This is a genomic window from Flammeovirga sp. SJP92, assembly GCF_001583495.1.
Taxonomy (GTDB): domain Bacteria; phylum Bacteroidota; class Bacteroidia; order Cytophagales; family Flammeovirgaceae; genus Flammeovirga.
Genome location: NZ_LQAQ01000019.1, coordinates 230687 through 288357, shown reverse-complemented (window position 1 = coordinate 288357; position 57671 = coordinate 230687). Strand labels below are relative to the sequence as shown.

Annotated in this window: 52 protein-coding genes (1 of these 52 cut by a window edge); 43 read left to right on the top strand and 9 right to left on the bottom strand. The window is 36.3% G+C overall.

Going from position 1 to position 57671, the window contains the following annotated elements; genetic code table 11:
- Positions 1–402 precede the first annotated feature (402 nt).
- The 4 genes from AVL50_RS06355 to AVL50_RS06340 all read left to right on the top strand — a co-directional run bounded on the left by AVL50_RS06355 (position 403) and on the right by AVL50_RS06340 (position 3363).
- Positions 403–768, top strand: coding sequence for a hypothetical protein (locus AVL50_RS06355; RefSeq protein WP_062615646.1), 366 nt, complete (start codon positions 403–405; stop codon positions 766–768).
- A gap of 176 nt (positions 769–944) precedes the next feature.
- Positions 945–1451, top strand: a complete 507-nt coding sequence (locus tag AVL50_RS06350) for a DinB family protein (protein WP_062615645.1) — start codon at positions 945–947, stop codon at positions 1449–1451.
- Between the two features lie 134 nt (positions 1452–1585).
- A complete protein-coding gene (locus tag AVL50_RS06345; protein WP_062615644.1) occupies positions 1586–1810 on the top strand; it encodes a Rho-binding antiterminator in 225 nt (74 codons plus the stop codon).
- Positions 1811–1968: 158 nt separating this feature from the next.
- Positions 1969–3363 (top strand): family 43 glycosylhydrolase, encoded by a 1395-nt coding sequence (locus tag AVL50_RS06340; protein ID WP_157491174.1) that lies wholly within the window; start codon positions 1969–1971, stop codon positions 3361–3363.
- 260 nt (positions 3364–3623) lie between these two features.
- Here the strand turns inward: AVL50_RS06340 and AVL50_RS06335 are convergent, their stop codons facing one another.
- The gene (locus tag AVL50_RS06335) at positions 3624–5111 is read right to left on the bottom strand and encodes a PP2C family protein-serine/threonine phosphatase (protein ID WP_062615642.1); all 1488 of its coding nucleotides are present in this window, start codon (positions 5109–5111) and stop codon (positions 3624–3626) included.
- A gap of 66 nt (positions 5112–5177) precedes the next feature.
- On the bottom strand, positions 5178–5480 hold the full coding sequence (locus tag AVL50_RS06330; RefSeq protein WP_062615641.1) for a DUF6787 family protein: 303 nt from the start codon (positions 5478–5480) through the stop codon (positions 5178–5180).
- 155 nt (positions 5481–5635) lie between these two features.
- On the opposite strand from AVL50_RS06330, the gene AVL50_RS06325 reads away from it, so the two are divergent.
- A complete protein-coding gene (locus AVL50_RS06325; RefSeq protein ID WP_062615640.1) occupies positions 5636–5959 on the top strand; it encodes a DUF6686 family protein in 324 nt (107 codons plus the stop codon).
- Between the two features lie 668 nt (positions 5960–6627).
- Here the strand turns inward: AVL50_RS06325 and AVL50_RS06320 are convergent.
- The 3 genes from AVL50_RS06320 to AVL50_RS06310 form a co-directional block, all read right to left on the bottom strand.
- Complete coding sequence (locus tag AVL50_RS06320; protein ID WP_063850575.1) at positions 6628–7938, bottom strand: PepSY domain-containing protein; 1311 nt, start codon at positions 7936–7938, stop codon at positions 6628–6630.
- A gap of 69 nt (positions 7939–8007) precedes the next feature.
- Positions 8008–10335, bottom strand: a complete 2328-nt coding sequence (locus AVL50_RS06315) for a TonB-dependent receptor (RefSeq protein WP_063850573.1) — start codon at positions 10333–10335, stop codon at positions 8008–8010.
- Between the two features lie 126 nt (positions 10336–10461).
- Positions 10462–11505 carry a helix-turn-helix domain-containing protein gene (locus AVL50_RS06310; protein WP_371258995.1) on the bottom strand — a complete coding sequence of 348 codons (1044 nt, stop codon included), beginning with the start codon at positions 11503–11505 and terminating at the stop codon, positions 10462–10464.
- Between the two features lie 242 nt (positions 11506–11747).
- On the opposite strand from AVL50_RS06310, the gene AVL50_RS06305 reads away from it, so the two are divergent.
- The 11 genes from AVL50_RS06305 (at position 11748) to AVL50_RS06260 (ending at position 23946) form a co-directional block, all read left to right on the top strand.
- On the top strand, positions 11748–12698 hold the full coding sequence (locus AVL50_RS06305; protein ID WP_062615636.1) for a sirohydrochlorin chelatase: 951 nt from the start codon (positions 11748–11750) through the stop codon (positions 12696–12698).
- A 274-nt stretch (positions 12699–12972) separates the two neighbouring features.
- Positions 12973–14382 carry an FMN-binding protein gene (locus tag AVL50_RS06300; protein WP_062615635.1) on the top strand — a complete coding sequence of 470 codons (1410 nt, stop codon included), beginning with the start codon at positions 12973–12975 and terminating at the stop codon, positions 14380–14382.
- Positions 14383–14543: 161 nt separating this feature from the next.
- Entirely contained in the window at positions 14544–16742 is a 2199-nt protein-coding gene (locus tag AVL50_RS06295; protein ID WP_172826777.1) for a TonB-dependent receptor domain-containing protein, read from the top strand.
- Positions 16743–16773: 31 nt separating this feature from the next.
- Positions 16774–17508, top strand: coding sequence for an HmuY family protein (locus tag AVL50_RS06290; RefSeq protein ID WP_062615633.1), 735 nt, complete (start codon positions 16774–16776; stop codon positions 17506–17508).
- Positions 17509–17770: 262 nt separating this feature from the next.
- Positions 17771–18658, top strand: a complete 888-nt coding sequence (locus tag AVL50_RS06285; RefSeq protein WP_062615632.1) for a ChaN family lipoprotein — start codon at positions 17771–17773, stop codon at positions 18656–18658.
- 246 nt (positions 18659–18904) lie between these two features.
- Positions 18905–19051 carry a hypothetical protein gene (locus AVL50_RS32890; RefSeq protein WP_157491173.1) on the top strand — a complete coding sequence of 49 codons (147 nt, stop codon included), beginning with the start codon at positions 18905–18907 and terminating at the stop codon, positions 19049–19051.
- Between the two features lie 68 nt (positions 19052–19119).
- Positions 19120–19269: a hypothetical protein gene (locus AVL50_RS32885; protein ID WP_157491172.1), complete on the top strand. Its 150-nt coding sequence runs from the start codon at positions 19120–19122 to the stop codon at positions 19267–19269.
- 214 nt (positions 19270–19483) lie between these two features.
- The gene (locus AVL50_RS06275; protein ID WP_062615630.1) at positions 19484–19942 is read left to right on the top strand and encodes a hypothetical protein; all 459 of its coding nucleotides are present in this window, start codon (positions 19484–19486) and stop codon (positions 19940–19942) included.
- A 363-nt stretch (positions 19943–20305) separates the two neighbouring features.
- A complete protein-coding gene (locus tag AVL50_RS06270) occupies positions 20306–20767 on the top strand; it encodes a cold-shock protein (protein WP_062615629.1) in 462 nt (153 codons plus the stop codon).
- Between the two features lie 150 nt (positions 20768–20917).
- Positions 20918–21109 carry a cold-shock protein gene (locus AVL50_RS06265; protein ID WP_044206309.1) on the top strand — a complete coding sequence of 64 codons (192 nt, stop codon included), beginning with the start codon at positions 20918–20920 and terminating at the stop codon, positions 21107–21109.
- A gap of 464 nt (positions 21110–21573) precedes the next feature.
- Positions 21574–23946, top strand: a complete 2373-nt coding sequence (locus AVL50_RS06260; protein ID WP_082795688.1) for an outer membrane beta-barrel family protein — start codon at positions 21574–21576, stop codon at positions 23944–23946.
- Positions 23947–24052: 106 nt separating this feature from the next.
- Here the strand turns inward: AVL50_RS06260 and AVL50_RS06255 are convergent, their stop codons facing one another.
- The 3 genes from AVL50_RS06255 to AVL50_RS06245 form a co-directional block, all read right to left on the bottom strand.
- Positions 24053–25063 (bottom strand): alpha/beta hydrolase, encoded by a 1011-nt coding sequence (locus tag AVL50_RS06255; RefSeq protein WP_062615627.1) that lies wholly within the window; start codon positions 25061–25063, stop codon positions 24053–24055.
- A 365-nt stretch (positions 25064–25428) separates the two neighbouring features.
- Positions 25429–26661 carry an NAD(P)/FAD-dependent oxidoreductase gene (locus AVL50_RS06250; RefSeq protein WP_062615626.1) on the bottom strand — a complete coding sequence of 411 codons (1233 nt, stop codon included), beginning with the start codon at positions 26659–26661 and terminating at the stop codon, positions 25429–25431.
- Between the two features lie 7 nt (positions 26662–26668).
- Complete coding sequence (locus AVL50_RS06245) at positions 26669–27301, bottom strand: hypothetical protein (protein ID WP_062615625.1); 633 nt, start codon at positions 27299–27301, stop codon at positions 26669–26671.
- Positions 27302–27560: 259 nt separating this feature from the next.
- Between AVL50_RS06245 and hutH the strand changes: the two genes are divergently transcribed.
- The 22 genes from hutH to AVL50_RS06135 all read left to right on the top strand — a co-directional run bounded on the left by hutH (position 27561) and on the right by AVL50_RS06135 (position 50925).
- Complete coding sequence (gene hutH / locus AVL50_RS06240) at positions 27561–29126, top strand: histidine ammonia-lyase (protein ID WP_062615624.1); 1566 nt, start codon at positions 27561–27563, stop codon at positions 29124–29126.
- A gap of 9 nt (positions 29127–29135) precedes the next feature.
- Positions 29136–29864: a 3-oxoacyl-ACP reductase FabG gene (gene fabG / locus AVL50_RS06235; RefSeq protein ID WP_062615623.1), complete on the top strand. Its 729-nt coding sequence runs from the start codon at positions 29136–29138 to the stop codon at positions 29862–29864.
- Between the two features lie 15 nt (positions 29865–29879).
- Positions 29880–31109, top strand: coding sequence for a beta-ketoacyl synthase (locus tag AVL50_RS06230; protein WP_253764256.1), 1230 nt, complete (start codon positions 29880–29882; stop codon positions 31107–31109).
- Between the two features lie 83 nt (positions 31110–31192).
- Positions 31193–31450 carry a phosphopantetheine-binding protein gene (locus AVL50_RS06225; RefSeq protein ID WP_062615622.1) on the top strand — a complete coding sequence of 86 codons (258 nt, stop codon included), beginning with the start codon at positions 31193–31195 and terminating at the stop codon, positions 31448–31450.
- A gap of 23 nt (positions 31451–31473) precedes the next feature.
- Entirely contained in the window at positions 31474–32337 is an 864-nt protein-coding gene (locus tag AVL50_RS06220) for a lysophospholipid acyltransferase family protein (RefSeq protein WP_062615621.1), read from the top strand.
- Positions 32337–33713, top strand: coding sequence for a lipid biosynthesis B12-binding/radical SAM protein (locus AVL50_RS06215; protein ID WP_062615620.1), 1377 nt, complete (start codon positions 32337–32339; stop codon positions 33711–33713). Before AVL50_RS06220 ends, AVL50_RS06215 begins: the two co-directional genes overlap by 1 nt.
- Complete coding sequence (locus tag AVL50_RS06210) at positions 33692–34138, top strand: hypothetical protein (protein WP_062615619.1); 447 nt, start codon at positions 33692–33694, stop codon at positions 34136–34138. The genes AVL50_RS06215 and AVL50_RS06210 overlap by 22 nt, the downstream gene beginning before the upstream one ends.
- Positions 34128–34574 (top strand): thioesterase family protein, encoded by a 447-nt coding sequence (locus AVL50_RS06205; protein WP_062615618.1) that lies wholly within the window; start codon positions 34128–34130, stop codon positions 34572–34574. The genes AVL50_RS06210 and AVL50_RS06205 overlap by 11 nt, the downstream gene beginning before the upstream one ends.
- 6 nt (positions 34575–34580) lie before the next feature.
- Complete coding sequence (locus tag AVL50_RS06200) at positions 34581–35717, top strand: beta-ketoacyl synthase N-terminal-like domain-containing protein (RefSeq protein ID WP_062615617.1); 1137 nt, start codon at positions 34581–34583, stop codon at positions 35715–35717.
- A 1-nt stretch (position 35718) separates the two neighbouring features.
- A complete protein-coding gene (locus AVL50_RS06195; RefSeq protein WP_062615616.1) occupies positions 35719–36333 on the top strand; it encodes a hypothetical protein in 615 nt (204 codons plus the stop codon).
- A 13-nt stretch (positions 36334–36346) separates the two neighbouring features.
- Positions 36347–36616: a phosphopantetheine-binding protein gene (locus AVL50_RS06190; RefSeq protein ID WP_062615615.1), complete on the top strand. Its 270-nt coding sequence runs from the start codon at positions 36347–36349 to the stop codon at positions 36614–36616.
- 26 nt (positions 36617–36642) lie between these two features.
- Entirely contained in the window at positions 36643–37842 is a 1200-nt protein-coding gene (locus tag AVL50_RS06185; RefSeq protein WP_062615614.1) for a beta-ketoacyl-[acyl-carrier-protein] synthase family protein, read from the top strand.
- A 3-nt stretch (positions 37843–37845) separates the two neighbouring features.
- On the top strand, positions 37846–38832 hold the full coding sequence (locus AVL50_RS06180) for a beta-ketoacyl synthase chain length factor (RefSeq protein WP_062615613.1): 987 nt from the start codon (positions 37846–37848) through the stop codon (positions 38830–38832).
- Complete coding sequence (locus tag AVL50_RS06175) at positions 38825–39580, top strand: polysaccharide deacetylase family protein (protein WP_062615612.1); 756 nt, start codon at positions 38825–38827, stop codon at positions 39578–39580. Before AVL50_RS06180 ends, AVL50_RS06175 begins: the two co-directional genes overlap by 8 nt.
- A gap of 12 nt (positions 39581–39592) precedes the next feature.
- Complete coding sequence (locus AVL50_RS06170; protein ID WP_062615611.1) at positions 39593–40225, top strand: outer membrane lipoprotein carrier protein LolA; 633 nt, start codon at positions 39593–39595, stop codon at positions 40223–40225.
- Positions 40203–40847 (top strand): hypothetical protein, encoded by a 645-nt coding sequence (locus AVL50_RS06165; protein WP_062615610.1) that lies wholly within the window; start codon positions 40203–40205, stop codon positions 40845–40847. Before AVL50_RS06170 ends, AVL50_RS06165 begins: the two co-directional genes overlap by 23 nt.
- On the top strand, positions 40847–41221 hold the full coding sequence (locus AVL50_RS06160; RefSeq protein WP_062615609.1) for a hypothetical protein: 375 nt from the start codon (positions 40847–40849) through the stop codon (positions 41219–41221). Before AVL50_RS06165 ends, AVL50_RS06160 begins: the two co-directional genes overlap by 1 nt.
- Position 41222: 1 nt before the next feature.
- On the top strand, positions 41223–42428 hold the full coding sequence (locus tag AVL50_RS06155; RefSeq protein WP_063850584.1) for a DUF2062 domain-containing protein: 1206 nt from the start codon (positions 41223–41225) through the stop codon (positions 42426–42428).
- Between the two features lie 236 nt (positions 42429–42664).
- On the top strand, positions 42665–46474 hold the full coding sequence (locus AVL50_RS06150) for a trifunctional MMPL family transporter/lysophospholipid acyltransferase/class I SAM-dependent methyltransferase (protein WP_062615608.1): 3810 nt from the start codon (positions 42665–42667) through the stop codon (positions 46472–46474).
- On the top strand, positions 46450–47982 hold the full coding sequence (locus AVL50_RS06145; RefSeq protein ID WP_062615607.1) for an NAD(P)/FAD-dependent oxidoreductase: 1533 nt from the start codon (positions 46450–46452) through the stop codon (positions 47980–47982). Before AVL50_RS06150 ends, AVL50_RS06145 begins: the two co-directional genes overlap by 25 nt.
- Positions 47983–49632 (top strand): C45 family peptidase, encoded by a 1650-nt coding sequence (locus AVL50_RS06140; protein WP_062615606.1) that lies wholly within the window; start codon positions 47983–47985, stop codon positions 49630–49632.
- A gap of 6 nt (positions 49633–49638) precedes the next feature.
- Positions 49639–50925 carry a phenylacetate--CoA ligase family protein gene (locus AVL50_RS06135; protein ID WP_062615605.1) on the top strand — a complete coding sequence of 429 codons (1287 nt, stop codon included), beginning with the start codon at positions 49639–49641 and terminating at the stop codon, positions 50923–50925.
- A gap of 231 nt (positions 50926–51156) precedes the next feature.
- On the opposite strand, the gene AVL50_RS06130 is transcribed toward AVL50_RS06135, so the two are convergent.
- Positions 51157–52437: a TlpA disulfide reductase family protein gene (locus AVL50_RS06130; RefSeq protein WP_062615604.1), complete on the bottom strand. Its 1281-nt coding sequence runs from the start codon at positions 52435–52437 to the stop codon at positions 51157–51159.
- An 844-nt stretch (positions 52438–53281) separates the two neighbouring features.
- On the opposite strand from AVL50_RS06130, the gene AVL50_RS06125 reads away from it, so the two are divergent.
- The 5 genes from AVL50_RS06125 to AVL50_RS06105 form a co-directional block, all read left to right on the top strand.
- A complete protein-coding gene (locus tag AVL50_RS06125; protein ID WP_062615603.1) occupies positions 53282–53773 on the top strand; it encodes a hypothetical protein in 492 nt (163 codons plus the stop codon).
- A 214-nt stretch (positions 53774–53987) separates the two neighbouring features.
- On the top strand, positions 53988–54557 hold the full coding sequence (locus AVL50_RS06120; RefSeq protein ID WP_172826776.1) for a helix-turn-helix domain-containing protein: 570 nt from the start codon (positions 53988–53990) through the stop codon (positions 54555–54557).
- A gap of 387 nt (positions 54558–54944) precedes the next feature.
- Positions 54945–55532, top strand: coding sequence for a hypothetical protein (locus AVL50_RS06115; RefSeq protein ID WP_062615601.1), 588 nt, complete (start codon positions 54945–54947; stop codon positions 55530–55532).
- On the top strand, positions 55519–56367 hold the full coding sequence (locus AVL50_RS06110; RefSeq protein WP_062615600.1) for a YecA family protein: 849 nt from the start codon (positions 55519–55521) through the stop codon (positions 56365–56367). The genes AVL50_RS06115 and AVL50_RS06110 overlap by 14 nt, the downstream gene beginning before the upstream one ends.
- A 106-nt stretch (positions 56368–56473) precedes the next feature.
- Positions 56474–57671: the 5' portion of an ATP-dependent endonuclease gene (locus AVL50_RS06105; protein ID WP_062615599.1), read on the top strand. Its footprint extends 1028 nt past the window's final position; only the first 1198 of its 2226 coding nucleotides appear in the window; its start codon is at positions 56474–56476; its stop codon lies beyond the right edge, outside the window.

Sequence of the window (57671 nt, the reverse complement as noted above, 5' to 3'; positions counted from 1 at the left end):
GTCAAAATATAAAAATGATTATTCTATTCATCTGATAGAATCATTAAAGATTATAGCAATGAGAAATAGTTAGTTTTTGGGTTGGAAAAGAGCTTTGCTTTGCGGAGCTCTTTTTTTATGCATCAATTTCCAGTGCAATTGCATGTGTGCATCAAACTATCGTTTACCCTTATAGCCTCCTCTTAGCTTGGCTAGAAACAAACATTTCATACCCTTGAAAGCTGTAGTTTAGGATACATTGATTTCTAAATGATAAATTTAATTGTTAATGCAAATCAATAAAACAAACGCAATGAGGGAGTTAGGAGTTAAATTACATGTAAACATTATTAACCCACTAATTATTGAAAGCGGTTAATGTGTGCGAAATGAAATCATTGTAATACTTAAGGAACGAATACTATGAATATCTCATCATCTTTTCTATCAGAAATTTTAAAAGAAAAATTCTACGAGTATATAAATTCTGCAGATCTAGTAGAAGGGTTGAAGTTAGCACGTATTGCTCATGAGGGGTTAGCACCAGATGACCAAGAAGAATTAAAAGTATTTATAAAAGCCCACAATATCCCTCACTTAGAGGCAATTATTGAGGAGCTAGAGAGAAGAGTTTCTTTAAAATCAAAAATTGCTGATTTACAATCGGAATTAGACCGTCTTGTGAATATACAATTCAGTAAAGATTTAAAATATAATGTGGAGGAAGAGATAAATGCGTACATGGATAGAATAATCCTATTAGAAACATGTAATATGCATCAAAACTAACCTTCTTTCAACCAGTTATGATTCTATATAAAAAGTACAATATCAGGGTCTTGTAATACAAAATTGTGTTGCAAGGCCTTTATTTTTTTTCTTAAAATACTTTAAAAATCCTACGTTTTTTTCGTAAATTCAATCAACATTCGCATCAGTACTATCATCATTAAGGATCTATTTTCATGTTGAACACTACTAGAAAATTACGTAAGAGATTTATTGAGTTTATTAACCAATTCTCCACAGAGGAATTAAATAGCATTCCTGTTGGATACAACAACAACATCATTTGGAATTTCGGACACGCGATAGTCACCCATCAACTGCTTACTTATGGCCTCTCAGGCCTGACACCTCCCATGGACAAAAAATGGATTCAGATGTTCCGTAAAGGATCGAAACCAGAGCGAAGTTTATCAGAAGATGAAGTCAACGAATTGAAGTACTTGGCACTTTATTTACTTGAAAAGCTAGATGAGGACCAAGTAGCGGGTATTTTCCGAAAATACGAATCTTATGTTACGGGCTTGGGTGTAAGAATTCACACCGTAGCCGAAGCTGTAGAATTCAACAATGTGCATGAAGGCGTGCACTTAGGGTATGCATTGAGCCTCAAAAAAGCGTTGCAGTATGAAGAACAACAACAAGAAGAAGCCGTAACTAAGGAAGCGGTTGTTGTAACTCAGTAGCAATTTTTGAGAATGAAAACGCTGTAAAACGGAAGGTGTGGTTTAGGTCCATACCTTCCGTTTTTTTATGAAATTGCACACCATTTTGTCAGCTATTTGTTTGCATTACTACTCATTAAAAAAAATACATTGATATGTCAGAAAATAAAAATTACAAACCCATAGCATGTGCCACCTATGATCAATATGAAATCTGGGCAATGCACGGTACATTACTTCATTTTCAATTGAAAAACCGAGAAATAGAGGCCAAAATAAAGACACTCATCGTGGAGGAAAAAGTGGAATATGCAGTACTTGATAATACTGAAAAAGTGAGGTTGGATGAAATTGTGGAGGTGAAAGAAGTTAAAATATAAGCGTCATTGGAAAGTTGGTTTACAGCGAGTGCAATTCGCTTGGAATGACATGGTGAAATTAAATTGAAATAAGGTGGTTTCTATATATACCACCTAAACATCTCTATTCTCTTTTTTATTTTCCGTTGATTAATTTTTTGACGAACAGAAATAAAAAAATGAGTGATTATTTATTAAAAGTATTAACAAGCTTACTTTCAATTCTAACAGCCTTGAATTTCATAGGTTGCTCCACGCAGGAGAAATCATCCAAACTGACTTATGGTGTTAATCCTGATGCTATTAAAATTGATGTCATTGTAGAGGAACATGGCATGGCAGACCCACATGCATTGATGAAAGGAGATACATTGTACATTATTTGTGGACATGATCAGACATGGAATCCCACTTCTTCTTTCCCAATGGACCGATGGGAGGTTTGGTCTACTACCAACTTAAAAGACTGGCAGTATCACAGGAGTATTCATCCTAAAGATTTTTATATAGGAGATCTACCCAATTGTTTTGCGGGAGATATTTGTGAGAGAAATGGGAAGTACTACTGGTTTTTCTCCAACCGCTATTATAATACAGGAGTTGCCGTGGCGGATCAAGTGGATGGAGAATACAAAGATTTACTAGGTAAACCGTTGCTTCCTACAGACATTATCAAAGAATCACCTTATGACCCTGAAATTTTTGAAGAAGATGGGGTGTATACGATTTGTTTCGGAAGTGGAACGTATTATATGGCTACTTTGGCGGAAGATATGAAATCGCTGTCCACGGAACCTCAACCTATTCTGGTACAGACAAAAGAAGGAAAGAAGATACGAGTGAGTGATAAGTCGACTTTATTCAAAAAGGGAGAATGGTATTATTTGGTGTACGGCAATAAGTACGCTATGGCTAAACAACTTTATGGACCGTATGAATATCAAGGTGCTTTTCTAGAAGGAGGACATACAAGCTTTTTTGAGTGGACAGATGGTCAGCTTTATGTATTACAGGAGAATCATGATATCAGTGCGTTTTACAGAGGGGCAAGTTTGAAGCCTGTATTTTTCAATAAAGACAACACCATTTTAATTCCTGAAGACGACCGTATGTATCCTGCTCCTGGAAGGCCGTTTAAATTTAAGAAAAGTACAATGGGCTGGATGGCACTCAACGGCACAGAAGTAACGTTTGAGGAAGGGAAAATAAAAGGAGAGATCAATGCCCAAAATGCAACGATTCAAAGTGCTCCATGGTTGTATACACAAGCTAGTCTCTGTTCAAAAGTATCATTCCAAATCAAAAATAATACATCGGCAAAGGAAATGAAATTTGCAGTTTACTCTAGAAATGAGGGCAGAGGATTTTGGAAAACCAATACGGAACAATTGGACTGGAGCGAGCAACAATGGATCAGTATTCCAATCACTCCTCATCAAAAAGAATTCAAGACGTATACGATTGATCTTGCAGAGTTTTCGGAGATAAAATCAAGGATCATGCAAGTGGCATTACAGCCGGCTGTAGAGGCGACTGAAGGGAAATGGGAGATCAATGAGATCATGATTTATTAATTCTCTAGTAGGATGTCAACTAAATTAATTTGATCTACACTTGGACTTCAAAGCCTTGAATTTCTTGGTTCTTTTTTGTGTTAAGACAAAATAAAGAAGAAGGCAACTAGGAAGTAGAACATAAAAGCTTGCAGAAATTTCAATTGATAGTTGACGATAATTTCGTTTTAAAATATGAGATAAGAAATGATGCAGTCTTTTCTTTCAAGCCATTTGAATTAAAAAGCAATAAGCATTATTTCTTGTCTCATAATCCTTCTTTAAAACCTAAAACCAGCCACCAATACATCGTCTACCTGTACGTTGTTTTCAGTCTTAGCATCTTTCCATTTCATGAATTCAGATGCCAATAGCTGTTTTTGTATAGCAGTAGGTTCATTAGAGATCTCACGGAGAAAAGTTCTGAACTGATGAGCGGTATATTTCTTATCCTGCACACCTCCAAACTGATCTCTGAAACCATCAGAATACAAGTACATCATCATACCGGGCTCAATTTTAATGGAAATATTCTGACATTTATTGATAGGAGATATATTACCTCCTATGTAATAACGGCCTCCTCTATGAAATTCTACACCTTCTTTCTTTACAAATAAAACAGGGCTTTTGGCACCGCAGAAAGTAATGACATTTTCATCATGGTAGAGTGGAATACGGATAACCGACAAAGCCATTCCATCATTGTTATGTGTAGAGTTTTGTTGCAGTAAAGTATTGAGTCGGATATGCATTTTCTCTATAATATAGAGAGGGTCATCTACATTTTCCTGTGTAACAAGACGGTTTAGAATAGAGACACCTAGCATACTCATTAAAGCGCCAGGCACACCGTGTCCAGTACAATCACCAACTACTATAACTTGTGCATTTTCTGATTTTCCAAACCAATGAAAATCTCCGCTGACAATATGTTTAGGGGCAGAATAATTAAAATATTCCTTCACTTTTTCAATGTTATAGAAGGGGAGAGGAAGCATTGCATTTTGAATACGTTGTGCATAATGCAAACTTTCCTGCATATCATTATTGTGATTGGAAAGTATTTCTTTCTGATGATTGATAAACTCTTTTTGCGATTGAAGTTTTTGATTCTGCTCCAAAGTCAGTTGGAATAGAGAATCTGATTTACTCTTTTCTTCTTTGAGTAAAACATAGTTTTTGAAATGCTTGAAAGTGTTATTGTATTTGACCACAAGCACCATGATAATACCAATATTAATAGCAATGAAGTTGGGTACATTGTATGCTGTAATGGTTCCATATTCATAAAAAATAGCACTGACAAAAGCCACCGTCCCCAATCCAATAATTCCGAGAATGATTGTAATGGACATAATACTGTACAATAGGAAAATAAGCTGACAGCCACTTATGATATACAAACCAGAAAGAAAATAATCCGATTGCTCATAAGTGAGGAACGTAACCGCGTATAAACTATAAATAATGGAGACCATGGTAACGGTATACATGGGAATCCAATAATTCTTTAATATTCCTTCTCTAGGATTAGTGAAACGGAGCACAATCAAGATCAAAGAGAAAATGATAGAAGGAATTCTGTTGAGCGTAAAGGCAGTAGAAGGCTCAAATACTCTGAAGTCATCCAGAACATAATAAGAGATCACCACCAAATAACTGATAAAGAAAAAAGGTATTGCTGTATAGCATTTTCTGATACGTTCTTGATAATATAATGATAATAAGTGACCATCATCTTTTGATGCTGTAAATGGAAGAAGCATAAATTGGACTGCTAGTACTGTAAATTTGTATAATAAGTGAATAAGAAGACAAGGGAGCTGAAACTGCTATTTTTTGCCGATCATTCTTCTGAACATTCTCTTTTCGAATTCCCAGAAGAACTTAAATTGACCAAGTAAAGTACCCCAAATGAGCAAAAGAACCTGATAACAAGGGAGACCAATGAAGAAGAAAGCGAGTACTCTAATCCAAGTACTTGATTCGCTTGTAATACCAAATAATGGGTAAACATACGGCTTCACAGTGTACATAAATGTTGTACCTGTTAGGGCGAAAACAAGTAATATAACACCTACTTGCCAGCCACTCTTTACATTCCACCTCTTTTTTAGTGTATCTATAAACCCCATATTATCGACTTAAATTGTAAATCAAAGTTAGTGAAAAAAGAATTAAGATATGTTTATTCTCATATAATTTATGATCATTTCATTGTAAATCAAAATATGTTATTTATATTTGATCTAAATAAAAATAACAAATAGATTAAAATAAGCATTGTGAAATGTGTAGAGCAAAGAAATTATACTCAGAAGAAGAACTAATTATAAGTCAGTGTCAAGATTGTAAAAAGGTAGGTATACAGATGAAAGGCCTCTTATTCAATTTTGAACAGAAAGAATTTTTTAATTACGCCAAAAAGGTATCAAGCATTGATTTTCAGCAGCATGCATTTCAGTTTGAGGATGATGAAGCAAAATTGGTCTTGAAAACAAAAGATAAACAAGTGAATTACTGTTTGAATGATCAGGAATTTGAAGCTCTGAAAACAGGGATGCAGATTGCTATATTAATGATAGAAACAGATAAGATCTTGAGCAAGGTATAATAACCCAATAAACACTCTATATGAGATAAGTTTATAAAATTCCCTATTGACTAAAGTATTAGTCATAATAAAGTGTCGATCAACGATGATTTGTCGTTGAAGTTTCCTATAATTTTTATGTAGATTAGTAAATCTAGATCACATTTAAACCTCAGTTATTTATATAGCTGAGGTTTTTTCTATTGTTGGATCTCGAGTACTTGCTACGTGCCGTTGATTTTATGCAGGTATCCTTTCGTTTATTGCTTACTTTCAAATTTGAAAAGCATCAGTGTTTGACGGGTTTTGCGTAGCAGGCTACGTTTCTACATGGAGCTGTACCTGATGTTGTTGCAAAACCTTATGATTACTTTCGTATCAGATAGAGGTGTCTGTAGCCACGTAGCCTGCTACGTGCTGTTGACCTTATGTAGTCAGCTTTCGTTTATTGCTTACTTTAAAACTTGAAATGCATCGATGTTTGATAGTTTTTTGCGTAGCAGGCTACGCTTCTACATGGAGCTGTACCTGATGTTGTTGCAAAACCTTATGATTACTTTCGTATCAGATAGAGGTGTCTGTAGCCACGTAGCCTGCTACGTGTTGTTGACCTTATGTAGTCAGCTTTCGTTTATTGCTTACTTTAAAACTTGAAATGCATCGATGTTTGATAGTTTTTGCGTAGCAGGCTACGCTTCTACGTGAAGAAAACCTCTTTTAATGAGATAACGCATCAACTTATAAATGATGTAAATAGAAAGAATAACGTAAAAAGAAGGTGTGGTAATGGTACTTGTAGGGTTGTTTGCTCCAAAAGTCACACTGCTATAAGCTATCAATGCAGTGATCAATACACCACTCAATGTAAAGCCATAAAGAATATTAGAAGTAGTTAGTATTGGATATTGCTGTACTCTTTTCTTCTCCGTTCTTTTGTAATAAACAAAGAAACCACTGATGCCTAAAAAGCCTCCAATCAGTCCAAAAAGACAATACACTATTTTTAAACCTATTCCTAAAAAATCCCCAAAATGCAGTGCTTCCTGCATATAGAAAAACTGACTTCCTACTCCTGCATTTCTAATGTCTAGTTTTTTAATGGGAGATAAATCCTTTTTATCCAATACTATAAAATTGGTTTGTCTTTCATAAGGCATCCATGGAATATTACCAAAGACCGTAGCTGTTCTACTTCCATCAGCAGACGCTTTTATTTTTAAAGAACTCAACTCCGGAAATTCTTTTTTGACTTTGGAAAGGAGTGAAGGAAAATCTACTTTGAAGAGATTATCTTCTATTTTGGATAAAGGAAATTCGGAGGGTTTATAGATGCCCGGACGGTCGCCCATCAAAGGTTTTTGAATTTTGGGTTGCAACCCCAACCAAGCTCCCGTAAATGCGATAATCAAATGGAAAACAATTGTAGTCAACCCGATGAACTTATGAAGGTCTGCCCATTTCTGACGGCTTCTTTTGTTTCTTACTTTGCCGAATTGTTGTTTTTTAGTGAAGTCGAAATACAGTGGAATGCTGACGATCAGTGATACTAACATGCATATACCTGCCAGCCCAACCCACTGTCTTCCGTACCAATGATCAAATAGTCTAACGTGGATATTTCTGATAAAAAACGACACAGTTTTATACATGTCTCTTTCGCCCAATATTTTACCATTGTAAGGGTTAAAAAAGACTTCTTTTGCTATATTTCGTCCATCTTCTTTCAGTCTAAAAGCAACTTTCCAAGAGCGCTCCTTATCTTCTACAGGTTCAACAATATAGCCACTATGTTCAGGGTAGTGGGCAAGTATATCATAAATGAATTGATTCACATTACCCATCTTTTCTTGTGGAGCAACGTAAAATAAATCCTTATTTAATAGATAATCTATTTCAAACTTGAAAACCGCCAAAGCCCCTGTAAAACTCAATATACAGATCACAAGACCGCTATACAGTCCCAGCCAGCTATGCCATTTCCAAAGTCGTTTTTTATTCATAATGTTGTTCCGTAGGGGCAGTCCTGCGTGACTGCCCGCTGTATATTTTGTGTACCCCGAAAAAAGGTATTAGAATTTATAAGTCAAACCAATCGTGAAATTCCTTGGAGCACCAGGGAACACTCTATCATAACTGTAACCACCCACATAATATGTTTCATTGGTGATGTTTTTGAGATTGGCCGAGATTCTGAAATTCTTGAAATTATAATACATTGCCGCATCCCAAAGAAGGTAATCATCCAGTACAAGATCAGCAGTGTTTGTATTGCGCTGACCAATATATTGTCCACCAAAACCAACACCGAATCCTCTTAAGGAACCTTCTAGAAAATCATATTTTGCCCAGAACCCCGCTTGGTTCTGAGGAGCATTTTCCTTCTGATTTCCAATCTCCTCCGGATTATCTGATTCGGTGATAATAGCATTATTGAAAGCATAGTTGGTGGTCAAGCTCAGGTTTTTGGTGATTTGTCCATTGACTTCAATTTCAAACCCTTTCGACTGTTCTTGCCCTCTTTGAATCAGGCGGTCTACATCATTAGGGTCTTGCACCAATATATTGTTGACTGTAATCCAATAGACCGAGGTAGTGGCTGATAATTTTCCATCAAAAAAGTCACCTTTCAAACCAGTTTCCCACATACTAGAAATTCGAGGATCGAAAGGACCTCCATTCTGTTCCGCATTCATACCAAAGTCTTGTGGCTCAAAACCTTCAGTGTAAGTGCCATAGATGTTGATGGTATTGGTCAGTTCATACGTTACTCCAAGACGAGGAAGCAAGGCTGATTGTTCTTTGGTCAGTTCATTACCATTTTCTAGACGTACGTCTTTATAAAACTCTTGACGAAGTCCTACTAGAACATTCAACTTTTTATAATTGAGTTGCTCTTGAATGTAAAGCCCTGTAGTGTAGTTTTTAGTATAGGCGGTTGTACCCATTGTAATGGACCTATTCGGATCAAAATAATAATCCGCAGGGTTGCTGTTGCCATATTGGGGATTATCCAAATCAAAATTAGGAACTCCCTGTGCTTCACCGCGTGCTTGTCTCTCGTTTTTATCGTATACCTTTTCACTGTAATCCATCCCCACCATAACGGTATGTTTTACTTGACCTGTATTGAATTTTGAAACAAAATAATTGGTGATATTGTCTGAATTCTGATATTCATCTCTTTCCACATAGCGCATTTCTAACACACTAGGAGTAATGTACTTTCCGTTGGTTCTGTGCTCAGCAAGGTCGGATTCAGATCTAAACATCAAGTACGAAGAGTTGAAAGACAACCAATCCGTGATTTTTTGATTCCAAGAGAATGTAATGTACAAGTTATCATTATTCAGATGATCTCCTGGCTGAGAAGTAGAAAGGTGAATAGGTGTTTGATTCAAATCTTTACTGCCTTCGTAATTCGGTTTACCTCTATCCAATACAGTATTATTTTTCATATACACCATATCTACATTGAACCTTGTATTATCGGTAGGCATATATGAAATAGATGGAGCGACATAGAAAGATTCACCACCGCTGTTGTCTCTGAATGTATCAGAACGCTGGTAGCCAGTGTTCAAACGGTATAATACTTTTTTATTTTTAGTAAGTGGTCCTGTTACATCTACATTAGTGCTGTAAGTATTGAAACTGCCGGCGGAAACGGTAGCTGTACCTTGCTGTGTAGTCAGTGGTTTTTTCGTTACAAAGTTGATGGTTCCTCCAGGGTTGGCATTGGCAAACAAAGCGGAAGCAGGTCCTTTGATGACTTCTACTCTTTCATATAAACCAATAATGGGTTGCGTCCACATATTGAAAGACGTCTTAAGGCCATTGACCAATTGACCATCTTGATTTCTGTACCCTCTTACTGTAAAGTCATTGTAAATAGTATGCTGGTTTACTCCTGCAATATTTCGGACCACATCACTCAAATAATAAGCCTGCTGATCAATGATTAATTCTTTGGTAACTGTAGAAATAGATTGAGGTACATCTTTTATAAGTGTACCTGTTCTTGTAGCACTGAAAGTATAGGAGTTATTATAAGATTCTTCTTCTACACCAATAATTTCTACTTGTTGGAGTTCTCTTGTATTCTCCTTTAATGAAATCGATAGACTCAGATTTTCCCCCTCTTTTATTCGAATAGAAGTGATTGACTTTTCATACCCTACAAAATAAGCAACAAGTTGATGCTCACCTGCAGGAACGTCTGCTAAAGTAAAAGAACCATCCGTATCAGTGGTTTGGCTTATACTTGTATTGAGAATACCTACACTTACACTCGGAAGTGCTTCTCCATTTTGATCTGTTACTTTACCTGACACGGATTGTTGAGCCAACAGAACTATAGGAGATAGTAATAAAATTAGGGTAAGTCTAAAAATAGTCATGGTCTAATAAAGTGAATTGTTTCAGTTGCAAACATAATTCTTTATTTAGACTGATTCCATTTTATAGATTGTTACTTTTTTAATAATTCTAAATTAACAAACTGTAAGTGAGTATCTTAAAGGGTGTTAATTGAAGTTTTTTCTGTATTGATTTGGAGTTTGCCCTGTATTTTTCTTAAAAGCATAAGAGAAGTGTGCACCTTGTTGATAGCCTATCTTTTCGGCAATTGAAGAAATAGGAAGATCTGTAGTTTCCAATAATTCTTTTGCATAGTCAATCCTTTTTCGAGTAGCGTATTCAAAAACTGTTTCATTGAAAACTTCCTTGAAATACTTTTTGAGATAAGAAGTATTCAATCCAACACTTTTGGCTAATTCATTAATGGAAAATTGAATATGAAGTTGGGTGTCAATCAAGTTTGTAATCTGATCTAATTGTTCTTGATAAGGGTGAATTACGTCAACATCAGATAACGTTTCTAGATCATCGGTAATTTCAGAAAGGACCTCAAATATTTTTGCATTGAGGAACATCAATTGACAAACGCCTCTTTTTGTTGATTGGTTGATTTCTTCGAGATAAGTAGAAAGTCGTTTGGAAATAGAAAAAGAAAGCCGATCATTTTCATCAAAAACAGAATGGATTAGTTGTTTTAAAGATGGATGGAAGAGTCCTTGTTCAAAGTAATTTTCCCTCAATTCAATGATCAGCATATGAATTGGCTTGGAAAGATTCAGTTGAAACTCCTTTTCTATGGTATTAAAAAAAGTGCCTGTCTGAGGTTTGATTTTAAAGGTGTTTTCATCACCAGCAAACCATTCTATATTATGTTTCTGATCTATATTAAAAACAATACATTTACTCTTTGTAGCAAGATGGAATACTTCCTGTTTGAATAAGCATTTTTCCAGCTGAATTAAATAAATAGCCCATGATTCATAAGAGATAGCCTTCACATCACCCGTTCCGAAGTGAGGTAAATACTGCCTATGTTCATTCAATAATCCAAATTCTTCTTTCGAAGAAATGACTACTGTATTTTGCTTATTTATTTTATTAAAAAAGTGAAGCATTCTTCTATTTTTCGTACTTGAAAAAGTCTGAAATCTAATTGTATTGATTAGTTGCGTTGTAGAATTATAATAGATTGCTCTAATAATTTCTATCACAAAAGTAGTTTAATTTAGATTAATTAAAAATAGTGTAAAAGCTGTGACTGTTTGTTTTATTAAATAAATAATAATTAAATATCAGGTAGTCAATTGTTTATATTTTAAATTAAGGTGTTTTATCAAATTGTGTAAGCAATGTTTTTCTCATTTCGAAAAAATCATTTCCGATTTCGATAAACCTTTCAAGCTGTTTCCTCCTACATTTGTGTTATTCTTATTTAGATTAATTACAAATAATAATGAAATTATTCAACTCATTCCTTTTCACTTTAGTATCAATGATAGTCTTCTCTTGTGCAACGGGAGAAAAGAAAAGTCAGGAAAGTGAAACGGCATCCAACTCAAGCACAGGTGAAAAAATCGGTGTGTTATTAGTAAATCACGGATCTCACTCTAAAGGGTGGAGACAAATGTTGAAAGATATTGAGATTGACGTCAAAGATGATATCATGAAAAGTGGTGAAATCACTGACGTTCGTACAGCATTCATGGAGTACACTGAGCCATCGATTGCAACTCAAATGAAGAAATTTGATGAAGAAAATTACGATAGAGTGATTGTAGTGCCTATCTTCTTGACAATTTCATCACACACATCAAATGACATTCCTAATATTGTAGGATTGGCCAACGATCCAAAAGTGAAAGCGAGCTTAAAAGAAGAAGGTATTGATACTTATACTTCTAAGGCGAGAGTAGTTGTAACTCCACTTTTAGATTTCCCTACAGTATTGAAGAAAAATATCACACGTAGAGCCAAAGCATTATCTAACGGTTCTGGTGACGAAGGTGTAGCTTTAATCGCTTATGGTGATGAGGAGTTTAACCAGCAGTGGGAAGAAATGGTAGAGGATATCGGTCGTTATTTAAAAGCACAAACAGGTATTGGTTCTATCTCTTACGGATGGTGCGGTCACTTAGTAAGATACTCTTCTGAGCCTACTAAAAAAGCAATTGACCAAATCTTAGAGTTAGAGGAAAGAGCAATTGTGATTCCTGTATTAGTAGCTAATGATGAGCATTTCCAAGGTGAAATTATCCAAAAAGGCGTGGATATGGTAGAGGATCAAAAGCGTGTTGTATACAAGCAAGATGCGATTCTTCCAGATGCGAACATCAATAAGTGGGTAGTAAAAATCGTTGCTGAAACAGTGGCTGAGGTAAAAGGAAAAACGGTTGCTACGAAATAGTAACAAGCATTAATAAATGTAATAAGTGCTTCGTGCACTTCTATATCGCAAGTGTTAAGCTGACAAGCGTCACTTGTGATTCAATATTGGCGAAGTCTCCCGACTTCGAAACAAATCAACATAAAATTCGAAGTCAGGAGACTTCGCCAAAAAACAGTTCCAAGTGACGCTATCGCTTAACACTTGAAACAGAATAGATATATAAGAATTGTAAATTAAGTTTATATAAATCCGTTATTCATAAATATAATATCGGTTTTGTAAAAGTAGATGGATGAAACAGCAATTAAAAATAGATTATAGAAAGTCTATTCTTACCCTCCTCGTTTTTGGTGTGTTTGGATTCTTTGCTTATTACGGTCCTTTGGATAGATCGGATTTGCATGAGAGTATTTCTACGATCGAAAATGAATTTTTTGCACCAAAATTAGTGACTGATTTTGCAGTGAAACACACTGTACAGGCAGGGCTGATTTCAGAGGGGAGAAGTTATGTGTTGGGGGAATATGGTATGGTAAGACCGATTGCTAAAAAACGAACAAAAGAAGCTGGAATGATTTCTTTTCATTCTGGAATGGGTGAATCACTTCACAATAAGGAGTGGGCCCAAGACATTGCTACAAGACTAAAAGAGAAATATGAAAATGATGCAGAGGTAGTCGTAAAGATGAAAGGCGACCTTTGCTATGCAGAAATTTATCAAAGCGGAAGACTAAGATCACTTTACTTTGAGAATATGCTTCACAACACTGTTCAAGGCTTTTCTGGACCTATTTATATGGGAATGGAAATGACCTTGGGAGGCATGTTGAATGAAGTATCCTACATCACTTCAAAAGAAACAGAAAGCTACTTAAGAAAAGTATTGAGAAGTTCTTATCTAGATCAATATAGAAACTTAAGTACAAGAGATAATGATCATGCAATTGATGCCATTTCAGGAGCAACAATTACTACAAAAGCAATGGCAGATGGGGTCACGGAAGCGTTTACAGTTACAGCACCTCAAATTTTGTCGACCTATTATGACTATGATTTGGACGGCTTCCATGTACAAGCAGAATTAACGTATTGGTGGATTGTACACATCATTGTCATCGGAGCAATATTCTTATTTGCAATGTTGCCACAGATTAAGAAAACAAAGAAAACTAGATTGGCAGTTTCTATTTTCACAATGGCTTATATCGGTTTTGGAATGAACTCTTCGTTTACTTATATCACTTATCTGATGCCATTTATGGGAACGGAAGTCTCTCTTTTCTTGAGCATATATGCATTGATGACATTACTATCAGCAATTTGGGGCAAAAATGCCTATTGTTCTTATGTATGTCCATTTGGAGCAGCACAGATGATCTCTTTGAAATATTCACCATTCAAATCAAAGAAATTATTCATCACCAACAAACAAGCGGAATACATCCGATATGCCTTGACAATCGTTCTTTTTGGAGGTTTTGTCTACGGTTATAAGGAGTTTGGCAACTATGAGTTGTTTCCTGATTTATTCAGTACAGAATTTTCATCTTATTGGTTCTACATCTCTTTAGCGTTTATCGGGATTTCAATCAAATACCCTATGCTATGGTGTAGAGTGGCATGCCCAACAGGATGTGTATTGGATAGTTTGAAAGACCTTTCAACGGTCAAAAACACAAAAAAACAACAAAGAAAATCGTAATGCCACGCCGTGTATCGTAGGGGTAGACCTATGTGTCTACCCACACACCCCACGTGTCTACCCGCATAACAAAAAGGTAGAAACATCGATTTTTCGAATAACATCAATAGCCCATGATTTCAATCGTGGGAAAGTAGTCCATGAAAAAATGGAAAATAGATATGAAAAATAAAATTACGATTTGTGTACTGATGTTGTTTTATGCAGTCAGTACACTGGCGCAAGTCCCGAAAGTAGAACTTGAAATTGTAGATTCCACAGAAGGTCTTCCATTGGTTGGAGCACATGTCTGTTTGATTACGGCGTCAGGTGTCAAGAAATATTACTCTACTGATGCTAAAGGTAAAGTTGAAATTATCTTGTTCGAAAATATGGAATGCACAGTTTCTTACACAGGTTTTAAAACACAAGAAATAGAACTGGCAGGAGGTGAAAAAGTCAAGGTCAAAATGAAGCCTGATTTACTAATGTTGGATCAGGTGGTGAAGACAGCAAGTGTAGAACCAGAAAAAGCGGACAAATCCATTTACAAAGTTGGGATCATTACTTCAGATGTAATGGAAAAACAAGGAGTTCAAAATGTAAGAGATGCTCTTCGTTTTCAGCCTAATATTAATCTGAGAGAAGATGGAGTTTTAGGCTCTCAAATCATCATGCAAGGTTTGGAAGGACAACATGTAAAGTTCTTGATCGATGGAATGCCAATAATTGGTAGGCAGGATGGAAATATTGATTTATCACAAATTGATATGTCACAAGTAGATCATATTGAGGTAATAGAAGGACCAATGTCAGTTGTATATGGTTCCAATGCATTGGCAGGTACCGTCAATATCATCATGAAAGAAAATAAATACTACAGGTTGACAGGAACAGCACAAGCTTATGCTGAATCAGTAGGTCAATTGAATGGTAATGTGAATGTTCAAGGCGGTAGAAAAAAATCAAAGTTCGGAATCTCTGGAGGATATCGGTATTTCAACGGTCATGACATGAACAAAGAAACAAGGGCGATGAGTTGGAACCCGAAAAACCAAATTAATGCAGATGCTTATTATGGTTTAAATCTATCAGGATGGGAAGCAAAGTTAGGTGTTCGATTGAGTAGAGAAGATCTAACTTATAAAGGAAATTACCTTCAGCCTCTTCGTGCCATTGATACAAATTTCTTGACGGACAGAGTGACCTATTACGGTCAGTTTGATAAGAAATTCAACAACAAATCTTCTTTAACGGGATTAGTTTCCTACAACACTTACACAAGAACCTCTCAGGAGTATGTTGTAAAAGAAGATTTGAATACTGAAGACAAAAAGGGAGATCCCAATATTGATGAGTTTGAGATGTTAAATGCACGAATTTCTTACGGTCAGCAAATTAAAGACTGGATGAAATGGCAAGTAGGTTATGAACTATCCAATGAAACAGGAAAGGGTGGAAGAGTCAAAGAAAATGGGGGTTTACAGGAAAATGCAATTTGGTCTGATTTGAAAATCAACTTAAATAGCAATCTAGTATTCCAACCAGGGGTGAGGTATTTACATCACAACACTTTTGATGCTCCATTGATTTATTCTGGTCATCTAAAATTCAATTCCGACAATAATTGGAATAGCCGACTTTCCTTTGCTAAAGGGTTCAGGGCTCCAAGTATGAAGGAGCTTTACATGGATTTTGTAGATACTAACCATAGAATTTTCGGTAACGAAGATCTTACTCCAGAAACATCATACAATGTAACATTGTCCCTGGATAAGACAATTGATATCGAACAGAGTTCTATTTTGAAGTTTGAAACATCAGGGTTTTACAACCACCTTTTTGATGTCATTGAGTTGGCGATGGGCGATGATGGTATTTCTTATTTCTATCAGAATATTTCTCAGAAGAAAACACACGGAGGCACGTTCAATGTGAGCTATAACAATAATAACCTTTTCAAAGTCAATGCAGGGGTGACACTTACAGGAATTGGTTATGATTTACAAAATACCTCCGAATTCAACTTTAGGTATTCCACAGACTTTGTAGCAATGGCTTCCTATTCTTGGCCTACTCTCAATTTGTCGATGCAGTTGGATTATAAATACACTGGCAAAAGAGTACAGCTCTATATGAATAGTGAGGAAGAAGGTCCTACAGAAGGAACATTGGAGGCTTACAGTATGCTTAATTACTCTGCAACTAAAAGATTTAAAGGTAATCGTTTTTCACTCACAGCAGGTGTGAAGAACCTATTAGATGTGAATGACATCACCAATACAACACAAGGAGGTGCTCATTCAAGTTCATCAAACATGTTAGTAGCTTGGGGAAGAACTTACTTTGTTTCCTTGAAATACAAACTCAATAAGATTTAATTTTTAGCAACAAATTTTTATACTAATTACAATGAAAAAGTCAATTTTCGCTAGTCTACTATTATCAGCTTCATTATTCTCATGTTCAGAAGATGACACTGTCACAATTCCACCATTGGATGAATCTTCTTATGCTTTGCAAGTGGCATTATACAGCACGCCAGACGTATATGAGGAAGGTTTCAACCATCAAACTCAACAAGTAGAGCAGGTAAAATTGAGCTACAACCGTCAAGTATTTGTGGATCTTGATGCGGCATCAGCATCTTCAAATGCAGATACTCTTGGATACCACTACAACGATGAAGAGTATGTGAAATTTGATGTTTGGGATACTGAAAAAGATCATGCGGAAGGTAGTGAAGGATGGGACATCGTATTGGCTTACTACAATGGTAAAACACATGACGGTACAGAGTATGTACCTTACATGATGACAGGTGCATTGGTCAATAAAGGAGAAGTAAAAGCGATCCGTTTGAATAAAGAAGAATTGGAAGCAGAAGGACAAACGTTCGTTTCTTATGATGAAGTTTCTTATGAGGACGCAATGAACCTAACATTGTCATCAGAAGTTGATGCAATTGGTTCTGACTGGAAAGTATTAGACTTTGCTACATTTACTTATAAAATTGTTGAAAATCAATACTATATTATTGAAACAACTGATGGAGTATTTTTCAAATTAGCATTCACTGGGTTCTATAATGATGATTTAGAAAAAGGTTATCCTGCCTTCAAATTCCAACGTTTGATAGCAGAATAATTATCCTGATACTTAATAAGGAGTCTTCCCTTATTAATCTGATTAAGAAGTGTGTATAACCGTAGCCTCCTATGAGGTTACGGTTTTCATTCTGTAAAAACAATACGGTTAAGTGTGTGTTTAGTGTATTGTAAGTGTTTTTCAATAGGCATTCTATAAGCCTTTTAGAAAAGAGAAAAGCCACTTTTTACACTAGAAAATAAGTTGCATTCCATCAAAATAAAACGCGTCGAATTTCACAAAAAGTCTTTAACTTAAAGTCATGAAAAAAAATATTATCACCTTGCTATTGACCCTTTATGCAGTAGCAACATTTTCACAAACGCCATTGAAAGCTTACCAAATCTTTGACAAAGAAGGAAAAGAAGTCACTTTTGAGGAAATGGCCGAAAGTCTTTCTAACTATGATGTTGTGTTTTTTGGAGAATTGCACAACAACCCAATTGCCCATTGGTTACAATTTGAATTAACAAAATCATTAGCAGAACAAAAAAACAATGAGATTGTGCTTGGAGCAGAAATGTTTGAAAAGGACAATCAATTAGTTTTGGACGAGTATTTACAAGGTTTTATCAAAGAAGCTGTTTTAATCAAAGACGGCAAAGCATGGGACAATTATAAAACAGATTATGCCCCTTTAGTAGATTTTGCTAAAGCACATAACATCCCATTTATTGCTACTAACGTACCAAGAAGATACGCGAGTCTTGTTTCTAAAAAAGGATTGACAGAGTTGGAGACCTTAAGCAAGGAAGCGAAGAAAAACTATATTGCACCTTTACCTATCGAAGTGCCTTATGACAATCCATCTTACAAAGAAATGGAGCAAATGATGGCAGGACATGGCATGACCGGAAAAGCAAAGCAATTTGTAGAAGCACAGGCAATCAAAGATGCAACGATGGGATATTCTATTGTGGAAGGATTGAAGAAGAAAAATAAGGGTAAATTATTCTTACACTATAACGGAGACTTCCACTCCAAAAATCATGAAGGAACTGTATGGTATGTTAATCATTATGATAAAAATTTGAAAACAGGTGTAATTGCTTTTGGACAGCAAACTGATCTTTCAAAACTGTCTGATGAAAACAAAGGAACTAATGAGTTTACCATTATCTGCAACAGTAATATGACCAAGACTTTCTAGAAATAGTAGATAGAATAAAATTATTTTAAAAATAAATAACATGCTTAATGACTTGTTTTTACCTGAAAATGAGTGGTTAAGCATGTTTTTTTTAGTCAAAAACTATTTTTCTTGAAAAAAAATAAAAAAAACTGAGTACATCTAAAAGTACGACCTCTTTATAGGATTGAAACTTTTAAATAGTTCAGTTTTTTTCGCTCAAAGACTGATCTAAATTGATAAACAAAAAAATAAATTACCATTACTATGAAAACTGTTTTTGCATTTATAGCTGTTTTAATCATCGCCATTGCGGCCGCAACTACTTTACTGTATGCTTCTGCACCAGAAGGATATGAAGAGGAGAGGGTAGCGTTGACGGAGGTTAAAATATCAGAATCGATCCAGAAGTAAAATTTATCATACATAAATTATTTTCGCTTGAAATAATTATTAAATAAAGAACTAAAAATACTATTGCTATGAAAACTGTTATTGCACTTATTGCTGTTTTAATTATTGCAGTTGTTGCTGTTACTACAATAATGTACAGTACCGCTAAACCAGGGTACGAACAAGAAGTAACGGTATCAAAAGTAGAAGCTGATACAACGGTGTCAGTAAAGAAATAACCCGAGATTTTGTTATAGGTTGTTAATAGTAACTACAGATTGAAAGCGAGGCTATTGCGTATGCAATGGCCTTTTTCATTTGTCCAAATGAATGGTAATATATTCAACTTAATAAATTATTCGATCGTATGATTTATTGAGTGATTTAGATAATTAAAATTGCTTGATTCTATTTGTCATTTCCAAAGTTCTCACTTTTAAAAACACTATAGGTATGCAAAAATTAGTATCATTTCTTTTAGGGTTATCGTTGATCATTTGGATTAGTTCTTGTCAAGAAAGAACATTGAATGATGCTATCCCTAAGACCACTACTTTTGAGTTGTCGCATGGTTCTTCAATTACGATGCAACAGGGGAATTTTACGGATACCATAAGAGTAGAAATTTACGTGCCAGGAAAGATAGCAAGCCTTCTAGTTCAAACGGAGGTATTAAATATTGATTTAGCAAAAGAGACAAAATCTCATTATGAAGAGCAGTTACATTATTCTTTACTCAATGGCAAACAATATTGGAACGTCAGAGGGAATACAGAAGCCACTGTTTTTTTAATGAAAGAAGTATTGAATGATTTAGAAATTGGAGAGCATAAGTTTGTATTCAGCGTGACAGATGAACGCAATGATATTCGAAATCAGGAGGTTGTAGTTACAGTTCTCAAGAAAAAATAATACAGTGTAAACTACATTTGGGTCTACTCCAAAGGTTTAAAAGGAAGAAGATGTAAGAAGACTTTTAATGTAGTAATTATATATTCCTTTCTATCTGAGGCTACTCATTGTGAGTAGCTTTTTTTGTTGAATATCAGTTTGTTATTGATTTTATTTATTTGTTATTAATGGTTACTTTTCTTCTAAAATATTTTTATTGAAAAATAAATGCCTAACTTTGTAGTGCATGAGGTGCTCGCTTATGGGTACGGATAACTTTGTATTTACTTTTCATTTGAGATATAATCTTTTTACGGAAAATTTATTTATTGAATGTTTAATACTTATCAGGTTATACTTGGCAGTAACTTTTAAAGATTCAATATGGGTAGATCTCAACAGACCTTTAATAAATTAGAGAAGGATAAGAAGAAAAAGAAAAAGCGTGAAGAAAAACTAGCTAAGAAAGAAGAACAAAAAAAGAACAAAGTAAAAGGCGATCTAGAAAATATGATGGCCTATGTGGATGAGTTTGGTAATATTACCTCTACTCCACCAGATCCTGACAAACCAAAAGAGAAAATCAAGCTGGAGGATATTCAAATTTCAACTTCCAGACAAGAAGATCTCGAAGATCAAAAAAGACAAGGTCGTGTTGATTACTACAATCCAGAGAAAAAGTTCGGTTTTATCATAGAAAAGGGTTCAAGAGAACGCTATTTCTTCCATATCAGTGATGTGGATGAGAATTATGATATCAGAGAAAAGGACTTTGTAGCATTTGATCTTAAGGATACACCAAGAGGAAGATCTTGTGTAGATATCACAAAAAGTCCAAAGGATTAGTATTGATGAAAGTCTACTATATCAGTAGCATTTTTAATTGTTAATTAGTATTGTAACACTTTTTATTAGCCCATTGATCTTGTAAGATGGGAGGGTAAAAGAGTGTATTTATATAAATTCTGAAAAGAAGATTTTTAATTTAATATAGTTATGAAACAAGGAACAGTCAAATTTTTCAACGCTACTAAAGGTTTTGGTTTTATCGTAGATAGCGAAACAAACAACGAAATCTTTGTACACATCTCAGGTTGTATCGATGAGATCAAAGAAAATGATCAAGTACAATTTGAAGTTGAAGAAGGAAGAAGAGGTTTGAACGCTGTAAACGTACAGTTGTCATAATCAACTTTAGAGACTTGAAAAAGAAGGCTACTCATTTTGAGTGGCCTTTTTTGTGTAAAGTCAAAATGAAATAAAGCTTGGAAGTAGTACTTTAAAAGTTGCAGAAATATTGAGTGAAATGTTTACAATTTTATCTATTGTTTTTCTTGATTTTTGAGATGAGATGAGGAAATAAATTATTGCTAATATGGTCAGGTTGGATACTAGCCACTCATTGATAATTATTAATAAAACCTAATTAAACCCTTACATACCTTGTATTTTAGCATTTAAAAAAACTAAATTAGCAATCTAACTTTCATCTAAATTATCTATTCATTTAAAATACAGAACTTTAATTACTCTTTTTAGTCCTTATTTTTTCATCACTAGATGCGTTTCGTACTGTGTTGTTTGGACTATTAAAATCGTGCTTATAATTCCGTTTTGATCTGATTAGATAGTTAATTATCAATATCATACTAATGAAGACTATAAATTTTAGTGTCAATTTAATTTTACTACTATTGATCTCTATCGTAACGCTGGCCAACGACGATGCCGAAAAAAATGGTAATCTAAAAGGTCAGATTATCGATCAGAATAATGGTAGTCCTGTGGGGTATGCAACAGTATCCTTAAACAACAAAAACGATATATCTATTGGTGGTGGCTTAACAGACAATGAAGGTCGCTTTAGGATCAAAAACGTTCCTTATGGCAACTACACTCTTGTTGTACAATTTGTGGGGTATAATACACTCAAGCAACAAGTTAAAATCACTTCTCCTAACACTGATGTAGGAGCCGTCAAAATTGCTGAAAATGTGGAACAATTGGATGAAGTAGAAGTACGTGCAGAAAAATCAAGCATTGAGCGGTCCATCGACAAAAAAGTAGTCAATGTCAGTGATGCCATGATTGCAGAAGGTAATTCGGTATCAGAAGTTTTACAGACTATTCCTGAAATCAGTGTGGGTTCTGATGGTGCTATTAGCCTTAGAGGAGAAAGCAATGTAAGGGTGTTGATTGATGGGAAACCTTCTCAGATTGATCCAGCCCAAATCTTTCAGACATTGCCAGCGGGCTCTATTGAAAAGATTGAAGTGATTACGAATCCGTCAGCGAAATATGATCCTGATGGCCTTTCGGGTATCATTAATGTGATTACTAAAAAAGATAAAATGAAAGGTTTGAATGGTAGTGCAAATATTGGTGCAGGTACAGGAGAAAAGTACAATGGCTACCTTGGTTTGAATTACAGAGTAAAGAAATTCAACTTCTTCGGGCAGGGGGCTTATGGTGAAAACCGATTTGAGAACCAAAAGGACTTGAATCGTATTTTTACTGATGAGACCGTTCCAACTTTTGATCAAGAAGGAGAGAATATTAGAAAAGGCCGTTATTATAACACAAAATTTGGAGCGGACTACTTCTTGGATTCTACCAACACAATTACATTATTTGCCGAGATATGGAACTGGAAAGGTGGTGAGGAAAACCTTTATACCAATAGAAATATATTGGGAGATCAAATTATCAGTTCACAACGTGAATTTGGTGATCAGAAAAATCAAGCACAAGGGTATTCATTAAGCTTGAACCATAGAAAAGAGTTTAAGAAAGGTATTTTGGAAAGTGACGGTTACTTTAATGGAGGTGAATCTGATTTCTCCACTTCATCCACTCTTGAGCAAGATATTGAACGGAACTCATCAGTAAATACAGATGCTCGTTGGAATTATGCATCATTGAAGATTGATTATTCACATGAAATCAATAAGAAATCGTCTTTTGAAACAGGCTATAAAGGTGAATTATTAGATGCATCAGCGCAAATCTCAAATAATCTGGGGGGCGTAATCAATAATTACAGCTATGATTATGATCAGTACATCAACTCTCTTTATGGATCATACAGCATTACGTTAGGACAATATTCTATCAAAGCAGGAGTAAGGGGAGAAGTTGCTACAATTGATGGTACTGTAAAAACGGAAAGTGGTCAAGATACTACCTACAACATTAATTACGCGAGTTTATTTCCTACGCTTCACATCCAAAGAAAACTAGGTGATTTTAATACATTAGGGGTAAGTTATTCAAGACGAATCAACCGTCCGGGTATCTTCAATATGCTGCCTATTGAACAGCGTTCAAACTCTTCTACAGTATCAGTTGGTAATCCTAACCTTCAACCCTCTTATACTAATTCAGTCAGCTTGGATCATGGCTATAACAAAGGAAAGCTAGGTTTGAATACAAGTGTATATGTAAGACACAGTACAGACATTATCCGAAACGTTTCAAGGTATGATTCCTTAGAAGATTTGACCGTATATACTTGGGCCAATTTAGGTTCATCGTTGACAGGTGGAGCATCTATTTCTGCCAATTATCAGATAGCAAAATGGTGGAATATTGATGCTAACTTAAACTTCTTCTACTTGGAAATTCAGGATGACAACGAAGAGTTTACAGTACCTTCTGATGCTAACCCAATCAACTGGACAGCAAAACTGAATACAAGATTTACGTTGCCAAAAAGCTTTACCATACAGATTATGGGCAGATATGCAGGACAGCAATACGATGCACAAAACATCACACAGCCTACTTACGCTCTTAATGTGGCTGTAAAGAAAGCCGTCTTTAAGCGTAAAGGAAGTATTTCTCTCAAAGTAGATGATATTATCAACAGCGGATTTACAAAGGATGTATTTGGTCAGAATTTCCAAGAACAAACCTATTATTTGCAAGAAAGACCTGTGTATAGATTATCATTTTCTTATGCCTTTGGAGGTCAGTTCCAAGGAAGAAAAGCAAGGAAATTGCATAGTTCTGGAGGGATGAATTAATCCTCGTGGAGTTGGGTTTATAAGCTTAATTGTGATCCTAAAAAAGAAATCCCGATGGAGAAATTTATACTCCATCGGGGTTTCTCATTACTATGATTTTCTATTATTAATTCTGAACGACCAGATCAATACCACTTTCATTATCGATGTAATATTCATCAATAATTGTCTTGCCTTCTAGTATTTGACTGTAAAATGATTTGATGTGACGGTTTTCCATTAGAGTAGGATTAATGAAGTAATTGTGCTCATTACCTACCAATGTATGGAATGTAAAATAAGTAGCATTGGAAGCCAAATGCTTGTTCTTAATTTTTGAGCTTCCTAATTGACGTGTCATGGTCAAAAATTCAGCACCTTTAAGGGTGAAATCTTTTTTGTTTACAGTAATATAAATGTTGATATCTTCATCTATTTTTTCAATCCAGTCAGCATGATTTTTCTTTTTAACCGCAGGAGCATTGATTAATATATTTTCAAATACTGCCAATTTTTTATTGTATTGATATTCTTCCGATTGGATATATTCCTCTAAAAGGTGGTTACCCAAGCTGTGCATAAAAAGGATTGGTTTTTCATTTACATTATAATACTCGGAAGCTACTTCATAATCATCTAAGAAATCATCAAAGTTTCTTGTGGAATTTTCGAAATATCTTTTCGAACGTTTGAATTCTGAAAAGATATTAAAACTCACAGTTTCAGTGGGTACATCAAACAATATAAGGTTGATGTCATAATTTTTCTGCAAAGTAATACCACTTCTCAAAGTTGCATTGAAATCCTGTCCAAAACCATGAACATGTACTACTAAATTATCATGATAGATCTTTGAAAAAGCCTCATGAAAATTAGAATAGATCTTTACTTTTGGTTTTTTTTTATTGCTTGTAACTATTAAGTATTTAATGTCAGATGTGTCCATTTCATGACTTAAATGTACTTCATTAGTAGTGTTGTCTATTTCTAAAACTCTATTGGTTATCACCATCATAGGATGGATGTTTGACGCATCTAAATTTACACCTTTGATGTTGTAGTTGATCTTATATTCATCATCTGCAAAGCAAAATGAAGAAAACAAAAATAAAAATGCTGATAAAATATAATTTTTCATAGTAATGAGATTGATGATTGTAAATGGTTCACTTCAACTCTTTACATGTTGTAATTAGTTTCATAGGTATAAACAGAATATAAGAAGAATAGTTTTAAAAATTTACAATTGTAAACGATAAAAAATATTTGTCTTAGTTAACTTCTATTTATTGAATATATAGTTAATTTTCGTTAGCTCTAATGTTAGAATACTTTGAAATGGGTATAAGAAAAACGTTAAAGATTTCATGTATTGAGCATCTTAGAATGATGAAATTTTGATCGAATGAGTTTATAAATAGGTTTGTACTAGGACAGAAGAAAAGGTGAAAAATAAGGGAAGAAATGTTACAAAACACTTCTTCCCTCATTACTTTTAACACCTTACATACTTTGAGCTTCTTTTTGAAAATGATTAATGGTCTTGACGATCGTTTTATGTCTGTTCACAAAACGGTTGTCTTTATCCCAAACGTAGCCAGCTAAAATAGAAGTGATCTGCTTTTTAAACTCAAAATTAATCTCGTCAGAAAAGAAAAGATCTTGTAAAGAACCGTCATACCAATATTTGATATACGATTTGAATACCTCTACACCTCTGAGAATATAATCAGAGTAATCCTTTTGCCAGTCAACATTTTCACCTTTCAGTGTTTTTGCTACCAATTCAGCAGCCAAAGCAGAAGATTCAGCAGCAAAAGAAACGCCAGATGAAAAAACAGGGTCGAGGAATTCAGTACTGTTTCCAGTCAAAACATAACGGTCTCCGAAAAGTTGTTTTACACCTACAGAGTAACCGATCTTTGACATTGGCTCAAATTCATATTCTAGATTTGAGAAGCGTGCTTTGTAATATTCAGATTGCTGTATCAGTTCATTGAACTTCTCTGCTTTGTTATCGTCAGTGATTCCTTCAAAAAAGCGAGTGTCACCTACAAAACCCAAAGAGGTTTTTCCGTTAGAAAATGGAATAACCCAAAACCATAAATCTTTATCTAGAATATCAAACGTGATGGTAGTGCCATCAATAGTATCAGGTCTATTGATGTCTTCCACATGTGTGAAAAATGATCCTCTTGGCGGTAAATCGGAAGGTTTGCTCAAGTCAAGTAGACGAGGTAGCACACGACCATACCCACTGCCGTCAATGATGTATTTTGAAGCAATCTGAGAGGTATTTCCATTTTTATCTTCTATGCTGGTGATGACACTTTCAGTAGAAAAATCCACATTTGTAACTGCATGCTGATAAAGTACTTCAGCCCCTTTTTTTTCTACTTCTTTAGCAATGGTATAGTCAAAATCTGCTCTAGGCATTTGCCATGTCCATTCCCATCCATCTGTAAATTTTTCTGCAAACGAAAAGTGACACACCTTCTCTCCTTTGAAGAAGCGAGCTCCATATTTTTTTTCAAAATTTTGAGCATCCAGTGCCTCCAAAAGTCCTGCTTTGTCAAGGTGTTGCATCACTTTTGGAATAAGGCTTTCACCAATTACAAATCTTGGAAATTGCTCTTTCTCAATGATTGTAACATTAAAACCGTTTTGCAGTAAAATGCTTCCAGCAATACTTCCCGAAGGTCCAGCGCCTATGATTAATACGTCTGTTTGCTTCATTTTATGATTAACTATTTTTCCTTAAGTAAAAAAAGAAGTCTTTACCCGTGTATCTGAGCGTTCGATACAAAGTAAATCCCCAATAATTACGAACGCCAAATCCGCTAGGATCGCTCATATGATATTGTCGGTAAAGAATCTCTTTTGTTTTTGTATTAAAAAGGACCGACCAAGTGGTACCTTTACTACTCAATTTATTGAATGTTTCCACTACCAAAACCATTCCCAATTCTTCATTTTCTGTGGTAGGAAGTCCATTAACAATTTCATTAAAATCTTCTTCCCTAATTTTCTGATGTTCTTCCTGTGAATCCACTACAAGCTTGTTTGGGTCAACCAAATTATTTCTCTTATTGACAGCTTTCATGTCATAGTGTACTTGGCTTTTGTTAAAATATTTTTTGATGTTGTATTTTTTAGGTTCATTCAACACAAGATCATTCCATTTTTTGAGGTAGTATTTCTGAAGCTCTTCAGGGTCTTGAAACCCTTGTCGACCAATAAAACTAGCGTGAGTAAAGTCCACACCATAGAATCTTACTTCAGGGTTTTTAAGTAGGTTATTTTGTCCGTAGCTGCTTAAGTGAGCTAAGAATAGTACAAGAAGGAGTAAGTATTTGTTTGTTGCTTTAGTTTTCATTTTGACATGTATTTGATTAGATTAAAAAAAAGTATTTTATTTGCTTTAGCGGAAAGCAATAGAATCATTGTTGATGTATAGTTAATATAATTTTATTTAAAAATCTAGGAATAGTACAATACATCCTAATTTTATTGTTTTTTTATATGTTAAATCGTAAGTTTTATTAATGATGTGTTGTTAAAATGTTTAACTTTTTAAGTTAAACTGTTACATTTGCACTTCAAATACTACTTTATCACAATTTTTTTAAAGTATCATGTTATCTATTGAAGGTAATATTAGCAAGCTTGATTTTTTTGAAGATATACTTCTTAGAAACGAACAAATAATATTAAATCCATCAGCCAAAAAGAAAATCATAGAAAACTATAATTTTCTCCAAGAATTTTCATCTGATAAAATCATTTATGGCATCAATACAGGTTTTGGACCTATGGCCCAATATAAGGTAAATGAAAGTGATCAAATTCAACTACAATACAACCTTATCAGAAGCCATGCCTCAGGCGGTGGAAAAAAAATAACTCTTTTACATGCTAAATCATTATTGCTTTGCAGACTAAATACCTTCTTGCAAGCGAAATCAGGGGTTCATATTGAATTGATCCACTTAATGATTGAGCTTTTAAATAGAAACATCATTCCTGTTATTTACGAACACGGTGGAGTTGGAGCAAGTGGAGACTTGGTACAGCTGGCACACCTTGCATTGGCATTGATAGGTGAAGGTGAAGTGGAGTACAACGGCGAAGTTTGTGATGCAAAAGAAGTATTTGAAAAAGAGCAGTTGAAACCATTGCAGATTCATTTGCGTGAAGGATTAGCCTTATTGAATGGTACATCTTGCATGACAGGTATTGGTGCAGTCAATCTGCTTCAAGCTTATAAACTATTGGATTGGGTGGTGATAGGCTCCGCTACAATCAATGAAGTAGTCAGCAGTTTTGATGATTATTTCTCTGAAGAATTGAATGCCGCTAAAACGCACCCAGGACAGCATGACATTGCTGGAATGATCCGTACGTTGGTAGAAGATTCTCAATTGATCCGTAAAAGAGAAAATGTACTTTATCAGGATGAAGCACAATCTATTGCTGTTTTCCAAGACAAAGTACAGGAATATTATTCTATCCGATGCGTTCCTCAGATTTTAGGTCCTATTTTAGAAACTTTGAGAGAAGTGGAGAAAGTAGTCTTAAACGAAGCGAACTCAGTAAGTGATAACCCTATCATTTGCTCAAAAACAGAAAATGTATATCACGGCGGTAACTTCCACGGTGATTATGTTTCTCTGGCCATGGATAAATTAAAAATAGTAATGACAAAATTGTCGATGTTGATGGATCGTCAATTGAATTACCTATTTAATCATAAACTCAACAACATTCTTCCTCCGTTTATTAATCACGGAACGTTGGGGCTGAACTTTGGAATGCAGGGAGCACAGTTTCCGGTCACTTCCACAGTAGCAGAAAATCAATCGATCTCTTTCCCGAACTATGTCCATAGTATTCCAAACAACAATGACAATCAGGATATAGTGAGTATGGGAACCAACTCAGCATTGCTGACCAAAAAGGTGATCGAAAACTCATTTGAAGTGGTGGCAACGTATCAGTTGAGCATTGCACAGGCGGTGAGTTATTTGAAAATTCAAGATAAAATGGACCCAAAATTGAATGCGGTCTATGAGTTGATTTGCAGTGTGGTACCTCCTTTTAAAGAGGATTACCCAATTTTTAAAGACTTAAGAAAACTGAAAGAAGTCTTGAGTGCAGAAAACACAACTCAATTTTTTAAACAAGTAGCAAAAGAAATTTAACGATAAAGTATGAAATACGCACTGGTCACTGGAGCAAGCAGAGGAATAGGGCGTGCAGTTGCGGTAAAACTAGCACAAGACGGCTATAATATTCTGATCAATTTCCAATCGAATGTGGAGGCGGCGAACGAAACGCTTGAGTTAGTAAGACAAGAAGGGCAGGACGGTGAACTGTTGAAGTTTGACGTTTCTTCTAAAGAAGAAGTGAATGAGGTATTAGGAACGTGGGTGGAAGAACACACAGAAGATGTGATCGAAGTCCTTGTCAATAATGCCGGTTTCAGAAAAGATGCCGTTTTCTTGTTTATGGAAGACGAAGAGTGGGACAGCGTATTGGATGTGAATTTAAAAGGATTCAACTACGTGACGCGTTCGGTACTGAAAGGCATGCTGGCACAGAAGTTTGGAAGGGTGATCAACATTGTATCACTTTCGGGTATCAAAGGTATGCCGGGTCAGACCAACTATTCTGCAGCAAAAGCAGGTGTGATAGGTGCAACAAAAGCCCTTGCTCAGGAAGTAGGAAGAAGAAAGGTGACAGTCAATGCTGTAGCACCGGGCTTCATTAAAACTGAAATGACAGAAGACTTGGATGAGAAGCAGTTGAAGAGCTTGATTCCGGCAAAACGTTTTGGAGAAGCAAGTGAAGTGGCGGCGGCAGTAGGGTTCTTGGCTTCAAAAGACGCTTCTTATATCACAGGAGAGGTGTTGTCAATTAACGGCGGGCTATATACATAAACCAAAAAGAAATTAATGATGAAAAGAAGAGTTGTCATTACAGGTATAGGAATTTATTCATGTATAGGTGAAAATCTTGAGGAGGTAACACAATCTTTACGCGAAGGAAAATCAGGAATCGTTTATGATGAGGAGCGTAAGGAAATGGGTTACAGATCTGCACTGACAGGAATGGTGGATGCACCAAACTTGAAAGGTGTAATCAAGAAGAGAGAAAAAGCAAGATTGGCAGAACAAGGTGAGTATGCATTGAATGCTACGCTTGAGGCCATAGAAAATGCAGGGTTGGATAAAGAATTTATTGCTGAAAATAACTTCGGTATTCTTTATGGCAATGATAGTTCTGCAAAGGCGGTGGTACATGCCACTGATACTATCAGAGAGAAAAAAGATACCACTTTACTAGGTTCTGGTTCTATTTTCCAGTCCATGAATTCCACTGTAACGATGAACCTTTCTACCATCTTCAAGTTGAAGGGGATCAATATGACAGTGAGTTCAGCTTGTTCAAGTGGATCACACTCCATTGGTTTCGGTTATTTGCTGATTCAGATGGGCCTTCAAGATCGAATTATTTGCGGTGGAGCACAGGAAATCAATCCTTATGCCATGGGTAGTTTTGATGGTTTGAGTGCCTTTTCTATTCGAGAAGATGACCCTACAAAAGCATCAAGACCATTTGACAGTGACAGAGACGGTTTGATTCCAAGTGGTGGAGCGGCAACAGTGATCATTGAAAGCTTGGAAAGTGCTGAGGCCAGAAATGCACCAATTTTAGGTGAAATCATCGGTTTTGGTTTTTCATCTAACGGCGATCATATTTCTAATCCAAATATGGAAGGACCTGCGAGATCATTGCAGATGGCGATTGATCAGGCGGAAATTACACCAGCAGATATTGATTACATCAATGCGCATGCTACATCCACTCCAGTAGGGGATGCCAATGAGGCGAAAGCCATTGATCATATTTTTGGTGATGCAAAACCTTACATTTCTTCTACAAAATCCATGACCGGCCACGAGTGCTGGATGGCAGGAGCGAGTGAAATGGTTTATTCTTTGCTAATGATGAATAATTCATTTGTAGCACCAAATATCAACTTAGAAAATCCTTGTGAGGAAGCGGCGGAATTAAACATTCCAAAGGAAGCGGTAGATACTGAAATTGACACTTTCTTGTCGAACTCATTCGGATTTGGAGGAACGAACTCTACCCTTATTGTCCGTAAGTTTAAAAAATAAATACTTTTCAAGCCGAAGTTATTTTGAAGTAATTTGGGCTTGAAACAAAATATATTTCTGTTCACATAAATTAAATTACAAAAATGACAAACGAAGAAATCATTGAAACAATCAACAACTTCTTAGTGGAGGAGTTTGAAGTAGAAAGAGAAGACATTGAGCCTGAAGCAGTATTGAAAGATACGTTAGAGCTTGATAGCTTAGATTATATCGATCTAGTAGTAGAAATTGAAAGTAACTTCAACTTCAAAGTAAAAACAGAAGATTTTGTAGGTATCAAAACTTTCCAAGACTTCTATGATTACATCATCAATAAAGTGAATGCGGGAGTAGTTCAATAAACCACTTTTAGAATACATTTTTTATGTCTGTTTGGAGTGGAAAAACAAAGGGAGGAGTATTAGGTTATAGTATTTTTATCTTTTTCCTAAAGAATTTTGGAGTGGGTCCTGCAAGTGCACTTTTGTATTTAGTAGTACCCTACTACGTTCTTTTTGATCCTAAATCTTCCCGTATTTCCTATCGATTCTATAAGGAGAGATTAGGCTTTTCAACATTCAAAGCCGCGAAACATATCTTTACCAATAGAATTACTTTTGGAAGAGTGTTGCTTGACAAGTTTGCAATGATGACGCCTATCAAAGAGCGTTATACTTTTGATTGTGACGGAGAAGAGAGATTGCACGCCCTTGGGGAAACCGGGAAGGGAGGTATGATCATCACGGCACACATCGGAAACTGGGAAATTGCAGGGCAGTTGCTGGACCGTTTATCCACCAAAATACATGTTGTGATGTTTGATGCAGAGTATCAGAAAATTAAGGCTCTCGTTTCATCACAGTTGGGAAATAGAAATTTTAATGTGATTGCGATCAAAGAAGATATGTCACATATTTTTCTTATTAACAAAGCTTTGAAAAATGGAGAAATTCTCTGTATTCAAGGGGATCGCTTTCTAAGTGGAGCACCTACATTGGAATTGGATTTTCTCGGTGAAAAAGCATTATTCCCTAAGAGTGTATTTGATATGGCAAGCCGATTGAAAGTACCTGTTTGCTTTGCATTTGCCATGAAAGACAAAGGAATGCATTATAAGTTGAATTCGTCAGTTGCCTATGAAGGAATGAAAAGTAAAGAATTGGCGGAGCAATACATAAAACTGGTCGAACAGAAAGTACAGGATTATCCAGAACAATGGTTTAATTTTTACGATTTTTGGAAAAAATAATGTCTATCGGAATAGCAAACAAACAAGTAGTACTTTTATCTGCAAACCAATTCAAGGTTCCTTATCCTGTTTACCCGATTGGAATATCTTATCTAGCCACCTATTTAAGAGAAAAATTACCCACGCATAGAGTTTCATTAATTGATTGTAACCTTGCGTCACTTGACGAACTTAAAGCAAAAGTAAAAGATATTAATCCCGATTATGTAGGGGTTTCTTTACGAAATATTGATGATTCTGACTCTTATCATCAAGCTAGTTTTATTCAGCATTACAAATCGCTGATTGATACGGTAAAGAGTGTTTCGGATGCTAAAATCATCCTTGGAGGATCTGGTTATTCGATTTTCTACAAAGAACTTTATAAAGAATTAGGTGCAGACTATGGCGTAGTGGGTGAAGGTGAAGAAAGTCTGACACAACTGATTCAAGCACTGGATAATAACACTTCCGTTGAGAACATTCAGTCATTGGTCTATGAAAAAGACGGTGAAGTGGTTTTCAATGACAAGAAAGATTACTCATGTGCACTCCGTTTTGCATTTGATCCTAATCTGTTAGAATATTATTGGAAAGAAAGCGGTTTGATTAATATTCAAACCAAAAGAGGCTGTCCGTACAAATGCGTGTACTGCAGTTATCCTAGTATTGAAGGTAGAAAAGTAAGAATGTTGGATCAGGATTTAATCATTGATTCATTAAAGAAAATACAAAAAGAGAACCAAGGCGATCATGTATTTTTTACAGATTCAGTCTTTAATCTCAATGCAGAATACAATAGAGTATTGGCGGAGAAAATCATTGAGAATGGCATCAAGATAAAATGGATGGCCTATTTTTCTCCTTTCAATATTACCAAAGAAGACCTGGAACTGTTTAAGAAATCTGGGTTGACGCATATTGAATTCGGTACGGATTCACTGTCAGATGCACAGCTGAAAAGGTACGGTAAGAAATTCAATGTAGATGAAGTCGTTCGCGTTTCAGAACTGTGTGATGAGGTGGGCATTCACTTTGCTCACTTTTTGATTTTAGGAGGTGTTGGAGAAACGGACGAAACAATAAGAGAGACATTAGAAAACTCTAAAAGATTTCCGAGGACGGTCTTTTTCCCATTTGTCGGCATGAGGATTTTCCCGAATACGCCACTGTATGATATTGCACTGGAAGAAGGGGTGATCACAAAAGATACTTCTTTGCTTACGCCTAAATATTACATTTCTGATAAGGTGGATTTATCCAATATTCAGGAATTGGCAAAGGCAACAGGCAGAAAGTGGGTGTTCCCGACAGAAATGGATGAGATCTCTGAAAATATGAAGTTTTTAAGAGAAAGAAATAAAAAAGGCCCACTATGGGAACTGATAACACAATGATAGCTACAGCAGAAACAATAGAACAATATATTCCTCAGCGCGCACCGTTTATTTTGGTCGATAATCTTTTGGAGGCCGATGAAAAGGTGACGGTAACTTCAAAAGAAGTGAAGGAAGATATGCTTTTTGTGAGGAAAGGGAAACTTCAAACGGCGGCTTTGGTAGAGAATATTGCTCAGACTGCCGCTGCAGGCGTGGGGTACAGATGTGCTCAAGCGGAGAAGGATGTACCGCTAGGGTTTATTGGTGGTATCAAAGGGTTTCAATTACAGAAACATCCCTTGGTGGGAGAAACGATTACTACTACAGTAACCGTGAAAAATGAAGTGTTTGGTGCTTCTATTGTGGAAGGAGTGATTACGATCAACGAAGAAGTGATTGCTTCAGCAGAGTTGAAAATTTTTATTGAGCAAGATGAAGCGTAATTCAACAGCAGAAGCAACGGAATTGGTCAACAGAACGGTATTTCCAGTACGTTTCAGTGAGGTGGATACAATGCGTATCGTATGGCATGGTCACTACATCAAGTACATGGAAGAAGGCCGTGAAGCGTTTGGCCTAGAACACGGCATCAGCTATATGCAGATGTACGACAAGGGCTTTATGGTTCCCGTTGTAAGTGTAAAATGCGATTATAAACAGCCACTTCGCTACGGTGATAAAATCATTGTGGAAACTACTTTTGTAGAAACGAGGGCGGCCAAGCTTATTTATAAATTCAGGTTATTCAGAAGCTCAGACAATGTGCTGGTGGCTACTGGAAAATCGATACAGGTATTCATTACAGAAGATCATGAGTTGCAGTTGACGTTCCCTGAGTTTTTTGAGGAATGGAAACGTGAAAAGGGTTTAATTAAATAGTGTGAAATGCAGAAGAAGGTATATGTAGTGGCAGATGCTTTGATCTCTTCACTTGGCAATACGCCGGAAGAGAATTTTGAAGCATTATCCCAAGGAAAGTCAGGAGTGGAATTGCACAACGTACATGCAGGTCAGGAAAATTATCTTTCACTGATTGATATGGGGCGTGTGGCAAAAGAACATACTGTGCTTGAAAGTTTGGAGGAATACACACGTTTGGAGCAGTTGTTTATCGCTTCCATTCAAGATGTGTTGCAGACTGCTAATATCTCTTTGAGCGATAAAAAAACACTATTACTGTTGTCTACCACAAAGGGAAATATTGATTTATTAAACCAAGACAAACAGGAGCAATTCGGGAAAGAAAGATTGTTTATTGGAGGGTTAGCACAGAAAGTAGGCGACTATTTTGAATGTGCCAATACCGTTCAAACGATCTCAACCGCTTGTATTTCTGGAGTGGCTGCACAGAACATTGCCGCACGTTTATTACAAGGGGAAACTTACGAACATATAGTGGTTTGTGGCGGTGATATTATAGATAATTTCACTTTGTCAGGGTTCACAGCATTCAACGCCGTAGCACCTCAGCCATGTCAGCCTTTTGATAAAGACCGTGAAGGAGTATCACTTGGAGAAGCCATTGGAACGGTGGTTTTGAGTACGACTATCCAAAGTGATATGCAAGTACTGGAAGGGGCAATGAACAACGATGCAAATCATATTTCAGCACCCTCAAGAACAGGTGAAGGTGTTTTCAGGGCAGTAAGCAATACGTTGAAAAAGCATGGAATAGAAGCTAGTGAAATTGATTTCATTTCAGCCCATGGCACTGCCACACCTTATAATGACGAAATGGAAGCACAGGCATTCAACAGGCTTTCTTTAGAAGAAAAGCCATTGAATAGTTTGAAGGGATATTTCGGTCATACACTAGGGGGAGCAGGATTGGTGGAGTCTATTATTACCCTGCATTCGCTGAAAAATAATAAGCTGATAGCCACAAAAGGTTTTCAGAACCTTGGTACCACTTTACCGCTCAATGTACTGACGGAAACAGTGGAACAGCCTGTTACTTTAGCCTTAAAAACAGCCTCTGGCTTTGGAGGATGCAACGCTGCAATTTTATTAAAACAGGAATAGGATGAAAGATTTATTTATAACAGACAGCATTCACCTTTCCAACAATAAAATTACTTATAGAGGAGAGGACGCTCACTTTGAAGCAGAAGACCTGAAGCAGTTTTTGAAAAAGGTGTACAAGTCACTGGAGTTGAGTTACAGCAAGTTTTTCAAAATGGACCTGATGTCTAAAGCAGGCGTACTGGCAACAGAGTTTTTGGTTAGAAATAACAATTTAATAGAGAAATATAATGATGATGAAGTAGGGCTAGTGTTTGTCAATAAAAGTGCATCACTAGACACCGACCAACAGCATCATGATACCATAAAAGAGGCATCGGCCTATTTCCCAAGTCCGAGTATTTTTGTGTATACCTTGCCCAACATTGTGATGGGTGAAGTTTGCATTAAACACAAATGGAACGGGGAGCAACAATTTTTTATTCAAGACACAATGGACCTCCCATTTTTATATGAGAATGTAGTGCAGACGTTTCAATCTACGTCAACCAAAGCGTGCATTTTCGGGTGGGTGGATTGTTTTGAATCACAACTTAATGTGAAGTTAGTTTTAGTAGAAAAGGGAAGTGAAAATGATACTCCTTTTGCATTAAAACAACTGGAGTCTATTTTTTAAAAATATTGGAAAAATGAATTTAGAAGAATTAAAAGAGCAGCTTAAAGTTCAAATTATCGAGCAGTTGAACTTAGAAGAAGTAGAAGTAGAAGACATTGATAACGAAGAACCATTATTTGGTGACGGTTTAGGTCTTGATTCTATTGATGCTTTGGAATTGGTGCTGTTATTAGAAAAAGAGTACGGAATCAAATTAGAAAATCCTAAAGCAGGAAAAGAAGTATTTGGTTCAATTGACACAATGGCCAACTTTATTGCAGCACAGCTTGCAGTCAAAGAGTAGTATTTATCTGTAATTCCATTAAGTATATGTCTAAGGTTTTTGTAACGGGTATTGGAGCAATAGCAGCCATAGGAAATGATGTGCATTCAATCTTTGAATCTTTAAAAGAAGGCAGAACGGGCATTGATAAAATGCACCGCCTTCAGAGTATTCATGCGGAAAGACTTCCTGTAGGGGAGGTAAAGATGACCAATGATGCTCTGAAAGAGGATTTGGGTTTGAATAAAGAAACGGATTATTCCAGAACGCTTTTACTCGCTCTTAAAGCGGCGAAAGAAGCAGTGGTGGATAGTGGCATACAACCTACAAAAACCATTAAGACAGGACTGATCTCTGCATCAAGTGTGGCAGGAATGGATTTAACAGAAACAGTGGCCAAGGATTATTTTGAGGGGAATACTATTGATACAAGCATTGTCAAAAAACATCCCTGTGGCAATAGTACCCGCTTCTTGGCACAGTACTTTGAGGTCAACGGTTTTGTATCAACGATCAGTACGGCTTGTTCTTCTTCTGCCAATGCGATCATGCTGGGTGCAAGAATGATCAAGCACGGAAAACTGGATCGTGTGATTGTTGGCGGCGCCGATGCGTTGACTAAGTTTACGTTGAACGGGTTTGATTCATTGAGAATTTTAGACTCCGAAAAAACGAGAGCTTTTGATGACAGCAGAACGGGCCTTAACCTTGGTGAAGGAGCAGGTTTTTTAGTCTTGGAATCGGAGCGCTTAGTAGAGCAAGAAGGAAAGAAAACGTATTGTGAAGTGGTCGGTTATGCCAATGCCAATGATGCTTTCCATCAAACGGCTTCTTCTCCTGAAGGGAATGGTGCCTTTTACGCCATGCGTGATGCACTGCAAGTGGCAGGGGTGAAAGAAACGGAAGTGGATTACATCAATGTACATGGTACGGGAACAGAAAATAATGATCTTTCTGAAGGAGTAGCCATGAAGAGGTTGTTTCAAGAAGCACTTCCACCGTTTAGTTCTACAAAGCCTTTCACAGGACATACCTTGGCGGCGGCCGCAAGTATAGAAGGAGTAATCAGTTGTTTGACCTTAGAGCATCAGCTGATTTTTCCGAATTTGAATTTCAAAACACCAATACAGGAGTTAGAAATTGTACCGGTAACTGCCCTGCAAAAAGTGAAAGGTATAAAGACCATATTATCCAATTCTTTTGGTTTTGGAGGAAACTGTTCATCCATTTTATTTCAGAAAAATTAGCCTATGAAAACGTACATTAATGGTGTCGGTTTGATTTCCCCTCAGGAAACCTTCAAAACGGAATTTTCACTTCAAGCACCAACAGCTACAGAAGACGGAAGATGGGAAGCCACGTTGCCACCTATCAAAGAATATCTTTCTCCAAAGGTATACCGCCGTATGTCCAAAGTGATCAGAATGGGCGTTTTGTCTACATTGATTGCCATGGATGACGCAGGAGTGAAGTCAGAGGAATTAAGTGGAGTGATTGTAGGAACGGGACTAGGGTGTTTGGTCAGTACAGAGAAGTTTCTGAACAGCATGGTCACTTCTGAGGAGTCGATGGTGAACCCTTCGTCTTTTATCGTTTCTACACACAATACAATTGCTGGGCAGATTGGTTTGGTACTGAAAAACAATGGCTATAATACTACTTACAGTCAGGAAGGTACCTCATTTGAAAACGCATTATTGGATGGTTTTCTTTTTACCAAAGAGCGTAAAAATACCAATTGGCTGGTAGGCGGTATCGATGAATTAACACCTACAGTACAGCAACTTTATAAAGAGAATAATTACGGTGGACAGTGGGGAGAAGGAGCAGGTGTATTTGTGATTTCTGATCAGAAAACAGCCAATACCTACGCGGAAATAGTGGATGTGAAAGCTGTTTTGCAAAGCAATGAAAGTCTGGAAACAGTGATCGATGGTTTACTTCAGGAAAATGAATTAAACGCAGAAGACATTGATTTGGTATTGACAGGTGATGCAGGAAATAAGGTGCTGAAAATCTTATACGAAGAAAAAAGGTGCGAGGTGATAGACTACAAACAGTGGTCGGGCGAATACCATACCGCCTCATCGTTTGGGGTGGGTTTAGCATCAAAAATGATGAAGGAGGAAGCACTGAGACAATCCCTTCTTAGAAATAAAAAACCTTTAAATACAGTATTGGTTCATACCACATTTTTTGATGGAACTCAAGGATTAATTCTGTTACGAAATGTCTAAATTCCATCAAACATTACTGATCGGCTTACCACTGATTGTTATTTCCTTTTACGGGGGAAATACGGTGCATCCGGCTTTTTATTTTCTATCAGGAGTTCTATTAATAACAGCACTTTTTAGGATTGTAATGGGTGTTATTAAAATAGAAAACAACTTCTTTATGAAGTCATGGATCAGGAAAGAAGGAGTACAGAAAGTGGCGTTGACATTTGATGATGGACCTAATAAAGAGACAACAGAAAAGATTCTAGAGATCTTAGGACAGTACAACGTAAAGGCAACTTTCTTTTGTATTGGACATAAAATTGAAGAAGATTTTGAGACGATCGAAAAAATAGTGGCACAAGGGCATGAAATTGGCAATCATACTTGGTCTCACAGTTATTTTTTTGATCTTTATCCCACAAAAAAAGTAAAGGAAGAACTTCAGCATACCAATGCCTTGATTGAGGAGGCGACAAAGCGGGAAAATAAACTGTTCCGTCCGCCTTATGGCGTTACCAATCCGCATATTGCCAAAGCGGTGAAAACATTGGGATTGCACTCAGTCGGCTGGAGCATTCGTTCTTTGGATACGATTGCAAAGACAAAAAAAGAGTTGATCGGCAAGGTAGAGAAAGTGTCAGGTGGTGATGTGATTTTATTGCACGATACCATGCAGATAACTGTAGATCACCTTGAAGAAATAATAAAAATAATTCAAAGGAAAAACTTACAAGCGGTAACTGTTAGTGAGCTTTTCAACTAAATGGAGCTTTAAATGAAATTGAAATATTATATAGGTTTTACATTTTTGCTTATTCAATCGGTTTGTTGGGCACAGCAATATAAACCCATTGAAAATACAGATCAGGCCATTATAGACCTGAAAGAAAATGCAAAGACCATCCAAAGCATAAGCAGTGACTTTGTGCAAACCAAACATCTTTCATTGATGAATCAAGATCTCATCAGTAAGGGTGCTTTTTTGTATAAAAGCCCTAACCGTTTAAGATGGGAATACCTCTCACCGATCACTTATGCCATCATCATCAACGGTGATATTATTTCTATGATTGATGAAGAGAAGACCAATACTTTTGATGCTTCTTCCAATCCTATTTTCTCTGTAGTGAACAAAATGATGCTCAATATGGTGAATGGAAATATTGGTGATGATGAGAATTTTGAGGTGATGTATTTCAAAGGTGATAACGAAGTGAAAATGCAGTTGAAGCCCAAAGACAGTAATTGGAGTCAGTATATGGCCGAACTTCATTTGTATATCAGCTTAAAAGATTATTCGGTGTTCAAAGTGGTCATCAAAGAACAGGGAGAGGATTACACTCAGTTTGATTTTGTGGACCATAAATACAATGAAACGATAAGCGATGACAACTTTGTGGAGAAATAGCCTGCTGTTCTTGCTGATCGGTATTTTATCCTCTTGTACTTATTATCACAAGTCCTCTTTTTCAAAATTGGAAAATTGTGATGAAGAGCTTTTGAGTGAAACATTGGAACAGCCTGTAACTCGTTTGTTCAAATCGAAGATCTATTTCTACGATAAATACTATACGGGTTTGCTTGTGGTGAAGTCACTGAATGAAACCGAAAAGCAAGTAGTATTAGTCACTGAAATAGGGGTGAAGCTTTTGGATATGACAATCACAGAGAAAGGTTATACAACCAATTTTGTGATTCCACCTCTTGATAAAAAAATAGTATTGAATCACCTTTGGAAGGACTTTTCAGAAGTGTTTTATGATGTGGATTTTGACAGTCAGAATATGGTGGTCAAAAAATGTTGGGAACGTGAAGATGATATCCTTTTGAAAGTGAAAAAGGGAAGGAAAAAATACTACTTCTTGTTTGATGGGAAGAAAAGGAGAAAGGAAGTGTATCTTCTGGAAATGTTTGGGAACATAGGAAAAACCATCCTGTTTGATTACAAAGACAAGCATTTGGAGTCGGTAGAGATTGATGCTTCCCATCTGAAATTGAAAGTGAAATTAGAGAAAAAAGAAATATTATAATGCTACAGCAAACAGACTTCTTTCAAGTGAAGGAATTGACAAAAGAGGAGAATAAATTTTCGGCTCAGATCAGTTTGAATAAAGAGCATGAAATTTTCCAAGGACATTTTCCAGGACAGCCTGTCACGCCGGGGGTGTGTATGCTGGACATCATAAAGGAATTGTGCGAGCAGGAATATCAAAAGGAAGTTGCTGTATCTGCCATAAAAACCATCAAATTCTTGTCGATTCTGGATCCACAGCTCCAAAGTGAGGTGGTGGCAGACGTAACAGTTTTAAAGCAGGAAAATGATACAATGGAGGTGAAAGCTGAATTGAAAGATCAGGAGAAAGCCTATTTTAAATTTAGAGGAACCTTCACAGATTTTGAATAAAATGAATGGAGTTGAAGAACATATTGCTTCCCCACGTTTGCAGGCAGATTTTGATCGCCTGAAATGCTGTGTTTTAATTCCTACTTATAATAATGATAGGGAATTAAAAGGGGTGATTGATAGTGTATTGGAATATACCACCAATGTGATTGTGATCAATGACGGCTGTACGGACACTACTTCAGAAATCTTAAGTCAGCTTCCGAACATCCAAAGCATTACATTTGAGCAAAACCGCGGAAAGGGAAAAGCATTAAGAGCGGGATTTTTGGAAGCAGAAAAACAAGGTTTTGAATATGCGATCACCATTGATTCTGATGGACAGCACAAAGCGTCTGACCTTCCTCAGTTTATTGAAAAACTAGAAACGAGCCCTAATGCCATCATTATTGGAGCAAGGGATATGCTTCAAAATTCAGTACCTGGGAAAAGTAGTTTCGGTCATAAATTTTCCAACTTCTGGTTTACATTTGAAACGGGAATCAAAGCACCTGATACACAATCGGGTTACCGTTTATATCCTCTAAAACAAGTCAATGATATTCAATTGATTTCGTGGCGTTATGAGTTTGAAATTGAGATTTTAGTAAGGTCAGCATGGAAAGGTGTGGCGATTGAAACAGTGCCGATAAATGTGTACTATCCTCCAACAGAAGAACGCATAACGCACTTCAGACCTTTTACTGATTTTACAAGGATCAGCATTCTCAATACCATATTGGTCACCATCTGTTTACTATACATCAAGCCTAGAGACTTTTTCAGAAGTCTCAAAAAAAAAAACATTAAAGAGCACATAAAGGACCTCTTTTTTGATGTAGAAGAACCGCCATATAAAAAAGCATTAGCCGTTTTCTTTGGTGTTTTTATGGGAATAGTACCTATTTGGGGCTATCAGTTAGTAACGGCGATTGGGCTGGCACATTTTTTCAAACTGAACAAACCCATCGTGATTGTAGCGGCCAATATCAGTATACCGCCATTTATTCCGCTTTGGTTGTATGCAAGTTTTAAAACCGGGGAAATCCTGTTTAATGAAAAAATCATCATTCCCCAACTAGATGAAATTAACTTCGATGTGATACAACAACATCTGATGTTATACAGTGTGGGAGCGACTGTCTTTGCGTTTCTTCTTGCATTCGTTTTAGGATGTATTAGTTTTGGAGCTTTTAAGCTGATAGCCTATAAGGCGGGGGAAGAATGAAGAATGAAGAAAAAAAGGATACTGATTGTAGGAACGTCCTCACGAACCACAACTCTTCCCTCTTCATTCTTCCCTCTTCCCTGACAAAAGTTCCAAAACTTTTGTCACACTACTTAACTCTAATAAAACACAGAAGTTGACGATTATAAATTAACATAATGAGCCAATTTTTTTTAAAGATACTGCACTTTTTTAAGTACCGAATAAGTGCCCTTTACCTTCTAACGGCCCTCTTCTTGGGAACTGTTTCGTATACAGTTTACAAAATTGGGTTCAAAGAAGATATCATGGAAATGCTTCCTACTAACGAAGCATTAGAGAAATCGAGCTTTATTCTAGGGAACAGTAAGTTCATGGAAAAAGTGATTGTGTTGGTTTCTTTGGAGAATGACGAGAAAAATCCTGATGTATTAATCAAAGGGATTGATGCATTAGCGGAAAAACTGGAAGAAGGTGAAGTCGCTCCTTTTGTGGAGAAAAAGATGGCAAAAGTCAACTCCTCCCTTTTTACAACTTATTATCAAACCACTTTTGAGCACCTTCCCATCTATCTGACCGCCCAAGATTATGAGCGCTTGGATGAAGAGCTGGAAGCAGGTACTGACCCCTTATTCAAAAACCTTTATAAGAACCTGATTACCCCTTCGGGAATGCTTTTCAAACAGTACATTCCCAAAGATCCATATATGCTTGTACCTTCGGCATTGAAGCGACTAGAGCATTTTCAGTTTGATAATGGCGTTGTATTATATAAAGATCACTTTGTTAGTAAAGATCAAACGACAGCCTTGATGTTTATCTCCTTGACGCATCAGGGAAGTGATTCCAAGAAGAACAATGAGTTTAAGGAAGCCATAGAGCAATCAATCAGTGAAATCAAAAAGGAATACCCTCAACTGAACTATGAGTTTTATGGCAATCCCATCTCCACACTCTCTAATGCCAATCAGATCAAACAAGATGTCAATGTCACGATTACGGTGGCTTTGGTGTTGATTATCGCATTGATCAGTTATTACTTTAAAGATAAATTTATCTTCCTCTTACTGCTGATTCCTCTTCTTTTTGGTTTTGGAACAGCTTTGATCGCCTTGTATTTCTTCAAGTCTTCTATTTCTTTGATTGCCATTGGTATGGGAGCCATTATTATAGGCATCAGTATTGACTTCTCCTTGCACGTACTTACGCATTATAGAGTGAATCAATCGGCAGAAAAAGTGGTCAGTGATCTTGCCACTCCATTACTGCTCAGTGCCGGGACGACATCTATTTCCTTTATGTGCTTGAACTTTTTGAAAGCCAAAGCCATGAATGATTTAGGGGTATTTGTTGCCATCAGTATTATTATTTCGGCTCTAGTAGCTTTGATTGTCCTTCCAGTAATATTAGATAAATTAAAACCAAAAGTGACGAGTGCTGCTCCACAGAAAAAGCACTTCTTAGATAAAATAGCCAACTATCATTTTGAAAATAATAAAGGGATGGTGGCTTTACTTTTAGGGTTTGTATTCGTTTGTTTCTTCTATGCCGGAGATGTAAAATTTGATGCACATTTAGATCGCTTCAATTACAACTCACCGGAAGTACAACTGGCAGAAGAAAGAATCAACCGCATCAACCCGGCAATGGTCAGCAATATTCTTTTGGCTTCGGAAGGAGAATCACTGGATGATGCCATTTATCAAAACTTCATCTTACAATCCTCTCTTGATAGCTTGAAAAAAGAGGGTTTTGAGTTTGATGAAATGCTGACCAGTACACTGCTTATTCCTTCTAAAATTCAAATAGAAAGAATTATACGCTGGAAACAGTTTTGGACGGAAGAAAGAATTGAAAAATTGAAGGAAGGTTTTGCAGAAAGTGGAAAGCCTTATGGTTTTAGAGCCAATACTTTTGATCCCTTTTGGGCGTCATTAGAGAAAGAATACAAAGTATTTCCAGTAGAAGAACAAATCAAAGTGTTTTCTACTTTGGTGGATGATTTTGTGATTGAAGCAGAGGATTACCACGGCGTAACTTCATTGGTGAAAACCGATGGCGATAAAAAGAAATTGATACCGCAAATACAGGCCTTGAGTTATGTAGATGTAGTAGAGAAGCAGAGTTTTCTGAGTCAGATTATTGATATGCTGCACTCAGAGTTTGATGTACTCGTTTCCATGTCTTCGATTGTAGTATTACTCTTATTGCTGATCACTTTTGGCAGAATAGAACTGACGCTGATCTGTTACCTGCCGATCATAATGAGTTGGGTGATGACCCTGGGAATTATGGGGATGTTTGATATCCGATTCAATATTTTCAATGTGATTATTTCCACTTTCATTTTTGGAATAGGCATTGATTACAGCATATTTATCACCAAAGGTTTACAGGAAAACACCATAGACAATACAAAGGAGCATTTACCGATTTATAAAAGTTCTATCTTGTTGTCTTCCATCACAACATTATTAGGGATTGGCGCCATGTTTTTCGCACAGCATCCTTCCCTGCGTTCCATTGGTTTACTGACCATTATTGGTATTGTTTCAGTACTGATGATGACCTTTATTTTTCAGCCGTTGCTGTTCAAAGCATTTATCAGCGTACGAACGGATAAAGGAAAACCTCCTGTTCGTTTTTTACAATTACTGAAAAACATTATTGGCTATTCGATTTTCGTTTCAGTCGCACAGTTGATCACACTCCTTAGTTTACTGTTGTTCTTCCCTGGCTTGAAAGCGAAGATGCGACAACGTAAATTACTCTTTCACACCATTCTTTGTTACTTCTTCAGAGGCTTTCTGAATTCGCCTATGTTTGAAGGAAAGATATTTAAAAACTTCCCTAAAGAAGACTTAAAAGGACCATCAGTCATCATTGCCAACCATCAGTCCTTTTTGGATATTTTCTTGGTGTTGGCCGCTAAGCGCAAGGCTGTTTTAGTGACCAATAGCTGGGTGTATAATTCGCCTATTTTTGGTAGAGTAGTAAGAAAAGCGGATTATTTATTGGCAGATGAAGGGATAGGAGAGGAGCAACTGACAAGGCTGAAGTCAATGGTGGAAGACGGTTATTCTATTATCGTTTTCCCGGAAGGCACTCGATCAAAAACAGGAGCGTTGAAACGTTTCCATAAAGGAGCCTTTTTATTGGCAGAACAGCTTCAATTGGATATTTTACCGATGATGATTCATGGTACGCACAGAGCCATCAGCAAATCGGAGTTTTATTATGAAAGAGGAGATATACGCGTTTCTTTCTTGCCGAAAATAAAATACGAAGACCGTTCGTGGGGCGATACCTACCAAGCAAGAACCAAAGCCATTTCAAAGTACTTTAAGAAAGAATACTTACAGCTTTGCGAAGAACTGGAAACGGTGGATTACTTCAGAAAAAGAGTGCTGTCCAATTACCTTTACAAAGGACCTGTAACGGAATGGTATGTCAGAATTAAATTGATGCTGGAAGATAATTTCAGACTTTTTGAGTCCTTATTGCCGAAAGAAGGGGTGATTACAGACCTTGGCTGCGGACTGGGCTATACCACACAGATGTTGGCGTATATGTCTGAAAAACGTCAGTTATTAGGTATTGACTATGATGAGGAAAAAATCAGAATAGCCAATAGTGGGGTACATTATCAGGAGAATATTCATTTTGAAAGCGGTAATATCAAAACACACCCTTTCCCAGCATCCGATGTGTTTATCATCAGTGATGTATTGCATTACCTTCCAAAAGAAGAGCAAATAAAAGTAGTGAAAAGGTGCTTGTCGTTGTTGAAGCCCAATGGCTTTTTGATTGTCAGAGACGGAGACAAAGATGAAGAACAGAAACAGAAGAAAACCAAGCTGGCAGAAGTTTGGTCTACAGAAATTATAAAATTCAATAAGGTGGAGAACGAATTGGAATACATTTCCAAGCAAGAATTTTCTAGCATTATTGATGAACTCGGATATGAACTGGATGTAATTCCAATGTCTAAAATTACATCGAACAGCCTTTATTTAATCCGAGAAAAAGAAACAAAAGCAACATGGAAAGAGAGTTTGATATCGTAATCATAGGCAGTGGCCTGGGAGGTTTGCAGTGTGGCTATATTCTCGCAGATGAGGGGTATAGTGTTTGTATTTTGGAGAAAAACAGACAGTATGGCGGTAACTTGCAAACTTTTGTAAGAGACAAGAAAATCTTTGATACCGGTGTTCATTATATCGGTGGACTGGATGAAGGGCAGAACTTGAACTCTTTTTTCAAGTACTTCAATATCATGGACGATTTGAAGCTTCAGAAATTGGATGAAGATGCTTTTGATTTGATCTCGTTCGGTGAGGATGAAAATGTATATCCTTATGCACAAGGGTATGATAATTTTATAGAAAAGTTATCCGCCTATTTTCCTGAAGAGAGAGAAGCAATTGTACATTTCTGTGATACGCTCAGAGATATAGTTTCCAAATTCCCAATGTACAGTTTGAAGCCGGACAAGGTAGACGATCAGTATTTTGAGACGTTGCAGATTGGATTAATTGATTATCTGGAGTCCATTACTTCCAACAAGAAACTGCAAAGTGTACTTGCCGGGAACAACCTTCTGTATGCAGGTAGAAAAGAATCAGCCCCTCTTTATGTTCACGCATTGGTACTCAATTCCTATATTGAAAGCAGTTACAAATGTATTGGCGGAGGAGCACAGATCGAAAGACTTCTATCGAAAAACCTTAAAGCAAAAGGCGTGGTGATGAGAAACTACGCGGAAGTGACAGGTTTTAATATTGAAGACAAGCTTGTGAAATCTGTCACGATCAATGGTGGAGAAGAAAAGGTGTATGGCAAGAAGTTTATTTCCAATATTCCACCTGCAGTGACGGTCAATATGATTGATAAGAGCTTCTTAAGAAAATCATATATCAAACGCATCAATTCACTGCCGAATACACCGTCAATCTTTATCCTTTATGGTGTGCTGAAAGAGAAGACCTTTAAGAATATCAACAGCAATATTTATCATTTTGAATCCGATTCACCTTGGGATAGTATTAATTACCCTGAAGATGATTTTGGAAATGGCTTTGCGTTATTCTTCAATAAAGACGCTAAAAATCCTGAGTATTGCGACAGCTTCTCTTTGATGACCTATATGAATTTCAGTGAAGTGGAACAGTGGAAGGATACTTTCCATACCATACCGCATCATAGAACTGAAAGGGATGAGGAGTATGTAAAATTCAAAGAAGAAAAAGCGACAGTTTTATTCAAAAAATTATACGACAGATTGCCTGAAATGGAAGGATGTATTCAGAGTTACACCACTTCCACACCGCTTTCTTTCAGAGATTATATTGGTGCTGTTGAAGGATCTTTATACGGCATTGAAAAAGATTACAGAAATCCGCTGAGAACGTTTATCCCTCCTCAAACCAAAGTGGATAACCTGCTGCTGACGGGTCAAAACTTAACATTACACGGTATTTTAGGGGTGACAATCAGTGCATTTATTACCTGCAGTTCGATTGTCGACATAGAAAAAATACTGGAAAAAGTAAACGCGCAAACTACCTCAAACTAAATGAAGAAAAAGCATTTTATCCTTCTGACTTTACTCGCCATAGGCATTATTTGGTGCCTTTCATGGCTGTTTATTTCACCTCCTGCATTAAAAGATTATGCTGATTTTGAAGCCATAAAAGTGGATACAGTCGCCGAAAATCATTTTACACTGGGGAAGAACTTTCTGAAGAAAAAAAATGAAAACCTTTGGGAAATGTATTCTGAAGGAGAACCTTATGAAATAGGTTATTCTACTGGAATATTGGCCCAAGGACTGCTGTACCGTCAGGAAAAAGCATTTGTGAGTCAGATCAATGAACTGATTCCAAGTAAAAATTACCTGTCGTTTTTGCGTGTGCTGATTGCCTTTTTCAATAGAAACTTAGACGCAAGTATTTCAGAAGAATACTGTCAGGAAATCTATGGCATGTCGAAGGGTTCAAATGAGGAGTTCAATTATATTGGCCCCGCTTACCAGCGTTTGTTGAACTATCATGGTGCACATGATATTGGACACGCCTTACAGGAATTAGCCTTGGTAGGCTGTACTTCTTTTGCGGTAAAGGGTGATAAAACCGACGATGGAAAACTGTTGGTCGGCAGGAACTTTGATTTTTATGTAGGGGATGAATTTGCGAAGGAAAAAATGATTCACTTCGTCAATCCTAAAGAAGGCTACAAGTTTGCATCGGTAACTTGGGGCGGATTTGTAGGTGTCGTTTCTGGTATGAATGAAACCGGACTGACCGTGACCATCAACGCCGCCGAATCTGAATTACCCACTTCGGCCGCAACACCTATTTCATTAATCGCAAGGGAAATACTGCAATACGCCAAGACTACTGAGGAAGCGTATCAGATTGCATTAAGAAGACAAGGATTTGTATCGGAAGCCATATTAGTAACTTCTGCTATAGATAGAAAAGCATTGAGCATAGAAAAATCGCCTTCAGCGGTGGATTCTCTTTATGATCAAAACAATCAGCTCTTGACTACCAACCACTATAAAACCGCATCCATGAAATCGGCTACCGCCTATGATAACGCTTATGCGAGCTATTATAGAATGGAACGATTGAAAGAGATGATCAATGACACTACGGTGCTAGGTGTGGAAGAGGCCGCTTTTATATTAAGAGATAAAAGAGGACTAAAGAATACGGATATTGGACTAGGCAATGAAAAAGCCATCAATCAGCTGATTGCGCATCATTCCATTATTTTCAAACCGGAAACCAAAGAAATGTGGCTGTCCACTTCCCATTTCCAACTGGGGGAATATATCCATTATAACCTCGATTCCGTTTTCAAAAACGCCCCCATATCCTCTACAAAAAGTTTAGCCATTGATTCCTTAAATATAGCAGAAGATCCTTTCGTACAGACAGAGCAGTTTAAAGGTTACTTGACTTTCAAAAAGCTAGTCAAAAAATACAGAAACCTAGACGAGGAAGAGCGTTTGACACAAGCTGAAATTGATGATTTTATCGCCTTAAATCCCTCTTCTTATTACAGTCATGAGATTATAGGAGATTATTATGCGAAAAGAAATCAAACACAGCAAGCTATAAATTATTATCAAAATGCCTTGACGAAAGAAGTGGCTTCTCATCACGAAAAAGCGAACATTGAGAAGAAACTATCCGAACTGCAAGGGCAGACAAAGTAAGAAGTGATGTTTCAAAATTTAGATACAAAATCTGTTGAGGAGATAAAAGCTTATCAAGAGATTGAATTACAGAAGTTGGTACACTATGTTTATGCCCAATCTCCTTTTTATAAAAAGGTTTTTGATGAGCATCAACTTACACCCAATGCCATTCAGACTTTAGAGGACTTACAGCAACTGCCGGTCACTCAAAAGGAAGACCTGAATGGAAAAGAGGAGGACTTTTTGTGTATCCCAACACAAGAAATCGCAGAGTATTTCACCACTTCAGGCACATTAGGCGATCCCATCACGTTTATGTATTCTGAAAACGACTTGGAGCGATTAGCCTACAATGAAGCGACTTCTTTTGAAGGAATTGGCATCAATAACAAAGACATCATTCAATTGATGACCACCGTGGACAAAGGTTTTATGGCAGGCATTGCCTATTACCTCGGTGCCAGAAAACTGAATGCAGGCTTTATGAGAGTAGGCCCCGGCGTACCGCAGATGCAGTGGAACATGATTCAGAAAATCAAACCCACCACCCTGATCGTCGTCCCTTCATTTATCCCTCATTTGGTAGAGTTTGCCCAAAAAAACAATATAGATTATAAAAACTCCAGTGTAAAACGCTTGCTGTGTATCGGTGAACCGGTCCGCAATCAGGATTTCACACTCAACGCATTAGGAGCCAAAATCGCCTCTTTATGGGACGTGGAACTCTTCTCCACTTACGCCTCTACAGAAATGGGCACCGCCTTTACAGAGTGTGAAGCCAAAAGAGGCGGGCATCATCACCCCGAATTACTTATAGTAGAATTACTGGATGAAAACAATAAAGTAGTAGAAGACGGAGAAAAAGGAGAAGTCACCATCACCACATTAGGCATCACAGGCATGCCCTTACTCCGTTTCAAAACCGGAGACATTGCCATCAAACACACCGAAAAGTGCAGTTGTGGAAGAACAACCTTCCGCCTAAGCCCAATCTTGGGCCGTAAAAACCATCAAGTGAAATTTAAAGGCACCACCCTCTATCCTCCAAAAATCGAAGACACACTTCATCAAATCAAAGGGGTAGAAAACTTTGTGATCGAAGTCTCCAAAAACGAAATAGAAATGGACGACCTGCATGTCCTTATCGGCGCACAAATCAACACCAAAGCCTTTATCAGCGACATCAAAGAAGCCTTCCAAAGCAACTTAAGAGTAACACCAAAAATCTCTGTGAAAACACCAAAAGAGATACAAGGATTGATGTTTAGAAATAACTCAAGAAAGCCCGTTCGTTTTTTTGATTTACGGTAAATGTAGGGACGTTGCATTGCAACGTCCGCTGAACCACAAGCAACACTGTGTATCGTACACCACAGTTAAAACTGTGGGTAGGTGATACCGCAACCTGATCAAGACTTAAGTCTTGAAGGTTGAAATCTCCCTGGCGCGAATGTTAAGCGTCAGCGTCATTCGTCATTCGTGTCCTACAGATCACCAGAAATCTCCTGATTTCTAAATACCATAAATAGTAGAAAATCTAATTTACAATCTATTTAAAATTGCCTTTTCTAAATCATGTAGTTCAGCAAAAGCATTGATAAATCGATTATCCTTTCCGATAATTATATACCTTCCCGCCCCTTCAATTTTATAATCTTCAAAAAAAGAATTATCTGAGTTTCTTGGGATGATATAACTATTTTCCGTTCTCTTTATTTTACCAAAACTTGACCACTTCTCACGGTCATGATCTATAGAAACCTTTACAAAAGGGATATCAGAATACTTTTCCTCTAATGATTGGAATTCATTTAGTTCTTCAATACAAGGTTTGCACCAGGTGGCCCAAACTTTAATAATGAGCAGGTCTTTTTCCTGAGCTAATAATTGCACAGCATCTCCTTCAGCGTTATAAGCCACAATATCTTTAGCCTTTTTACCCTTTTTGAACACCATGATGTCCTTATAGTTGTTTTCTATTTCAGTTGAATAAACGGAATTCGGATACTGCTTTTTGAAAGCAGTAAGGGTACTATCAAGTACATTAAACTTTTTCCCTGAAGGAATGATATTGTTGATTTTCAATGCTAGTAATCTTTCTTTTAGATTGTCAGGGAGGTGAGGGTAATGGCTCTCATCCACATTTTTGGTATTCCAGTAAGCATTCATTAGATCTAATGTCATTCCTGAGTAAATGCCACTGCCAGTTTCTAAATGTTGATGGAGCTGGAAGATCTGTTTCAAAACATCGTCTTCAAGATCATCACTGCAATTCTCTTGCAGTAATAAGAGACCATTGACAAAAAGACGGTAGAACTTAGACATCAGTCTGTAAGATTGTAATTCATCCTTCCATATTTGCTTTTCAATTTTTGAGAATCTACCCGTAGGAATTTCATTTAATTGTTGCTCCAATGAATCTCTGTAGGAAAGATATTGGGCTTTGGTTAGTCCCGTTTCATAATTATAATCACATGGATCTATTCTTCTTGATTCCAGCAAGGCATTATTGAAATAAGATCCGTCTCCTTGATAGATAAGCCCATCTTTGTCTATTGATAGTTCAACTTCAGTATGAGGAGATAGATAAAGCGGAAAAAATTGCTCCTCCATCTCAACCATAAAAAACTGAGGTGCTTCAAGAGCAATGGTCCTTGTTTGTTGTTGAATCTGAAAAGTATCATGATCCACAATTTTACCTTTAAAGGATTTTAGAATTAGAGGTTGACCCGTAGAGTTAATAATTTTCAAACCTTCTTGTTGTTGACACCCTAAAAGAAGTAGAGCTACTAAGGTTAGAATTTGATTTGTTGTCTTAGCCATAATGAAAGAATTGATAAAAGGTTTCGTATAATATTAGTCACATGATAGAGCAATAAAGATGTGCTAGTCCTTGAAAAGAAAACGAAAAAGTACAAACCTTCCCGTTTTCAAACCCCTTAGTTCACCGTAAATTTATTTATCGTCCACCCTCAATCGATCTTTAAAAGATCTTCTTTCAAGCTCGGGAGAGCACTACCCAACGAATAGGGTAGAAATCCCCCTGGCGCGAATGTTAAGCGCAAGCGTCATTCGTGTCCTACAGATCACCAGAAATCTCCTGATTTCTAAATACCATAAATAGTATAAAATCTAGTTTGCAAGTGGCTTTTATGGTGGTTCTTAGCCACAAGGCATTGTGGCTCTACATCACGCTACCTTATCAATTGAAGTATTTCATTGATTGAAAGAGCTTGTAGGGATGTTGCATTGCAACGTCCGCCGAACCACCACAAGGACTATGTGCCGTATGCTCGCAGACGTAGACCCATAATTGAAATTATGGGCTTTTGGGAAGACATCTCATTTTATGACCTTTTGATAAAACTATTTGGTCTATTCATATTGATGTAAGGGCTCGTGAATCATCCTTGTGGATGCCATTGTTGGGGACGTAGTAATGCAACGTCCTTGCGAACCATAACAAAAAACATATCACGAATCACACGCTTAATTCGTAACTTTTCCTTCAACTGCTACATAGTTAGTCTATTACTTTCCTAATAAAAAGTATTCATCTTCAAGGAAAATGAAATTTTATTGGGTTTAAATTGTGAAATATAGATAATTATTTTTCAAAATTTATACCACCAAAATCTGCTAAACAATTCAACACCAAAGCAAAACTATGCAGGCTATTAATTTTAATGATACGCTTAACGATCAAAACGTATCAGTATTCGTAAGTTCCCAAGAAGAAGCACAATATTTTATTGATGCCATCCATCAGATGCACAAGAAATTGCAGATGGAGTATACCAAAGGGGAATACCAGTCCGACCAAGGAGAAACATCTCGTCAGTTGTTACTAAATGAATTAACAAAAGTTCAAAGTGAGATTTTGAGCTTAGATGAACTATTAGGCAATATGTCAGAAGGAGCGTTGAAAGACGATACCCAACTCGCTAGAGACAAAGCCTATGTCAAAGAAAGAGAAGTCCGTAAACGTTATGAAGCGAAATGCGGTTTTGGATTTATCAAAAACAAGTTTGAAACTGAAGTGGAATTTGCCTTTAAAAAGGAGCTAAGAGAAACGGTAAAAGTAGTTGTAGACTATGCCAACCTTCAAGGATGGACCATCAATCATTTTGATTTGCTTCCTGAAGTTGCTGTTGTATAAGTAGTTAAACATTTAAAATTGGGAGAAGTTAGATTTTCTTTTTTGATTGTAAGTAATAAGCCAAAAATAAATGGTAATTAATTTTGTCTTATTGCTTATAACTGCTTAAACAACTAGAAGAAACTTCAAGAACTCCTTACCTAAATAAAGTCCAGCAGATTTTGGCCCCAAGGGTCTTGAAGTTTCTTCTGCTTCCCTCAAAAAACGAATGACGATGAAAAACCTTCAACTCCATCACAGAAAAATCATCCAAAGCTTGATCGAAGACAAGCGGTTTACCGTTGCAGAGATTGCAGAAGGTTTAGAAGTTTCTCCTTCCACCATCTACCGCGAACTCAAACGCAATACACATCCCGTTACCAAAAAATACAATGCAGAGTACGCTCATAAGTTGTACCTCGCCCGAAAAAAAATGGTGGGCTCCAAAAAGAAGAATCCCTTTACACCGCATCCTTACCGAAAAAACAAGTACGAACTCTACGCCGAAAGAAAATACATCTATTGGCTTTCTGATCAGTATTATGATCTCAAGCTAAAAGGCAAGAACTACGACTTTGTCTACCTCAAAAAATGGTACGCCTATCGTCTCGGCAAAAAGTATTACCATCATCAAGACGATTGGCAATACTACGACCTTTGGATGGAACACTTCCGCCTCCTTAGAGCACAAGAATTCCAACCCGGTCCAAAATACTATTGGATGCGTGAACTGATCAAAGAAACAACACCATTTACCCTCTGGAAAAACCCAATCAACACGTTGGAACAGAAGAAGTGTGTCTAATCCCTTCTCTTCCCCCTTCCCTTATCCCTCTTACCTCTCATTTCATCCTTCATCCTCCAAATTTCATCCTTCTTCCTTCAAACTTCATCCCTCAATCAGGGATTTTTTTATGCCTCAACTTTCCAAAACCAAGCTCAAGCCTCTCATTTTCCGCTCTTTCAAAATAAAATTGCATTTGCTCACGAATTGAAAATGAAATTCAAATTTTCAATTCGTTTTGTTTTTTGTTATTCAATATTTTTTTAAATTCATGCATCTCTTACAATAAAACTAAAACAACAAGCGAACTTATTTTGATATTTAGCTAAAGACTTAGTGTGGTGGTGTGAGAGTTTTTATTAATAATGTTGTTTATCGAATGTTAACTGCAATAATAATAAACTTAATATGGATATAACTATAACGAATACATCAGAAACCTTTGAAACTTGGTTAGAAAAAGATTTTATTGAACCAATTTTAAAACAAACCTTATCGAAGGCATCAATTTTAATTATTCCATTTGAAGATTTAAGAGAAGCTGAAAATCCTATAATGTTTCCTATTGGAACCGAAGAACTTCTTCGGTATATGGAGGCAAAACTACCACAAGACTTTAATGTAGACATATGTATCTCGGATGAACTTTATCAAGAGTTTGAATTCAATAACGATTATAAAAAACTAGGGAAATTCATTATTAAATCTGTGGCAGTACCATTTTTTGTCACTGTTTTTTCAAGCTATGTTTATGATAAATACATAAAAGAAGATAAATCTAAACCTCAAATTGAGGTTGTAAATGATTCTAATCAAACAAAGGGTAAGAAACATATAAGTACTCTTACTGATAAAAAGTACCTAGAGCCGACACATATTGATTTTTCAGTTACAATTGAAGACTCTTTAGGTCGTTCAAAGAATATAAGTTACGAAGGACCAGCCTCTGAAATACAAGAGGTTTTGAAATCTCTGAAAGAATATGAAGAACAGTGAGATAGAATTTAGTTTAAGCCAAATTCATAACCCTAGTTTTTCTCTCGATAATTTTGAATCAAAATTACAATCTCTTAAAGAAGTATATGTAGATGAAAACAAGCAGGAGGAAGCAAAGCAAATTTGGATTTATCAAACTATAATTAAAATACACAAACTATTTATTGATGCTTTCAAGCTTTTGCAAAATAAAAAATATTATGAAGGTTGGTGTCAATTAGAAAATATAGAAATTACATTTGCTAGTCTAAAAAAACATTTCTTGTTTGATAAACATCAGTTTAAACTATGGCACATTGAGAAATCAGTTAAGAATTTACAAGTAATTTTTCCATATAAGTTATTCGCAAGTTCAGAACTGCTCAAAAAAAAGAAAGAATGTAGTGTATGTGGAAAGGTAATTTCAATCAGGAATTCTTGTGGTCATGTAGTAGGAGAAATATATAATGGTGAAATGTGTCATCGAGTAGTTACTGATATTGAAATTTTGGGAATATCATTAGTTCAAAATCCTGAAAATAAGTTTGCGGTAATGTTTATGACTGATAAAGATACAGGAGAACAAATTGATCAATATAATTACCAAACAGTAGATTATTTATTTCAACATATTAAAGACCCCTATGAATTTTGGGATTTAGAAGTAAACCAAAAAGTGATTTCAGGTGGGGATTTTAAAGGTGTTAATCGAAATGACCCTTGTATTTGTGGTTCACTCAAAAAATTCAAAAAATGTTGTGGACTGAATATAGGAAAAAAATATCCACATTATGAGTTTATTGTACCTAATCCAAGTGCTGAAAAGATATTCACAAGAACAATTAAAAAAGACTAGCAGTTAACAATTTGTATAGTGCATAGCTTCCTATTGTCAGCTAAAACACCATACAAGAGACGTTATAGAAAACTTGAGTGCCGATATCTAGAATAAAATGTAGACGATGAAAATCAAGAAAATAAAAGTGAAAAACTACAGACTTCTACAGGATTTCTGTATTGACTTAGAGGACGAGCTATCCCTTGTTATTGGAAAAAATAATACTGGTAAAACTTCCTTGTTGAGTGTGTTAGACAAATTCTTAAATCCGTCTGATAGAAAGCAATTTAGCTATAATGACTTTAATATCGAAAATAAACAACAACTTTATGATTTAGTTCAAAATGTTATACCAAGCGTTGAAAATTATACCCCGTTTGGTATTCGTCTAAGGATTTTTATCGAGTATAATGATTCCGACAACCTTGAACATATAAGTAGTTTGATGATGGACTTAAACCCTGAAAATAATTTCATAGTCTTAGGTTTTGATTTTGTTTTACACCATAGTTTCTTGGAAAACCTAAGGGAGGATTTTCAAATATTCAAACAAAAAGAAGCTGAAAAAAAAGCAAATAATGCAGAATATGAAGAAAAGGGTTTAAACTTTTTTCTTGATAGGAATGCAACAAACTACTTTAATTTTATTCGAAAAACAGTTGAATATGATTTAACAACTTCCGAAGCTAATGAAGATAATTATAAGGATTTAGTAAAGGAAAAAATATCAATACAGAATGTTCTAAATTTTAAATTTATCAGTGCAAAAAGAGAGGTTTCAAACCGCGATGTAGATAAAACATTATCATCCCAAACATCTAAACTCTATAAGAAATCAGAAGAATCAACAGAACAACAAAACGCAATTGAAGAATTTCAAGATAAACTAATTGATACCGATATCGAATTGAGTGATATTTATTCTGGTTTGTTTAAAGAAGTGATTGAAAAAGTAAAAAAATTTGGGGGAATAAAACAAGATGATTCACAAATTGAAATACTTTCTACATTACAACACAGGGAATTATTAGAAGGTAACACAACTGTTATGTATAATCAATTTGATAGCTCTTTGCCTGAAAGTTACAATGGACTTGGTTATATGAACCTGATAAGTATGATTTTTGAAATTGAATATCTCGTCAGTGATTTTAGGCGATTGGCTGATGAAGTCCCAGCCGATATAAATTTACTTTTCATAGAAGAACCTGAGGCTCATACCCACCCACAAATGCAGTCTGTGTTTATAAAAAACATAAAAGAACTACTTAAGGAAGGCATAAAAAGGGAAGATGGAAACAACAGAAAGTTACAATATCTCA

Excerpts from the sequence above, each read along its gene's own strand:
- AVL50_RS06215 (WP_062615620.1), top strand. The coding sequence starts at position 32,337 with ATGTCTATCGGAATAGCAAACAAACAAGTAGTACTTTTATCTGCAAAC.
- AVL50_RS06120 (WP_172826776.1), top strand. The coding sequence starts at position 53,988 with ATGAAAAACCTTCAACTCCATCACAGAAAAATCATCCAAAGCTTGATC.
- fabG (WP_062615623.1), top strand. The coding sequence starts at position 29,136 with ATGAAATACGCACTGGTCACTGGAGCAAGCAGAGGAATAGGGCGTGCA.
- AVL50_RS06195 (WP_062615616.1), top strand. The coding sequence starts at position 35,719 with ATGAAAGATTTATTTATAACAGACAGCATTCACCTTTCCAACAATAAA.
- AVL50_RS06205 (WP_062615618.1), top strand. The coding sequence starts at position 34,128 with ATGAAGCGTAATTCAACAGCAGAAGCAACGGAATTGGTCAACAGAACG.
- AVL50_RS06160 (WP_062615609.1), top strand. The coding sequence starts at position 40,847 with ATGCTACAGCAAACAGACTTCTTTCAAGTGAAGGAATTGACAAAAGAG.
- AVL50_RS06135 (WP_062615605.1), top strand. The coding sequence starts at position 49,639 with ATGTTTCAAAATTTAGATACAAAATCTGTTGAGGAGATAAAAGCTTAT.
- AVL50_RS06275 (WP_062615630.1), top strand. The coding sequence starts at position 19,484 with ATGCAAAAATTAGTATCATTTCTTTTAGGGTTATCGTTGATCATTTGG.
- AVL50_RS06110 (WP_062615600.1), top strand. The coding sequence starts at position 55,519 with ATGAAGAACAGTGAGATAGAATTTAGTTTAAGCCAAATTCATAACCCT.
- AVL50_RS06305 (WP_062615636.1), top strand. The coding sequence starts at position 11,748 with ATGAAATTATTCAACTCATTCCTTTTCACTTTAGTATCAATGATAGTC.
- AVL50_RS06350 (WP_062615645.1), top strand. The coding sequence starts at position 945 with ATGTTGAACACTACTAGAAAATTACGTAAGAGATTTATTGAGTTTATT.
- AVL50_RS06165 (WP_062615610.1), top strand. The coding sequence starts at position 40,203 with ATGACAACTTTGTGGAGAAATAGCCTGCTGTTCTTGCTGATCGGTATT.
- AVL50_RS06225 (WP_062615622.1), top strand. The coding sequence starts at position 31,193 with ATGACAAACGAAGAAATCATTGAAACAATCAACAACTTCTTAGTGGAG.
- AVL50_RS06290 (WP_062615633.1), top strand. The coding sequence starts at position 16,774 with ATGAAAAAGTCAATTTTCGCTAGTCTACTATTATCAGCTTCATTATTC.
- AVL50_RS06190 (WP_062615615.1), top strand. The coding sequence starts at position 36,347 with ATGAATTTAGAAGAATTAAAAGAGCAGCTTAAAGTTCAAATTATCGAG.
- AVL50_RS06315 (WP_063850573.1), bottom strand. The coding sequence starts at position 10,335 with ATGACTATTTTTAGACTTACCCTAATTTTATTACTATCTCCTATAGTT.
- AVL50_RS06185 (WP_062615614.1), top strand. The coding sequence starts at position 36,643 with ATGTCTAAGGTTTTTGTAACGGGTATTGGAGCAATAGCAGCCATAGGA.
- AVL50_RS06180 (WP_062615613.1), top strand. The coding sequence starts at position 37,846 with ATGAAAACGTACATTAATGGTGTCGGTTTGATTTCCCCTCAGGAAACC.
- AVL50_RS06300 (WP_062615635.1), top strand. The coding sequence starts at position 12,973 with ATGAAACAGCAATTAAAAATAGATTATAGAAAGTCTATTCTTACCCTC.
- AVL50_RS32885 (WP_157491172.1), top strand. The coding sequence starts at position 19,120 with ATGAAAACTGTTATTGCACTTATTGCTGTTTTAATTATTGCAGTTGTT.
- AVL50_RS06140 (WP_062615606.1), top strand. The coding sequence starts at position 47,983 with ATGAAGAAAAAGCATTTTATCCTTCTGACTTTACTCGCCATAGGCATT.
- AVL50_RS06325 (WP_062615640.1), top strand. The coding sequence starts at position 5,636 with ATGTGTAGAGCAAAGAAATTATACTCAGAAGAAGAACTAATTATAAGT.
- AVL50_RS06245 (WP_062615625.1), bottom strand. The coding sequence starts at position 27,301 with ATGAAAACTAAAGCAACAAACAAATACTTACTCCTTCTTGTACTATTC.
- AVL50_RS06260 (WP_082795688.1), top strand. The coding sequence starts at position 21,574 with ATGAAGACTATAAATTTTAGTGTCAATTTAATTTTACTACTATTGATC.
- AVL50_RS06175 (WP_062615612.1), top strand. The coding sequence starts at position 38,825 with ATGTCTAAATTCCATCAAACATTACTGATCGGCTTACCACTGATTGTT.
- AVL50_RS06155 (WP_063850584.1), top strand. The coding sequence starts at position 41,223 with ATGAATGGAGTTGAAGAACATATTGCTTCCCCACGTTTGCAGGCAGAT.
- AVL50_RS06355 (WP_062615646.1), top strand. The coding sequence starts at position 403 with ATGAATATCTCATCATCTTTTCTATCAGAAATTTTAAAAGAAAAATTC.
- AVL50_RS06255 (WP_062615627.1), bottom strand. The coding sequence starts at position 25,063 with ATGAAAAATTATATTTTATCAGCATTTTTATTTTTGTTTTCTTCATTT.
- AVL50_RS06265 (WP_044206309.1), top strand. The coding sequence starts at position 20,918 with ATGAAACAAGGAACAGTCAAATTTTTCAACGCTACTAAAGGTTTTGGT.
- AVL50_RS06295 (WP_172826777.1), top strand. The coding sequence starts at position 14,544 with ATGAAAAATAAAATTACGATTTGTGTACTGATGTTGTTTTATGCAGTC.
- AVL50_RS06320 (WP_063850575.1), bottom strand. The coding sequence starts at position 7,938 with ATGAATAAAAAACGACTTTGGAAATGGCATAGCTGGCTGGGACTGTAT.
- AVL50_RS06115 (WP_062615601.1), top strand. The coding sequence starts at position 54,945 with ATGGATATAACTATAACGAATACATCAGAAACCTTTGAAACTTGGTTA.
- AVL50_RS06220 (WP_062615621.1), top strand. The coding sequence starts at position 31,474 with ATGTCTGTTTGGAGTGGAAAAACAAAGGGAGGAGTATTAGGTTATAGT.
- AVL50_RS06340 (WP_157491174.1), top strand. The coding sequence starts at position 1,969 with ATGAGTGATTATTTATTAAAAGTATTAACAAGCTTACTTTCAATTCTA.
- AVL50_RS32890 (WP_157491173.1), top strand. The coding sequence starts at position 18,905 with ATGAAAACTGTTTTTGCATTTATAGCTGTTTTAATCATCGCCATTGCG.
- AVL50_RS06130 (WP_062615604.1), bottom strand. The coding sequence starts at position 52,437 with ATGGCTAAGACAACAAATCAAATTCTAACCTTAGTAGCTCTACTTCTT.
- hutH (WP_062615624.1), top strand. The coding sequence starts at position 27,561 with ATGTTATCTATTGAAGGTAATATTAGCAAGCTTGATTTTTTTGAAGAT.
- AVL50_RS06230 (WP_253764256.1), top strand. The coding sequence starts at position 29,880 with ATGATGAAAAGAAGAGTTGTCATTACAGGTATAGGAATTTATTCATGT.
- AVL50_RS06145 (WP_062615607.1), top strand. The coding sequence starts at position 46,450 with ATGGAAAGAGAGTTTGATATCGTAATCATAGGCAGTGGCCTGGGAGGT.
- AVL50_RS06285 (WP_062615632.1), top strand. The coding sequence starts at position 17,771 with ATGAAAAAAAATATTATCACCTTGCTATTGACCCTTTATGCAGTAGCA.
- AVL50_RS06335 (WP_062615642.1), bottom strand. The coding sequence starts at position 5,111 with ATGCTTCTTCCATTTACAGCATCAAAAGATGATGGTCACTTATTATCA.
- AVL50_RS06125 (WP_062615603.1), top strand. The coding sequence starts at position 53,282 with ATGCAGGCTATTAATTTTAATGATACGCTTAACGATCAAAACGTATCA.
- AVL50_RS06345 (WP_062615644.1), top strand. The coding sequence starts at position 1,586 with ATGTCAGAAAATAAAAATTACAAACCCATAGCATGTGCCACCTATGAT.
- AVL50_RS06200 (WP_062615617.1), top strand. The coding sequence starts at position 34,581 with ATGCAGAAGAAGGTATATGTAGTGGCAGATGCTTTGATCTCTTCACTT.
- AVL50_RS06270 (WP_062615629.1), top strand. The coding sequence starts at position 20,306 with ATGGGTAGATCTCAACAGACCTTTAATAAATTAGAGAAGGATAAGAAG.
- AVL50_RS06330 (WP_062615641.1), bottom strand. The coding sequence starts at position 5,480 with ATGGGGTTTATAGATACACTAAAAAAGAGGTGGAATGTAAAGAGTGGC.
- AVL50_RS06250 (WP_062615626.1), bottom strand. The coding sequence starts at position 26,661 with ATGAAGCAAACAGACGTATTAATCATAGGCGCTGGACCTTCGGGAAGT.
- AVL50_RS06210 (WP_062615619.1), top strand. The coding sequence starts at position 33,692 with ATGGGAACTGATAACACAATGATAGCTACAGCAGAAACAATAGAACAA.
- AVL50_RS06170 (WP_062615611.1), top strand. The coding sequence starts at position 39,593 with ATGAAATTGAAATATTATATAGGTTTTACATTTTTGCTTATTCAATCG.